Raw genomic sequence first — 57,671 nt, 5'->3', positions numbered from 1 at the left:
TGAACTAATACGCCCTCTTGGTTATTTGAAAGATTGGACAGTTCGATGAAAGTATCAATCGATTGGAACAACAACAGATGACTACCTGCTGAAGATGCAAGCCGCACAGCTCCCTCTTTTGGCGTGGCTGGATGGATTGGGACAACTGATCCACCTTTTTCACGAATGTATAAACAAAGAGCTATATATTGGAAAGTATCCTCCGTACAAATAGCTAGTCTGCGATTGTTACACTCCCTTAGATGAGGTAAGCTTTCATATAGTTCAAATTGCTTCTCGATAGCTTCCACTGTATAAAATTGATCATTGACATAAAACATCATCATTTCCCCTTTTTATCTGCTTGCGCCAACGTATTGCTGACGATATGTCGAAAATTACCTTCGTCTTGATTTTGAAGTTTTTTTGTTAGCAAAGATTCAACATAAATATGTGTGCTAGTATGCTGAAGCTGTTCATTTCTTGCGCTTAACGATGGAAAGCGTTCAACGTGCTTCTGTATGCCGTCCTGTACTTGATGCCAAAAATGTGTTTCTGCAAATCCATAGTGCTCTTCTAGCAAATAAGATAGTTCACTTAAATGAAATACGAATAGTGTATCCATTACTAACTCTCGTAAAGCCTCTACAGAAGACATCCAATAATATTGATCGACAGGTGCATCTTTAAATCGTTCGTGTATCGTTTCAAAGTCTGGAACGAGGCTTCTGTCAGCAATGAATTCTTCCATATATTCGATACTGTCATGGAAATCCCTCAGTACAACCCGAGTTGGCCACCCATTTTGATGTAATAAAATCATATTTTGCGCATGGGCCTCAACAGTAATACCGTGAGCGACAAGCAAGTGCCACACAGGAATAACACTCACTTCGATCAAGCGTTTTATCCACTCCTCCGTTCCATATCGGCAAAGCCAATCATCAATAAATGGACGCCCATCGATCTCCATCATCATTAATACCGTAAAAGGTACCGCTTCCTCTTCATCCTTCATATACGAGCGCACATTTTCTCGCCAAATGGTGCCAAGCTGACCTTCTAGTTTGCTACTATGCTTTTTTGCATTCGGTTCAAAAATAATTCCTGCATATTCTTCCAGTACAATAAGAGATGCTTCCTTTTGTAAATAGGCGTCTAATTGAATCACCTGTTTAAGCCATGCCGAAATATGAGGAGCTGCACAAACAGCATGCGAATGTAACTTTCGTAATGAAGAAGTATTCACCATATTCATCGAGCATTTTAATTGCGCCTTTTCAGGATTTGAACAATTCCATAATGTTCGCACTGATTGGGTTGCCCTGTAATAATCACCTTTCACATTTAGTGGTATTAAATCTTTTTGCTCAATTAATTCAACTAGTTCCTGTTTCATGTTATGCCATTGCCAAGGATGAACAGGTAAAAACGTATATTTCTCAAATGTTCCACCGAATACCGCAAGCTTTGCTAGAAGGTCTTCCCACAGCAAATGCCCTAGCTCTTTTTTCCAAAAGTTCTCTTCTTCAAGAACAGTGATTCGTACGTAGCTTCTTCTCACTGCAACCCATCTAAGGGTAAATGATTGCTTTGCCTCAGGCCCATAGTCATGATGGTCGTCGATCGTAAAACCTGTTCTGGATTTAAAACAAGGATGATAGGGATGTCCTTCAATGATTTCTGATTCTAATTCTTCATAGCTCGAATTTCTTCTCGACATCGGCATTTGGAGATGATGATCATTCCATTGACAAAGCTTACTCGTTAAATGAAGTTCTTTCAGCAAACGATCTTTGTCTTTACGAGTCGAAAGTAATTCATCTACTAGATCCTCAAGTGTTGCTTCTAGTAACGTTTCATCTTTTCCTATTAGAAAAACACTGTCTCCCTTTATTCGGATGCGATCAAATGCCATTCTTTTTCCTTCACAACGATAGGTGCATTTCTGTCCAACAAGCGTAAGAATTGAAGTCCAGTTATCTAGACGTGTTTCTTCATAGTTGATGAGTCCTTCAAAAATCATAGCTTCTACAAGTTGCCGCCTTACACGTAGCTCTCCTTGTTTAGAAGCTGAGGGCTGTAGCTGCTTCATATTCTGCCTCCTCATACTGAAGAATGAACGGATTTGGAATTTTCGTGTATACCGCTTGTTCAAGTTCTGCTTCTAGTTCATCTACATCATGAAACCTTGTTAATAAATTTGCTTTGAACGCAAGCTCCTCTTGTTTCAGAATGTTATGAACAAACGCCTTCCCGAAGCCTGTAAATTCTTTTTCTAATAAGTGCAGTTGATCGATAGACCACTTCAAAAGAATTTTTTCATCGATTAGCTGATCTGCTCCAAATCGGGAAATAACGGGAAACAATTGATTCATAAACAAATAATATGTAAATCTATCGTGAATAAGGGCATCCTCGTAAAAAAGCTCTTCTGTTTCATGTAAAGAAGGCTCTATTGAAAGAAGTACTTCTTTATATGTTTTTGATAAGTAATATCCTTGGTTATCACGATAATAATAAGTAGTTGGATAACCTGAAGAAATATTTAACAGACTATTTTGCTGATGTGCTTCGAGAGCTATCCCATTCTCATCGTATAATCTTAATAATGATTCAATAGAACACTTCCAGTAGACTTTAAACCACTCTAAGCTTACGCTCTCTACTGATCGTAATTCCGATTGAGCGATTTTCATGATGAGCTGACACAATTTTGATTTTTCATTTGGCAGGGGCTCTTGCACAAGAGTAGCGATCATGCAGATTCCATCATCATGTCCCTTAGGAAATACGTTTGAGCGAAAAATAACCTCAAACCCTGATTCCGTCTGATTTGGGAACTCTACAGTCATATAGGCTGGGTCATCAATCATCCGGAAAGATGGATGGTTCTGTAAGAAATCAATCTTATTCATTAACCGAGCCATAACAATTCCAGCTTTTAATTCATGCGTTCTAGTCACCCTCAATGAATTTGTTATTTTCACAGGAATTGAAAACTTATACATCATTTCCTCATTTGAACTATATACCGTTCTTATCGAAGAGGTTGCTGTATAAAACGCCCCAAGCGCACCTTCGTATTTTATCCATCCTTCAGCAATTGCTTCTTTTACATACTGTTGTTGTAAAAGCCACTGTGCTTGAAGCGGATGCATCGGAATGAGGCAATCCTTCTCTGACATAACAAATTCAGGTTGTGATTTTATTAAAGATTGAGAAATGTGTTCACTCGCACTTTTTTCTAATATAGACGACTCCTTCACATTTTTACGGTCGACACGAAAATAGTGAAGTTGGAAAGAACCTTGTAACTCTGGAGCAAAACTCGTTTGTTGCCAATCTGGCATCCCTTGTCTGCTTTTAGGTGTCGGATGAAGCCAATGTCCAAGTAAGAGAGACTGCTCAGCATCAATAAATGTAGAGTTTTCTTCATTTTGTTTCTTATCTTCCAAACGCTTTTCAATATAATTTGCCATCGTTTGATAGCTCTCAATTATGCGAAGAATGAGCTCATCAAAATGGGAAGAAAGTCCATGACATCCATCCGCCTTAGCCATAAAATGTAGTTCCTGAATAAACGTGATGAGTATCGTTAATTTATCTTCGACAAGCCATTGTTTTTGTTTCGTACAATACTTCAACGAGACACCAAATAGATGTCTTCCAACAAGAGATTTGTATTCCATGCCAAATGCAAAGCGTATGTTTTGTATTGGCAACTCCATCTCTAACATATGTTCCTCTGTTACGAGGTTAGTTAGTCGCTGTTCTTTTATCCACTCCTCCTTTCTGACCCAATGTCCGCTACTCACCTCTCGTATATAACAATTCATAAACGCCTGAAACGTAGCATTTTCTGCTATCTGTTTAGCAACCTGTTGCATGTAATTAACCATCCTTTCACAGAGCCTTCTCCCTATCAAATGATAATGATTATCACTCACTGTTAAAAAAATTAGTCTTCCAAAGTAGAAAGACTGGATTGATAAAATATTGATAATGATTATCATTTTCAATAATAATTACATACTATAGGAAAGATAGAAATGACTCAACTGTCTAAAGACCTATATGGCAATATAAACCATTGAACTAGGTAAAAGTGTAGAGAAGACATTGTTTCTTGTACCACATTTACTAGTTTATTGATTTGTGATGCGGTGTGACGATAAATTATTACAAAGAGATAAAAATAGAATCGTGCACTTGAGAAACTTCTGTATGTTATTCATGTTCATAGTTATTGATGTGATATTTTATGTCATTGCTTCGTTTTCATTTACTTGATGCTATACATGAGAAAGCAATTACTAATAAACGAAGGTATTTAAAGCGTTGTGCGAAAACAAACAAGGGCTTATGAAAAAAAACTTCAATTAGAGTTACATATAGATAGTTAGGAACATGGAAGAAAAGCCATTTCGCCGGAGAAGTTTCAAAAATAACAAAAGGCATCGAAATTGTACTTCTCGATCCCTTTTGTCGACAGGCTGAAGTGGCTCCTTTTAGCACAACCCACTTGTTTCATTGCAATTATTTTGTTAGCTCTTTTCACTTTGGCCTTCTTAACATGTTTTATAGCACTTTAGTCGTATAGAGGTTCATAGCACTCCCGACACCTTCTTACTCAAGTACCTTTTGAAGTTGCCGGATACTCAAAGAATACTTGAGACAGTTAGTGTGCTTTAATGTGCAGTTTATTCCTTATTCATTTAGGTATAGTAACTATAAACTGAATGCCCTCTTCTGTATTTTTCATTGAATAAATGATCGAAAGGGATTCAAAAACTTGTTTTACAATATATAAACCTAGTCCACTTCCACCAGTATCTCTATTTCTGGATTTTTCGATTCGATAAAATGGCTCGAACAATTGTTGGATTTCTTCTTCTTTGATTTTGACACCTGTATTAATTACTTTTATTTGAACCTGATTTTCTTTTGGAAACTCAGTTACCTCTATCAATACTGTTTCTCCTTGCGGCGAATACATAATCGCATTATGGATAATGTTTTTAAAGGCTTTTTCTAATAAGTCACGATCTGTCCTTATATACATGAAAGGAGAAATTTGTTTTATGATCTGAATGTCTTTTTCAGAAGCAAAAAAACCGAGATCCTTTGTTACCGAATCAAATAATTCTAAAACTTTAACTTCTTCCAATTGCAGTTTAAAGGTATCTTGTTCTAGTTTAGACATACTCAATATCTCTCGAACCAATTGCTCCATTCTTTCAATTATTTTGTGGTTTTTTTCTAAATAGACATCACGATCTTGATAAGGGCCGATATGATAAATCATTCCTTCTATATATCCCTTCATTACAGTGAGAGGCGTTTTTAATTCATGTGCAATCGTTGCGAAAAATTCTCGACGTTTTGTTTCAATTTTTCTTTCTCTTTCAATATCATCTTTTAATTGTTCATTAGCTATTTGTAAATCAATCATTGTTTGTTGCAAATTATTCGACATCTCATTCAAGCTATTGGATAATTCCTCTAATTCGTCATTTGATCGAACTACGATGTGTTCGGAAAAATCCAGGTTTGCCATCTTTTGCGCACCCTCATTTATATAAATGAGCGGTTTTGTAATGAATCTTGAATATAAATAGGCACTCCCCAATCCAATACACACTACAATGATACTTATATATGGGAGAAAACGTACTAAAACTTGTGACGCTTCATCAATAGGCTGAAATGTCGCAAGTACAGTAACCGTTAAATTATCCTCATCTAGAAATTCAATTGGCAAAGTAACAGAAAATGCATTCGTAAGCGTTTCTTCATTCTTTATTAATGCTGCTTTCGCAGTAAGATTTGGTGATTGCGTAATCCCCTGCATCATAAAAGTAGGCGAATAGATAATCGTTCCTTCTTTATTTTGTAGGAAAATGAAGGCATTATTATTTTTGATGTAGTCCTCAAAAAGAGGTGTCGCATTGTGCAATTGTAAATCTTTAGAATTATGGATTATTTTTTCTATTCCAGATTGGAGCTGATTGGTTTTATATTGTTCATAAAATGTTGGAAGAAAGAAGTATAATATTAAATAAATCAGGACGGCAAAAGATAACAATATGAGAGAGGTAATCATAAAGAGCTTATAGGTTATTTTTTTCATCTTCATGATGTGTACAATCCTATTCATCGATTTTGTATCCAATACCCTTGACTGTTTTAATGTAGGGTATAGTTAATTTTTTTCTTAAATTTTTTATATGTGTGTCAATCATTCGTGTTTCTCCTGAATAATCATATCCCCATATTTTTTCAATGATGATTTCTCTAGTTAGCACCTTTTTTTCATTTTGAAGTAGTAGTTGTAGAATTTCGAATTCTTTTGTTGTTAACGGTATTTCTACCTTATTGACATAGGCTTTATATCCGTCACAATCGACATTAAGTTCATTAAAATTCAAATGATTAACTCTATTTTTATTATTACTTCTTCTTAGAACCGCTTGTACTCGTCTAATCAGCACATGAAATGAAAATGGCTTTGTTATATAATCGTCTATCCCTAGGTCAAAGCCTTTCATTTGATCTTGTTCTTCTTCTAAAGCGGTTAACATAATAATTGGTATACTTGACTCACTTCGGATCATTTTGGCCACTTCAAACCCGTTAAGGTTTGGCATCATGACATCCAGAAGAATTAAATCAAAGGCTTGCGTATTAAATCGTTTCATTCCCTCTAACCCATCTGATGCAATCTCTATAGAATAATTTTGTGTCATTAAAAACTGTTTAATTAATTCTTGAATTTCTAAATCGTCTTCTACTACAAGAATATGATAGTTCATCGATAGATCCCCCTCGTAGCCATTATAACCGCTCAATTTGTAGTTTATGTGAAGATATTTCACATTTTAAAATTATATTAAACAACCTTCCTTTACAAAGATGGAGCTTCTTAACGACTTTGTTTTGTAACATCAAGAAGAACAATTTCTCTACATAAACACCTCAATATCTCCACACAAATACCAGATTGGTCATGTACATTAGTTGTTAGGAAGAAAATTCATTTTATTAAATAGAATGGGCCTTCTAGATTGATAAGTCTATATAGCCGTTTTCTTTCAACTTATTCAACTAAGGAGAAGCTTTTATGTATAAATTTAATCTACTTCCAGTGTTGTTTTTGGTCGTATTTATGTTGTTATTGTGTACGTGTTTAACATATGTATCACTTAAAGCATTAGGAGCAGAGGATATCTTCTTTAAGTGTTTGACGTCACTTGTTAACATGGCAATGAGTATAGTCTCTTAGACGTATTTTTCAATATGATTCAAAATAGAAATCCATTTGGTAAAAAAGATGGATTCTTTTTTGTCGTTATATGGTTTATTTGTAGCATTTTCATCCTTTAGCATATAAAAATCTATACTGGTAGATTTCTTACATAAAGAGTTTAATTAATTTCACAAAATTCCCCCTAAGATAAACATGTATTAAATTTCACCTGTTTATCCTAGGGGGAATGTATGTTATTTTTCACTTCTATTTAGGGTACAATTCAGCTATACATTTAATGCATTAATTTGGAGATGTAGAGCCTTGTATCATATCTTCTTCTGAATTAGATGAGAAAGGATCCCTCTGTTCTGGTGTCCATTCATCTGGTTTTGAGGAGAACTCCTCCCTCTGTTCTGGCGTCATTTCCCCTCTTGGATTCGGAGATTCCCACTGCCGCTGATCTGGAATTTTATCTTCTGAATACGTATTATGATCTTGGTACATATTGGTTTCATTTTGATCCAAGTTTCCACCTGAGTTCATCAAGTTCGCAAATAAGCCAATTGCTATTCCGATTGATACTAAGCCAATGGATGCTGCGATTTTCGTCCACATTTTTTTCACTCCCATTTAAAATTTCAGCTATATTGTTAGTTCTTCTTTAAATTTTTACAAACCAAATTTCGTTGTTCAAGATAAACTACCTTATCAGACTGTTTAGCGACTTCCTGTGAATGCGTAACAACGATGATACATTTATTTTCTTTATGAGCTAGTTCTTTGAACAATTTCACAATTTCATCTGAAGTTTTCTCATCTAGATTACCAGTTGGTTCATCCGCAATTAGTAAATCTACTTCACAAGACAGTGCACGAGCAATAGCTACACGCTGTTGTTGACCGCCACTAAGCTGTAAAACCTTTCTTTTTGCTTCGATTTCCGATAAGCCAACCATTTCTAATAACTCAAGAGCTCTTCTCTTTTTATCTTTTATGTTAACCCCTGTAATTTCCATTGCCGTGACGACATTTTGAAGAGCCGTCATATACGTAATGAGATTATATGATTGAAAGATTATCGAAACATATTTATTTCTATATTTATCTAAACCAATTTTCCGTATATCTTTTCCCTTGTAGAGCACATGTCCTTCTTTTGGGTTATCTAACCCACTTGCTAAACTGAGTGCTGTTGTTTTTCCTGAACCAGAAGGTCCTAAAATGCTATAGAAACAGCCTGTTTCAAAGGTAAAGCTTACATTTTCTAATAAAGTATTCTTCTTGTTATTACTTTGATAATAGTATGATAGATTTTTAAATTGTAATATCGTGTCCATGTGACGCCTCCTACTCATCTTTTAAAAGTATTTCTTTTGGATTTAAGCGAAGAATTGATAATGCTGGAAGGAGTGTTGATAAAATCGCAATTAATAACCCTATCCCACCTAAATTCAACACATCTTGTGATGATATACTTACATCTATGTTGTCAATAGGTTCAACATCTTTTTCTTGTTTACCCACCATTCCAAACGAGAATCCTAAAGTATTTGATTCTTGTTGCTGATCTTCGGCAGCAATAACTTCTTGCTGTAATAAACTATCTCCCATTTTTTGAGACACTGTTTCACCTGTAATGATAGAAATACCAAATGCTAGAATCGCTATACATAGTACTTCTACTAATAGTTGTCCTATTAATTTCCTCTTTTTTTCACCAATTGCCAACAGGATACCTAATTCCTTACGTCGCTCTTTTATCGTCAACGTAATAATTAGACCTAAAATAATTGATCCTGCAATGGAAACTAAATAGACAATCATTTTGGAAGTAGCGGCAATATTCTCGATAGGGCCTACCATTTTTTGATATAGAGCATCATGCGCATCTAACTTAAATAAATCGAAATCGATATTTGTTTTCTTTGCTTCTGCTTTAAAATCCTGAATATTCTCTGGATCATTTAAGTAGTAAATGGCTTCGTGAATGGATACATTCTTTTCATCACTTTCTTCAGACATTTCTTTCGTTGAGTCATAAATAGTGTATATTTTGTTAGATGGGTGCATCATAGCTGGTAAATTTCCCTCGAAGTCAGTTATTCCGGAGTTTTTGTATATCCCTATTATTTCTAACTCTACCTTCGATGTTTCATCGATTGATTGAATTTTTAATTTATCACCAACTTGAAGCTCGTTTTGTTCAGCTAACCGTTTTTCAATTAGGGCTACTTTCTTATTCGTATCCTCTGATGTAATTGGACGACCATCAATAATTTCATTCGTTCCATCTGTAAAATCTTGCAATAAATCAGAACTCCTTACACCTTGGATAAATGTATTAGGCATTTTCATGTTGCCAGAGTTACTACCACCTACTGTTCCAACTACCCCTTCGTCACCTTTATCACCATTAATAGGGTTGAAATCATCCGCTACTAACATGTCACTTTTAAGATAGTTGTAGTCTATTACATAGGGTGATTTAGCTAAATGGTCTGCTTCATCTGCAAAAAGTTCAGGGTGCTTTATTTTTCCATTTGGATTCTCTTCTCGCTGTTTCGCCACATTTTCCATAAGCTTCTCTTCGTCTAATCTAAGGCTCACGTCTACACCTAATGTTTGTCTAGCATGATCATTCGCCCTTTGAGAGACATTTTGTATTGCAAAACCTGCTAATACTAAATTAGAAACTACTAAAAATACAGTAAATAATATTAACGATTTCCCCTTCCTTGCTTTAACACTTAAAAATGCACGTTTGATAAAATTCATTTACATTACCTCCTTGATAGCTCTAAATATATAGGAGTAAAATGTAGTTTATATGTAGATAGTGCGAAGTTTATCTAGAGATATACGGGAGTTTATGTGAATCAATGTCCGAACGTTATTTTTGAAGGAACGCTATTTTATTATAAAAATGAAATTCCCCCACCAACTCGATGTCTTGGTGAGGAAATTACATAATAGTTTTTTCTACTTTTTTTAAAACTGTAATATCAATTACTTTTATTCTCATTTCTGCTGCATAACGCTTGTCTCCCCAAGCGAACACTTCCATGCTGATTTGTCCATCCAAATTCTTAGTATCTTTTCAAATGCTCCTCGACAGAGTTGATGACTAAAATCCCAAGAAATAATATAGCTAATCCACTCTAAGAAACCATCCTGTTGAGTAAAACATCTGCAAAATGAATGTCATTTATTTAACGCCCCTCACTCGTTAACCGAATGTTGTTCTTATTTATACTAAGAAATTAGAAAAAAGGAACATACACAAATAGCCGCATGTCCCTTTCCTTCATTATTTCATATACGTATTCAATACTTGCTCGATGTCAGCATTGAGTTTATTGACATCGACCGTCGTCACGGGTTGATTGTCAAGCTGATACTTTTGTTTAAGCTGCATAATTCTACGGACGCTGTCATTAATGCGGTCCTCTGCTATTTCTCCCTTATTTACTGCTGCTTTCACAGCATCGATGGCTGATGTTACATTGGAGAATTCATGGGCGATTAAAATAATATCACTCCCCGCCTTCACAGAATCTACAGCGGCTTGCCCGATATCAAAATGATTGGTGATGGCTTTCATTGTCATATCGTCGGTCATTACAACGCCATCGAAGCCAAGTTGCTTTCTTAACATGCCTGTGATGATTTCCTTCGACATAGAAGAAGGATACTGTTGATCAATTTTTGGTAATAAAATATGGGCGACCATCACCACATCCGCTCCATTGTCAATGGCATCTTTAAATGGTAAAAGTTCTAATTGATTTAAATCGTTCAAGCTTTTGGTTACCTTTGGCAATTCTAAATGGGAATCCACCGAAGTATCACCATGCCCAGGAAAATGCTTGACGACAGGAATTACTTGTTGCGACTCCAGCCCTTTCATTGTTTGAAGTCCTAATTTGCTAACGATATCGGGATTATTGGAGAACGAGCGATCACCGATAATCGGATTATTCGGATTGCTGTTGACGTCTAGTACTGGTGCAAAGTCAAGGTTGAAGCCAAACGTCTTTAATTGTTCCCCTAGTAATTGACCTACCTCATAGGAGAACTTGGATTGGTTAATATCCCCAATTTTTTTGTTCGTTGGGAAATTTTTTAAAGGTCTTGGTAATCTGACTACTTTTCCACCTTCTTGGTCGGTTCCAATGAAAAGTGGAAGCTGGTTATTTGTGTTTGCAGCCATTATGTCATTGATGAGCGTTACTGTTTGCTGAGATGTTTCAAGATTATTGGCATAAAGAATGAAACCACCTACTTTGTAATCTTGAATTAAACTTGTCGTCTCCTGTTGGAGCGTCGTACCCGAAACGCCAGCAAACATCATTTGGCCAATTTTTTCGTCCAACGTCATCTGCTCTACTACATCTGTTGCTTGATGTGTGAGTTCGGTATAGACCGAAATATGGTGAACAGCAGGATTGGCTTCGTTGTCGGTCGGTTTTGGTAAGATCCACTTTAATTGATAGGAGTCATTCACTTGATAAACAAGAATGACTTGATTGGTCGTTGTATCCTGATAATAGCGAACATCATCGGGCTCACCCATGCTTTTTTTTATATCAGCTAAATGAATCTTCTGTACACCCTCTTTAAATGAACGGATATCGAAAGCCTGCGAACCATGATAGCCAATCGTCACATCCTGATAATCTTCGTATTGTCCATTAGCTGACTCAACTACTTGCTGTGGTTCCCCCCATTGCTGATGAACCGTCTGTTGATCTGCCTCTCCCGCAGCAAATGGCACATCTGGTACTTTTCCTTGTTGCGCAAAATGGACAATGTCCTGTATCAACTTCTCAAAATTTTCAGAAACATCCGCTTGGACTGGAGTTGTCTCAGAATTTCTAGTCGTTTGTGTGGCTGGCCTCATTTTCATGCCGATAAAAAAGAGTAGACCCATTAACATCAGCACAACAATAAGGAGCAAACCACGTCTTCTTTTATGCATACTAAAACCTCCTTCATCAATGAAATAGCAACATCGAAATAAATCTACCAACTAACGTTATCATAACCGCCACCTGAATTCAAAACTAGCGCTATGAACAAAATAACGGCCTTCCATAGAAAATATTATCGTAAGCTAGCAAAAAGACAAAAGAAGATGTTAAAATATTCACATAAAGGGGGATACAAAGCATGGGAAAATTAAGTAAAAGGAATATACTGTGGATTGTACCAATCGGTATATTAGGGGTGTTTTGGTACTTTTATGGTCCACAAAAAGATATTACGGACAATGACTATATTACATATGTAAAAAACTATTCTTATGAAAATAGTGCAAAAACATTAGAGGGTGCCTTTGCTTCTGCCTGCGAAAATCCATATTGGGTTTATTTTGAAACGCAAAAGGGACAGGATGTAGTAGAGTTCGAGGGTGATTGCACCGTTAACAATGAAGTGGCCAAAGTTAATGTACAGTTTCTTGTAGATAACGACATCACAAGTGTCCAATCAGGTGCAATGCTTGTCGATAGTAAAATGCAGGAAGAAGCAAATCGCGATCAATTTCTGCTGGCACTTGTTCAATAAAGGATGAACACCCTTATAGTGATGCTATGAGGGTTTTTTCGTATCACGAAGGATGGTGATGAATGTGAAGACATGGACGGTGGTCATAGATAGACCAGTTGGTTACATAGATAGCTATCATAATGTTTATCCTATTAATTATGGATATATTGCTGGAGTGATGGGCGGTGATGGAGAAGAGCAAGATGCGTATATTATTGCTAAAAGTAAGCAACTTCCTCTTGACTCTTTCACTGGTGTCCTAGTAGCCATTATTCATCGAAAAGATGACAACGAGAATAAATGGGTCATTGCTTCGCCAAATGAAACATATACAGTAGAGGAAATTTTGGCGCAAGTCCGGTTTATGGAGCAATATTTTGATGCTGAAATCGAAATGATCCAATAAAAAATGGAGAGTTATTAGCCTCTCCAAATAGTAACCATTATTTTTTCACAGCTATCCAAATCGTCCATCGATCCTTTTCGATGATGGAGCCTTCTATCGTGATGACCTTCCTTATATCTTCAATAAGTGCCGCTAATTGATCATCATTTAATTCATGCAAAAGACTACGTCCCACTCTGCCTTGTAAATCGACCAGTAATTGCTCCTTATTGGCATAGACCTGTCTTGTTTCCCATAGTTTCAGCTCGATAATTTCTTGAAAGCCTACTTCTTTTAAGCTTTCTGTAACTACCTGACTACTATGTCTTCGCTCCACTTCCTTTTGAATGAGGGATGGGAAACTTTCAAAGAAATAACCCCTTATATGATGGGCATCTCCTTGAAGTAAGCAATCCTCTGGGGTACGATCCTGTACAATAAAGTAACCATTTTCCCGTAGGAGTCGATATGCCTCTTGAAAGCATACTTTGACATCTTGTATGTGATGAATCAATGCCCGTTCAAGCACAACATCAAAGGTATTCCCTGTAAGCCCTGTATCGAAAGCATTCCCTTGGACAAATGTGATTTGGGGATAAGCTCGACAATTTTCTATTGCGCCCTCTAACATGGCCTGTGAAAAATCCACAGCTATTACAGATGCTGCCCCCATATCGACAAGTGCCTTGGCATAAATGCCTCCACCACAGCCGATATCAACAGCCCGCTCCATATGATGAAAAGAAATATGTGTCGCTAACGCTTCCTTCCACGACCTGTCTGCCTGTCTTGTTGTATAAGACGTACGATGGTGCTCATTATGGAAATCAATACCCATTCGCTTCACCCTCCCCTTTTATTTTAGTGTACATGTGCTTAATCTATAAGAAAAATCTATTATAATTATACAAATACATAAGTTAATCTTATCAAATTAAAAACCCATGTATTGGACATACATGGGTTGAACTACTATCAACCATTTCTAGAAGAATGGGAGGACTTTAATATGGTCCGTTCAATCAGTCTAATTTCGTTATTTAGTTTGGCAATTGCCGCTTCCATTTGTTGATAGCGTTCCATTTGGTGTACCTTCTCAGTTGGTATTGAATCTTTTAAAGCGGCCTGCCCTGCATATAAGCTTGCTAGTAAATCTAGCTTTTGAAAATAAGCTGTGCTATATTGCTCCATAACACCCAGCCCCTTGTCTGTTACTTTTTTGCACGAACAAATGAATTGTTGTTCATATTAGTACTATAACCGAAAAAAGCAACCTCAAAACTCACACTAAAATATTATTGATTATCCATATTTAAGTAAAATATCAATCTTAAAAACTAAACTATTCACATGTTTTTAACAAAGAATAGATAAATGTATCATAGGCTTGTCCATTTTGATACATATAGTCTCGCAAAATGCCTTCCTGTTGAAATCCAAGCTTCATCAGTAGTTGATTGGATGCCTCATTTTCTAAAAAGACAACAGCTCCGATGCGATTCAAATTCAAGTGCTCAAAACCATACGTAATCGCTTTTTGTACGGCTTCTTTTGTATAACCTTGTCGCCAGTAATCCGGATGAATTTCATAGCCAATTTCTGCTCGTTTATGCGCAGCTAACCACAGATGAAAGCCAATCGTACCAATGACTTCATTCGTGTCTTTTCGTTCAATGCCCCACCGAATTCCTCTTTTGCCCTCAAAGTTATTGGCAAATTGCTTGACTAATTGTTCGGCCTGCTGTTTATCGACAAAGGGTTCTTGCCCATAATAGCGTGTTACTGCCTCATTCGAAAAACAACGAAAAATCGCAGGTGCATCCTCTTGTGTAAGCTCTCTTAATCTAAGTCTTTCCGTTTCTAAAATTGGAAACATCTCGTACTCCCCCTCTACCATCCATACCATTCTCTATACTCCCTTCAAAATCCTTTTTTTAACAATAAAAAAAGTGCAAACCTTCTTTCTAGGCTTGCACTTTTTATTTATCCAAATGCTTGTGCTGCAAGAGCAAATAATGTTTGGTTCCGAAGAGGCATTTCTTTAGCATTGCGGATCATGACAGGCGGTGTTGCAGCCAACGAAAAACCACTTTGTTCTAAAATTGGACTAAGCTCCTTTTGGATAGACGGACAATCGATACGTACTTTCCCCTGGTAGCCCCTAGCCAATTCATTGATAATATAGTGCGCTATTTCCTTATTTGGCGCTACGATTGGTCCAAAAAGAAGATAAATTGGACCTGCGATTGTTAAGCCATAGCCAATCATTTCGTTGTGTTGATTTTTCACGACAACACAGCGCTGGGACTGCTGAATTCTTTTATGCAAAAAGACTCTTCTACTATCCCCAAATGCAACTGCATCAAGTTTAACAAGCTGTTCAAAATCCTGTTCTTGAAATTCATCGATGGAGCCTAAAAAATCGGATTCCCTAGTCGTCTCCACAAATTTATCAGCCAAATATTTATGGACATATGCCACAGTAGTAAAACCCATTTTATTATATAATGGTTCTCCCTCTTTCGTAGCCACAAGCATAATGGCTGTTTCCTCTGAAACACTATCGATACATGCTTGTGTAACGATTTTACCTAAGCCATACCCTCTACATTGATCATGCACAATCACCATGCCAATGGAAGCTACATTTGTATCATAGGGAATAATTGCAGCACTGGAAACAATTTTTCCTTCCTTATTTTTATGTCCGAAAATTCGACCTGCTGTCATGATTGTCTCAATTTCATGGGCATCGTAATCCCAACCGACTGAAGCCGATAGCTCGATTAAACCCTGAATATCGGTAGAAGTAAATAATGTTAGCTGATATAAATGATCACTGATTATTGTCAATTTTGTTCACCCTCTAAAATTTGATATAAAAAGAACGTTTGTTCCATTTTACAAAATTCCTCTTACATGTACAAGCAATATCTCTTAATAATTGATAGGTTTAGCAATTATTGCTATATAAGACTTGTAAATTAGCTTATAATAGCTACTAGACTATGCACTCCTACTTCAAGCATATAAAGGTGATTTCAACATGACATCCTATGAACGTATACTAATAATGGTCCCGCCGTTTCCCTAGCTACGCTATCTACTTGTAACAAACAAAGTAGAATTTGCTTGTAGGAGGGCAATATGTTGAAAAAACAGGCAGTACCATCTTTATTATTAATGATTGTTCTTGTGGCTTTTCCACAAATTAGTGAAACGATATACACACCATCTCTACCGGATATTGCAGCTGCTCTTGGTGTATCCAATAGCTCTGTCCAATTAACCTTAAGCATTTATTTTATTGGCTTTGCATTAGGGGTTTTTTGCTGGGGATGGCTCTCTGATTTCATTGGCCGTCGACCTGCCATGCTAGGAGGTTTAATTTTTTATGGAATAGGTAGCTTTCTCTGCTTTTACGCAGAGACAGTCCCTTTTCTACTAGCAAGTCGATTCATTCAAGCGTTCGGGGCCGCTACTGGTTCCATTATTACGCAGACCATTTTGCGTGAAAGTGTAACAGGTAGTAAACGACATGCCATGTTTGCTCAAATTTCAGCCGTCATCGCTTTTACTCCTGCGATAGGGCCGTTAATTGGCGGCTGGGTTGATCAAGCTCTTGGCTTTCGAGCCGTGTTTTTTGTCCTTGTGGTGATGAGTATCTTGTTGTTCATCTATGCTTATTGTAGACTTCCTGAAACAACAAATCCTACAATAAGACAACGGATTGCAATATGGCCAGTCGTTAAACGCATGTTTGCCTCGCCAACAGTGCTTGTCTATGGACTGCTCATTGGCGGCATCAATGGTGTTCTATTTAGCTACTATGCCGAAGCACCCTTTATCTTCATAGATCATTTCCAGGTGTCACCTGGCTTATATGGCTTTCTTGGCATCATCGTTGCCCTTGCTTCTATTATAGGGGCTATGATTTCAAAACGACTCGTCAGCCTTCATCCACCACAAAAAATAATCCATGTCGGTTGTTTGGTGATGCTAGTCGGCACTTTACTTTTGACTATCGTCTGTACGCTGCCATTGCATGCTACAATGATTGCAATTGGTATCATGATCACCGTTTTTATCATGCTGTTAGGCTCAGGCATCGCACTACCTAATTGCCTAAGTCTTGCACTAGTAAATTTTCAGGATGTCATTGGGACAGCAGGCGCTATCTTTAGTCTCGGCTATTACTTACTCGTCAGTGTAATCACATCTGGTATGAGTTTGCTACACAACGGTTCTTTACTGACAATGCCACTCTATTTCTTGGTTCTATCCTTGACAATGTGGCTTTGTGGGAGAAAATTTATTTGATAATCGATGAAAAATCGCAATAAAACAGATGAGCCACCCTCAATATTGTTAGGGTGGCTTCGCCTGTCACTGACATTATTGAAAATAGTAATCCACTACTTCTTGTGCTGCTTGAAAAATTTTGTTGCTTTGCGTTTTATAGATGAACTTTGGATCCGTACAGGCTTTCTCAAGGCTTTTGGCCTGCTTTAGCTTATCGGTCATTTGCTCAATTATATCCGTATAGCCATCGAGTTGATTTGATATTTTAGGTAGCATCATTGGTGAGATATCCAAGACAATCGCCACTTGGTCCTCAGCGTAGCTATTTAAATTGAAAAAAAACCATTCTTCCAAATGCTTAGAATGTTTATCTACATTAATGACTGCCTCTTGATAATTGGCGACTATGCCTGTCGAAGTATTTGTAATCGTAAAGCCTTGTTTCGTCAGATGCTGTTCAACGAGCTTTAAAAACTGCCCGACCTCTTCATCTAGTTTCGGTGTGACAGTCGATTGAATTAAATCATCGCATTTCTGATAAATTGTATCGATTTCAGCCTGTTTTTCTACAAGTAATTTAAAATTGGACATTGAATACACGCTTCATCTCCCCTTTTTACTAAGGTAGACATTCATGAAGCGTTTTAGTCAATGCATTAAAAATTAACAACCAAAAGGAGATGCCTATGATCAGAAATTCTTTAAAAGCTATCATTATTGACGATGGAAAAATATTACTGACAAAAAACCAAGATCCAGAGGGCTATTTTTATCTTTGCCCAGGAGGCGGACAAGAACATGGAGAAACATTCCACGAGACACTGCAAAGAGAATGTCTCGAAGAAATTGGGTCTTCTGTTCATATCGGGGAGCTACTTTTTATTCGTGAATACATCGGAAAAAATCATGAACATGCCGCCTTTGATGCAGCTGTTCACCAAGTAGAATATTATTTTCTATGTCAGTTACATACGCTAGCCTGTCAGCCAACAAATCCAGATAGTCATCAAGTCGGGACAGAATGGATACCAATAGAAAAGCTACATACTTACAGACTTTATCCGAAAGCAATCATCCCTCTATTACAACAATATGTACAGGGTCAAAAAACAACGATTTATTTAGGGGACGTCAATTAAAATAGGCTGTCTTTTTCTCTAGACAGCCCTTCCTTACTTCAACGTTTTCACCATTGAATAATAGCTACTGCCTGGCGGATAATCTTTAATTTCCCCCACTACTTGATAGCCTTGAGCCTCATAAAATGTACGGGCTTGAAACTCGTAGGTTGTTAGCAGAGCTTTCGTAGCCCCCATCTTCTGAGCTGTCTCCTCTGCCTGTGCTAACAATTTACTGCCAATGCCTTTTCCACGATACGCTTCACTAAACCAAAATTTATGTATTTCCAGCCAGCCCCAATAAACTTCAGCCGTCATACCACCAATCCATTGCTGCTGTTGATCCGTGACAATCAAATGTAAAGGACGAACCGCACCCTTCTGCCTACTTTCTCGATGGTGAAAGGAGTGTTCATTATTGTACGCTCGAATTTTTTCAGTTAAAAAGGTCCTAAAATCATCATGCTGTTCGCATAAAACCTCGATTTGATACTCCACCTGAAGCCCCCCTACTCTTGATAACGCTTCAACAGTTTGTCTTGATGAGCTGCAAATATTTCTGCTAATGGAATATCATATTGGTTCGCAATCACAGTAATATTCCCTAATACATCGCCTAGTTCTTCGACAAGCTCTTGTTTATTTTCCTCATAGGAGTTCGTTTTTTCATCTGGTCGATCCCTACCAATTTCTATTGCTCGTATTGCTCTTGCAACCTCACCTGTTTCCTCTGCTAGAAAGCCAATACGTGTAAAAATATTGAGCTCTGACCAACCTCGTGCCTCATAATAATCCTTCACCCAATGCTGAAATTCATTTAATTCCATTGCTTTTCCTCCATTCCTTTCCACTTTAAAATAAATTATACTATTAATTGAGCCTCGGCGTCATGGAGTCCAGTTTTTTCGAGCTGGCTCGAAAAGCTCCTAGTGACATCCTTCGGGGCTTTGGGGCAACATGATGTTTGTTACACCGTCATTGCCATAGAACGTGGCGCATTTTAATGATGTTCCCCTCTTTCAGCTGACGTTCGTTTCCCATCGATAGTGGAGTCTAGCCCTTCACTTTCGGTACAAAAACATTTGCTGAATCAAGATAATAGTATTTGACTAGATATGGAGGAATCAACTATGAAAAGTATTGCAGTATTTTGTGGATCAAGTATCGGCGCTTCGGACGCATATCGCGAAGGTGCGATTCAATTAGGTAAAGAATTAGCAAAGCGTCAAATTACCCTCATTTATGGTGGTGCTAGTGTTGGCATCATGGCTACAGTAGCGAATACGGTTCTGCAAGAAGGTGGAAAGGTCATTGGGGTGATTCCGACATTATTAGAAGAACGCGAAATTGCTCATCAGCAGTTATCAGAGCTAATCGTTGTGAACACAATGCATGAACGTAAAAGTAAAATGATGGAACTAGCAGATGGCTTTATCGCGCTCCCTGGTGGTCCTGGTACATTAGAAGAATTTTTTGAAGTATTTACTTGGAATCAAATCGGCCTTCATCAAAAACCTTGCGCTATTTTCAATATTGAACGCTATTTTGATTTATTAATTTCATTTTTTGACCATATGCAGCATGAACAATTTTTAAAAGCACAATATCGTGAGGCACTCATTGTCGATGAAGACGCATCAGCACTAGTAGATAAGTGTGAAAGCTTTGTTCCTCCTGCTGTGAAAACCTATGAACTAATCAAATAATCGTGCGGTAGGGATAGAAACGTGTAGGTTGGTTCAAAAAAATACGGACAGCTCTTAAAAAAGAGCAATCCGTATACCAACGCACCCTTAAAAAGGATGATATTTCAACTTATTTGGATCTACTATATAGAAAATTTTTTTAATCGTTTGGGTTGAAGAATGCCAGTCAAAACAAAAAACGCCTGTTATTTTTTTATTTTCAGTGGCTACTATGCCATATTGATTATTTACTATAGCTACAGTAGCACTTTTTCCAAAGAAAAACTTCTTTGACTCGCTCTCTCCCTCCCTCCATTGCCGTTCTAACATTACCCCCTCCATCCGCAGCAAATAGAACATCATTAGATAACAAATGGGTTACTCCATGAATATCCCCTTTTGATAATGCCATGATAAATTGTTTTATATAATTTTTCTGAGGAGCACAGCTATAGAAGAGTCACCTGTATTTATAGAACTGTATAAAATAAATAAAAGGTTTTGAATAAACAATTACGATTAATAAAGATTTAAAATTAAGTTTGCTAGGATATAGTAAAGATTAATAGTTTGAAATAAATGCAATCATTGGGAATAGCGTCAATAATAATGCCAATTTGATTGTTTAGGAGGATATTTTTTTGAGAACAGACATAGATAACTGGGAACCAATCACCGTAACTGAAATTAATAATCTCTTTTCCACTATTCCGATTAAATGGGGTATTGCAGGGGGATGGGCTTTAGATTTACATTTAGGGAAACAATCCAGAGTACATAAAGATATAGATGTAATAATACTTCGAGATGAACAATTAACAACTTATCGCCATTTGTCGGATGATTGGATGTTATACAAAGCAGAAAGTGGGAAACTTGCTCTTTGGCAAGAAGGTGAATTTTTAGAAACTACCAATGACATTTGGATTAGCAAAGGCAGTAACTCTCCCTGGGCTTTTCAGATTATGTTAGTAGATATAGAGGAACAAAACTGGATATACAGGAGAGAAAAAACGATTCGACGAGATATAGAGGATATATTTTTAAGAACATATGAAAAAATACCTTACCTGAGACCTGAGATTCAACTCCTTTATAAAGGTGGAAGTTCTAACATTAGAGAAAAAGATACGAAAGATTTTCAAACAATACTTCCTTATTTACTGCCTGAACAAAAGGATTGGCTAAAAATGGCTTTGAAAAGACAATTTCCAACTGGTCATTCTTGGCTTGACTCTATCTAAGAAAAGATATGGTGCAACAGAGAAACGGCACAAAATATTAAGTGCGATGATGGTAAGAAAATATACATTCAATGAACACTTTTAGTAAATTAATAAAAAACAAGCCACTACTTTTTACGAATAGCCAAGAACTTTGAGTTCTTTTTTCGCAATTTATAAGGGCACCTTTTCAATTAACGAAGTGCTTTAGTTTAAGAGTGCGTGCAGCCACTTCCTTTCTGGAGGTGGCTATTTTCATACCTCACGAACATTGAGTGGACCAATTAATCAAAATGTTGGTATATCGTTTTTAAAGTGCAATTTAATTTATCCCCCTGCCAATTACCGTTTTCAAGACCTTGATTCATGCTTTACGGTGTGATGTTTATTGTACAGAACAATCTCGCTTTCAAAATGAAAGTGCCTTACTTTAATCATAGACCCGCCCTCTTTTCTCGTTTTTTCACTGCTACCACAGCAATCAATACCGTGACGAGCTTCACCACTAAAATAATTGCGTAAAAACTAAATGAGATAATGGCTGGTAATAACACAAGCCACCACGACCATGTAATGACATCCGTTAACTTCAATACGACAAAGACAGTGGTCAACACTTCTGCAATGCCCATCTTTTCACCACCTTACAACCCTTTCTTGACTATGTACTTACTATATACCTTAGCATAAGGTAACAACGAAGGAAAATATACTACTATTTTTCTCTAAATCATACAACAGGAGGAAGTACTATGCGTAATATTTTTGTTCAAAGTGAGTTTGCTCCTTTAAAAAGAGTTGTTATGGCTCAATCAGAATTTGCTTTCCCCGCTACAGAGGATCAAACAGATGATGATTTTTTAACAGAAGAAACGTTAGCACTTTATGAAGGTGCCAATACACTTGGTAAAAATTTCAAAGAAGTTTTCCCAGAAAGACAACAGCAATGGGAATTGGAAAGGGCGAATTTAAAGAAAGTGTTAGAAAAGTATGGTGTTGAAGTACAAGTGCCAAGACTTTTAACAAACTATGAAAAAGAGTTAGGGAAAGAAGATGGCTATAGTAATTTCTTTGTCCGAGATCCCTTTTTCACAATTGGCCACTTTTTAATCGAAGGCTCACTTCGCTTTCCACATCGACGCAACGAAATCTTACCAGTGCGTAATATATTGGCACAGGAAGCAAACGAAAATCAATGTTTCTATGTCTCGATACCAAAGCCTGATATTGGCGAAGGACAGGATTGTGAAGCTGGTCCATTTTTAGAGGGTGGCGATGTGTTAGTCCTAGATAAAACTATTTTCGTTGGTAATTCAGGACTAGCTTCGAATAAAAATGGTGTTCAGTGGCTTCGTAACTTAGCAAGCAACGTCGATTATATAGTTGTAGAAGTACCGCTTCATCCGACCATTCTCCATTTGGATTGTGCGCTAAGTTTGGTAAGAGAAGGTCTTATGATTGTATGTGAAGAAGCACTTGTAAACGGCATACCTGAACAACTAAAGGATTGGGACAAAATTCACGTTTCCTTAGAAGATGCCGCACGATTAGCTACAAACGGTTTACCAGTCAATGAACATGTCTACATTACAGATGAAGAATTTAAATGGATTGGTGACCAATTAGAACAAAGAGGTATCACTGTCGAATATGTAAATTTTAACATCTCTCGAAGTTTCGGAGGTTCCTTTAGATGTAGTACACAGCCACTATTAAGAACATATCGTTAGATCATGTTGTCAATAATTTTAGGAAATTATTCACCTTCACTTAAAAATAATATGAATAATGAGCAACCTGTAATGGCACATTATTTGTAGGAGGTGGACAGAATGTCTAGAATTATTGGTGTTGAACAATCATTATCTAATATCGAGGATGCTTTAAAAGCAAAGGGCTATGAAGTAATCCAGCTTCGCAATGAAGAGGATGCAAAAAAATGTGATGCTTGTATTATTACAGGTCAGGACCGAGATGTGATGGGAATTAGTGATCCAATCATGGAAGGTCCTGTTATTGATGCGGATGGGCTATCGGCAAACGAAGTCGTTCAACGCGTCGAAAAATATTTCCACTAAATCAACTCGTGCTGTCCCCATGTCACTTTGGCTGTGGGCGGCACTTTCCTATTCAATTCACTACATACTAATCCCTCAATCGAACTCTACTTATAATACACTTCGTTCTTGTCCAAACTACTATACACGAACTTCAAAAAGTAGGGAGACATATGAGCCAAAAAAATATAGTGCTTGGTATATTAATGCTTACAACAACACTACTCATGTCAGGTTGTTGGGATGTCACAGAGCCACAACGAATGTATTATGTGCAAGGTGTTGGGGTTGATTACAAGGATAATGAATATACAGTATACTTACAAATTATCAACTTTGCCAACGTAGCGAAAACTGAACAAGCTAACCCACAAGCTGACCCTACCGAAATTGGTCAAGCGAAGGGAAAAACAATTGAAGAAGCCGTATTCAAATTATATCGTTCAATGGACCAAGAAGTATTCTGGGGACATATGACCTTTCTTCTTTTCTCAGAGAGTGCCATGCAAGATGAGCATGCGATTGCAGTAATCGATACTTTTTTACGCTTTCGAGAGACTAGATATCATATTTGGGTCTACTGTACGCAAGACCCGATTGAGGATGTTTTATTAGTTTCTCCACTATTGGAAAAATCACCAACTGCCACTAAGTTAAGTAATCCTAAAAACACAGCTAAGCAGGAGTCATTTGTAGAGCCTGTTAATTTGAGACAGCTAGTCATTGGCTTAAATGAACCGAACCATGAAATGAAAATACCTCTAGTGACCGTCAATGAAAACTGGGAGACAATGGATGGACCCAAAACTGAAACCGTTTTTGCAGGTGTCGGTATGCTCTCAAAAGATAGTTTTAAGGGCTATATCAAAGGAAATGCCGCTCGTGGTATAGAGTGGATGAATGATGAAACACAGCAAGGTGAAATAACAGTTCAACTAGAAAATAATGAGAAAAGTGATTACTTAACAGTTGATATAAAAAAGTTAGATGTCGATGTCAAACCAATCGTAAATAATAGCCAAGTTAAATTTGAAGTATACTTAAAATTTAACACAGTGTTAAATGGCTTTAAAGGCAAGCTCACGCCGGATCAAGTAAGAAAAAAAGTAGAAGAGGCAGTCAAAAAAGAAATTATGGATACCTTTGAGGAGGGATTGAAGTTGGACGCGGATGTCTTTCGATTATCAGAATACCTTTATCGCGATCATGTAAAGGTATGGAAAAAGCTTGAGAAGGATGGCAAAATTCCGTTAACCAAAGACTCCATCAGCAAAATCGATATTCATATTAATAAAGTAAGCCCTGGTCGCAAAACATTCCAAGAGACGATTGCAGAATAATTACAGGTAGAGACCACCCATTTGAGTGGTCTTTTCGTTATGACAGGATTTGATGAATTTGATGAAGGACATCTCCCCTACTTAATCCACCGTGATAGCAAACAACCGCTTCAAGTTCGAGATTTTGGTACTTTGTTATAGAAAGTCGAGCTTCTTCCAAATTCAAAGCGGTTGGTTCGTGGATGCCTTCAATGTTGCTAGCCACACTATACATTGAGTCACCCGCAATTAATGTTTTACTTTGCGTCAAATAGAGGCTGATATGACCTGGTGTATGCCCTGGTGTATGAATAACCCGAATTCCACCGCAAAACGGTAATTCTTCACCATCGCTCACAGTCACATCCACCCTGCCCTTTGGTGGGTTCTTTAAATGGCCGTCTTTCAATAGCGGGAATTCCCCTTGAATATAAGGCTTATCAAGCGCGTGTGCATATACTTGAACATGGTGTCCACACGCCTGCAATAAATCAGGAAGACAACCAATATGATCGACATCCTGATGCGTTAGTATTATCGCCTTGAGCTGCTCCAATGACACACCTACCTGTGCCATGGCCTCACGCAAATCTTCCATTTGCCCTGGAAAACCTGCGTCAATCAATACCGCCATATCCTGATCCCATAACAACATTGGATGAATAATAAACCCTTGATAGTTCAGTTCAAGCATTTCGACACCCTTCGCAATTTTCATAACACTCGCCTCCCCCATCTTTTCATGTAAAAAATAGTGCAACATAGTTAGTTTCTGTTTCCTAATCCAAATCCCCTGTCAAATACTTGCTTTATTTTTTATCATTAGCAATCTACTAATAGTAAAAGGACCAAGCACTCAAGTTTAGTTGAGACTGGTCCTTTCATTTTTGATCGTACTAATGATCGATTTTCTTGTTATTCAAATAATCTTTGTACACTAACACGGCTACCATAATAAAACTTAGACTAACAAGGCGGAAAATCATTTCTAAACTAATCCATTCTGCTAAAATCCCTAATACAAATGCGCTAATACCAATACCAACATCAAAACTAGAAAGGAAAGTTGCATTAGCCGCACCACTTTTTGCCTCACTTACTTTTTGAACAGTCCATGTTTGTAAACATGGCATAACGGTTCCATAACCTGCACCGAATAAAATCGCTGCACAAATAAGACTCAAATTATTTGACGTATAGGATAGCACGATAAGTGATAAAAACCCTAATATCGCGGACACAATGATAATAGACCAAGGTCCATTCTGATCAAACCATTTTCCGGTAAATGGTCGTAGTAAAGTAGAAACAATCGCATTGATAAGAAAGAATAGAAAAATATGTGCTAATCCCTTTTGTTCTCCATACAGAACCAAGAAGGTAATGATAGCTCCAAAGCCTAGCGTCGTAATAACAGTTAATAATGCCTGAAACCATACATCTTTTTCAAAAATGGCTTCGATAAATCGAAATGGCTGCTTCTCGTATTTAGTAGGAGCTGATGAACCTACAAATTGAAGCGTTATTACTGCTAGTAAGCACAGAAATACGGATGAGCTGATTAACGCATGAAAGGAAAATGAACTATAGATAAGGATACCTAGACTTGGTGCAACGATAGCTCCGACTGTTGTTGAAATAGAAAAATACCCTATTCCTTCTCCTAATCTAGCTTTTGGAATGATATCTACAGCCATTGTACTATTAGCTGTAGTTGACACTCCCCACACAGCTCCATGGAAAAATCGTAATAATAGGAACAACCAAATCGTGCTAAGAAAAGGATACAACATTGTAATCATCAATAAAGTAACACTTGCACCTATAGCTAGATTTTTTCTCTTATTATCAATCAAATAGTACCCTACAAAAGGTCTAATGATAATTGCACCTATCGTAAATACCGTTGTCACTAAACCTACTTGAATAGGCGAAGCGTTTATGCTTAATAAATAGGCTGGTAAGATAGGTAGTAACATTTCAAATCCAATAAAAATTAAAAAATTACTTATAAATAGAAAAAGAAATGATGGTGTAAAAATTATTTGTTTTTTCATGTTAGAATTCCTCGCTTCTAATTATTTTGCTAAATTAGAAGCGATTGGCACACTGAAACATTCCTAAATTGCCTTAATTTTTTCAGCAATAGTCTCACCCTTTCAATATTCAATCACAACAAAAAAGACGCCATCAAACCGGCGTCTAGAAATTTCTTTGTATCGTTTCACAATGCATTTTTCACGAATGATATACAAAGGCAAAAAGCTTCCGGTTACTGAGTTCAATATGGTGTTTTCTTAAAAAATCACAGACTGGTCCCTTTGAGCATACATCTTCTATTTGTAAAAATGTTTTTACTTCAATGGCGGTTCTTCTGAAAACAGTTTCCATGGCTTTTCGCCTCCTCTCTAAAAACAATCAATAGCTTACTACAATTTAATACAAATTGATCAAAAATGCAAATTCAGCTTAAGCATAAATTGATAAATCCACACTGAGTAAGAATGTATGAGCATTACCTTTGCACAATATACCCTATCTTTCGGGGTGTCACGACATTCTTCTTATCAACCGTTTTATTAAAATCTTCAGTTGGCTTTTTCATTGGTCGTTCCACAAGATCAAACATTGACATTTGTTTATCCATATCCAACCCCCTCGTAAGGTATGATACGTTCTTTATATGATGCTTTTCTTATATATGATGATTTACTCGACTTTATGCTAACATTTCATATAAAAAATGAAGCAGTTGATCATTTCGACTAAATCGTCTCTTTTGATCTCCTGCTTCATTACTAGCGAACAATTGGTGCAATTTATGGTGGGGTAATGTTGATAAAATCTTGGTTAAAATGTGACAGATGCTGTAAGGGTAATTGTTCAAACTCTAACTGATAAATAGCCTTAAAAATCTCCTTCAATGCATCATCAATTTTGCCAGTATAAAATGTAAGAACTACGTCACAATGGGCTAATGCCACATGATCCGTTAGTTGCTTAGAAAACTGATCAATTAACGTGATATGCGCTGCTTTCACAGGTTGTTCAGAGTAAACTTTAACGGTAATTAAATTCTCTCTTAAATCTTCCTCAAATACTTGCTCGTTTGGAGATAAATTCAAATCCTTGCTTTCAGTAGCTCGGTTTTCATCTAGAATAAACATGCGATAAATAGCTTTCCCAAATCGAATATCCCATACTTCCATATCTTTCAGCCTTATTACACGTTCAAAATAATCCATCATTTTTCAACTCATTTCTGCTCACACAAATCTCTAAAAATTCAGCTACGACAATACCATTTTTCTTGCGTTTGCACGAAGTGGGCTCATTAGAAAAGATATCAACTTGATACTTAAATCACCCTTTCACAATGTTTCAAGTAACATCAAAATCTTTATTTTCTCCCCATATTACCTTTATGTATCAAAAACTATTACTGTGACCACTGTTTGAATTCACTTCACTAATGGAGTGGTCTTTTTCTTTCTAACAATTATGGTTTTAAGGATTATGTAAGGTTTAAGTAAAATAGGTGTAATGTTAAAAATTTATGATAACACATGCAGAAAGGGGCTTAACAAATGAATTCACAGAAAGAACAATCATTCAGGCAAAATAGAATATATGAGCTTGATATAATTAGAGGATTTGCCTTAATAGGTATTTTCTTAGTAAATATATTTAATTTTATACAAAGGGCAGGTATCGACAGTACCCTCTTACCTACTGGTAATTGGATTGATATTTTAGTCACCGGAAAGTTCTATGCTATATTTTCCCTTTTATTTGGAGCTGGCGCAGCTATTTTCATAAAGCGTGCCAATCATAATGGAAAACCATCCCTGCTTTTTATTCGCCGGATGGTTGTATTAGCGGTGATAGGATTGCTTCATGCTCAAGTTTGGGGTGGAGACGTATTGCTACCTTATGCTTTGGTCGGATTAGTACTATTTGCTTTGCATAAAATCCCTTCTAAAGCTTTGTTTATCATCACTTTTAGTTTGCATATGATAGGCATACTAGTTAATGTTTCTGCCTATGATTGGTTGTATGGTGGAAAGACAAATATGCCTCCTACATTAGATGCCCTATTACTAATCACTGCTTTAACATCATTTTTAGTCTATTTCATAGAAGGCTTCACTTTAATGAAAATGGATGCTCTTTCAAAACTCCAAACTCGTCCACCCCTTCATAAATGGTTGCTAATCGTTTTTGGGAGTATTTCTGTTATTTCCGTTACTGCGCAGTTCATGATAACTGACCATAAGCCAGCCCATATTTTATTAATAATATCGCAATTGCCATTAATGCTAACTTACATTCTGTTAATCTTATTGTTGTTAAAGAACAAAAATGGTCGTGCTATTCTTTACCCATTACAAGCTTATGGAAGAATGGCCATGAGCAATTATTTAGGTCAAACAGTAGTAGGAATATTTATTCTACCGATGTTCATTCATCATTTTTCTCCATCAATCATCATTTATGGTTTGTGTATTTTCACATGGGTCATTCAAATAATTATGAGCAATGTGTGGTTAAAATTTTTCAACTACGGTCCAGTAGAATGGGTATGGAGATGCTTTACCTATTGGCATATTGTTCAGTTAAGAAAATTAAACTAGAAATCGCCTATAAAAGGTGGTCTTCTTTTATTAGTAAGAAGCACCACCTTTTATTCTTCCTTACATACCACAGTCAAATCTGAGTGAAATTAGTCACTCTCTTCATTTTCTCTCTAAAATGTGCTCACACAATTCTCGAAAATTACAGCCACGACAATGCCATTTTACTTGGGTTTGTTCAAAGTCTTCGAGGTCTACGGGCTCATTGGAGAAAATGTCTGCTTGGTACTTTTTCATTTCTATTATACTGCGCTGAAACGTATGCAAAATAGTATTCATATCGAAGTCGGTAAAAACATATTTCTTGCGTTTTCCTGTTAATAAATATTCGTTATAGACCTCGATTTGCTCCAATGATACACGATATTTTTGCTGAACATAGTAGGCATAGAGCGCTAATTGCTGGCGGTCATCATCAGATTCCCCACCTGTCTTCCAGTCAACAATGACCCATTTATCCGCCAAGTCATCATAATAATGAAAGTCCATGACGACAAACACTTGAATGCCATCGATTTTCATGGAGCGGAATTGTTCTGGTTCTCCGATACGGAGTGAGCCTTTTTGTGCAGTAATTTGCTGGAATGTTTCACTCATTAAAAAATGCTCAAAGACTAACCGTAAACGCTCTTTATAGTCCTGTACAAGTTCAGGAGCAAGTGTGCCATTATAGTAAATTTCCTGCATCATATAGTATTTATTAGGCTTTTGTCTCCACAATTCGAGGTGGCGTGTAGAGTCAATAAAAGCTGCATTCAGCTGCCCTCGTGCCCAATGAATTAGCTCCTCTACTGTAGGCATCTTACCAGTTTGTATATAATCATTAATCGCTTGCTCAATAAATCGGTGGACAATTTGCCCAAATAAAATAGGCATAGACTGTAACTTTTTTAAGCGATAAACATACTGGTGATAGGGCTCCACATTATAGCTGAGCCATCCATTATGTGAAAAATAGTATTCATAGCCATATTTACGGGCGCAGCTTGTTAGCGTTTTATGACGCGATAACGACCACGAAAAGGTTGGGTATGGTGTAACTTCAAACAGGACAATCGCCTCCTAGAGCTGGTGGATAAAATCATAGACAAGCTGTACGATGAGGACAATCGTGACAATACGTAGTAAAAGCTTCACTTGCTTGGCATTCACTTTTCTCGCTAGGACGATGCCAATTTGTGCACCAATCGTAGAGCCGACCATTAAAATAAGCGTTAACGGCCATTCAATTTTCCCCGTAGCAATATACGTAATCGCTGCTCCCGAACACATGGCAAATACGCCTACTCTTGATAGCCCCACCGCTTTAATATAGGAAATCTTCTCATGGGCATATGTATAAAGCGCCAATGTACTACTGCCAGGGCCAAACATACCATCATAAAAGCCAACTCCAAGAAGGATTGGACCGTTTATTCGATTCATAGTAAAACGCTCATTGTCACCAAAGTCAGCCCCACCCATAAAGGACATAACAAGAGCAAAGCCCAATAATATAATGGCTATAAACGTCAATGATTGACTACTCATCAACGAAGCGAAAAGCCCCCCAAATGTACCTCCAATCAAGGATACCAGTAAGACAGCACGCATTTCTGCCCAAGCTATTTCTTTTCGTTTATAAATCGAATAAAAGCTAGAAAAGGCACTCACCATATTGGACACTTTGTTAGCGCCAATGGCCGAATGGACAGGTACCCCCATTAGCATCATGGTTGGTAAAGTAATTAAACCCCCACCACCAACTAACGTACCAATCACATTCCCGATGATGCCAATTAGTAAAAACAATAAATATTCCATACTATCCTTCTTTCTCTAACACAAAAGCAATCTTTCTATGATACAGTATAACAGATTGTTATTTTGAATGATGATGGAAATGAGGGGCAAGGATGCATACACAACAAAAAACACCAACACCACGCTTTTGTCACCAGTTAACTGTCATAATGGCGACTATTTTTATAGCTGGCATTACAGCGACAGTCATCCAATATCAAAAGCTTCCTGCAACAATACCTGTACTACAAAGCTTTACGAGTGATCATGCCCAGCTTGGACCTAAAATCGCTATTTTTTATTTACCCTTTATCGCACTCATGTTATTTTTACTATTACACTATTTAGAAATGAAAGCTGCTTATCCTGTCATACGAAAAAAGAAAGCACCACTGTCACATAAACAACGACAAAATGGCATCATTACTTTTTGTCTCATAAAAAATAGTATTTTATTGTATTTTACCTACTCCCTTTTCAATGACCTCACTGTGGCATTAGGACGCGATCGTATTTTACAGCAATGGCATGCGTACCTATTTCTTTTCATATTATGTGGAATCTTCAGTGCTAGCATCATACGAGGTATATTGTTAGAAAAAAAGCGATAGTGATTCTCTTTGTTATGCGAAAGAGCATGTTGTTAAAATACAACATGCTCTTATTACAATAGGACAGCTCGCTATTTAAGAGAATTCATTAATTCAAAAAAATAGTTTGAGTCATGCGTCTGATAAAGATTGAACCACGCATGTAATGTTGCTGGTGTAAATACATCTAAAACCCTCAATACATGCATAGCAAATTCAAGCGGGGCTATACCTGATGCAGTAACTAGATTCCCATCCGTTACGGCAGGCTCCATTTCGTAATATTGTTCACCAAGGTAACGAGGACAAATCATTTTCAAATAGTCTAGATTGTTGCTTGTATGCCTTCTTGCATTGAGTAAACCTACCTTTGCCAAACCAAAAGTCGCTCCACAAATCGCAGCAACCAAAACTCCTTCTTTTAAAGCATTAGATACTTTATTCAATATAGGTTCATGGATGGCTTCTAGCCATGTATTGCCTCCAGGCAGAATAAGAATATCTGCACTTCTTAATTCACATTCTTCAATAGAAATAGTAGGTAGTATGTTGATTCCTCCCATCGTATGAACAGGACTTGTATCGATCCCTACCGTAATCACCTCTAAAGGTACAATTCCCTTTTTAAAATACCTTCCTGAGTTTAATTCGGCTATTAAATAGCCCACCTCCCAGTCTGCCATCGTATCAAATACATAAAAATATACTTTTTTTGTATCCATAATAACCCTCCTTTTTACAATGAATGAAACGATACACCCTATTATAAAAAAACTTCACTGACAGTCTCAGTCAGTAAAGTTTTCATCTTGATAAAAAATAATAAGGTCATATAATATGTCAATCATTTTTTGCTTAAAACTTATTGGTTCCATTACTTGAATCGATTTGCCATAGGGTAACAGTAAATAAGGAACATATGTATGTATTACTTCTTCCTTTAGTAGAAATATTGCTTTCTTTGAAGTACGTTCTTTTAAGTGATGACCTAAAAACCAGTGCTGGCATAAGTCATCCAAAGTACTTGTCCTACCACTTATGATTAAAGTCGTTAGCTTTCCCTTATCCTCTTCTTGTGGCAGAAGGTTTTTCATAAAAAAATCACTAGCCGAAAAAAGTGGTGGTCGTTTAAAGGTAGTGGCTGTTTGATTCATACTAGTAATTCGTCCTACTCTAAAACTACGGATTTCATTCCGTAGCTGACAAAATGCAATAACATACCAGTTATTATTCCAATAAATCAAGCCATATGGATTAACAAGCCTACGTTTAGATTGCTCTTCATTACTTGTATGGTATTCCATTTCAACGGAAGTTTCGTTCACTATACTTTCTTCTAATTTTTTCAATATCGGCTCAGTAGAGGATTTATCAACAGGACTTATTACTTCAAGGCCTTCTAAATGTTGCTTAATCATGATGTCTTGCTCTTGATTTGAAAACATTGTTAGCTTTGATGTTGCGCGGTTTAATGCATCATCTAAAAAATACCCAGCTTCTTTTGCAAAAACAGCAGCCTGAAGTAATGCCGTTTTCTCATCAACATCAAAAAGAAGAGGACTTTTAATGAAATTATTTAACAGCGTATACCCCCCATTATGACCTGCTTCAGCTATAATCGGCACGCCACTAGCAGAAAGAGAGTCAATATATCGGTAAACAGTCCTTATATTCATCTCTAATTTTTCAGCTATTTCATTCGCAGTGATTTTCCTGCCTGTATTTAACATCCATAAAATCTGCATCATATTATCTATTTTAGACATTCTATCACCTCATTCGCTCTACGAAACTATTCTTTGAAAGGTCGTTCATAAAAAAGACTACCTGATACCAAATTTATTGGTATGAAGTAGCCTCAGGAAAGTGCCAATCATTTAATGACCAAATCTTTTTCCATCTGTCTGAAATTATGTATTAAACCATATTTCTGTATGCCGCGAGCTTGTTCAATACTAGCATCTGCAAACTGGCGAAATGATGCTTGATCTTTTAATGTAGAGGCATATATTGCTTCAATCGCTGGTTGCATCCATGGCTGTGTCAGCTTATCACTTGTCATTTCTGCTGTACGGCCTTCAAGGGCGGCAATGTAGCATCGTGCATAGCTCGCCAAAGGCTCCTTATCCATTTTCGCTGCCGCGACTTTTGCCGCGCCAAGATTCTCTTCCATAATTGCCTTAATAAATTGGTAATTATATTTTACGGCTGGTTGCTTATAATGTTCGATGATGACTTCGACAGCATGAATCTGTTCCTCTTTCGTCCCATAAGCATTAGCATAGAGCGCAGCAAATATGGGCTCTTTTCGACGATTTTTTATCCATTGATCCACCAGCCCCATATTGTTCGTTCGATATAAAATATGTATATGTCGATAAATCATTGCCATCGCAATCACAGCAAATATGCCGAGTGATATGGATAGGCGTACACCCGCTAATGACAGTGCCATCGCTAAGCAAATAATAGCTAAATAAAAGAATGTTAGTTTAACAATTTTCATAATGCCTCCTACTGGAATTTCTTGCGCATTTTACGAGAAAAAATGTAGCCCGCCCCCACAAAGAAGATTAGAGCCATCACTTTCATAATAGGGATAATAAACAGCTTGCTAATAAGGAATACAACGATAATATAGTAGACAACCATTGCCAGTAAAAATAATGTCAGCTTATTCACCAGGTTCCCTACTTTCCTTTAATGCCTCTTCAATCGCCGCTAACGCTTTCGGTCCCATGCCATGAAGATGAGCTAATGTGGAAAGGTCTATTTTTTCCAGTTGTTTTATTTCTGTATAGCCTGCCGCATGTAATGCCCGAATCGCTGGTTTAGCTACTCCTTTAGGCCATTCTGTCATACTCGCACTTCCCTTCACCTAAAAAACTTCTCTGCCCTATTATGCAAGTGCCAACAAAGAAATGCAAATAAGTCAAAATTTAAACATAAATAAGCTAGCTGCAATTAAATTAACGATACTATGTAGACTCCAGCTAGCGACAATAGAGCCACCTGCTATCCGCTCATTTAACCAGCCCATAACATAACCTGCAAGCCCTGTGGAAAGCACCACTAACAGAATAACTAGAACAGGAAGGGCCGACCATAACATAGCTCCATGTACACAGCCAAAAACGATACTTTGTAGTAAATTGCCCACATGAAAACCAAAAGACTTAGCTAACCTTTTCAATAGAAAGCCACGAAACAAAATCTCCTCTGACAAACCTGTTTGAATAATGGCATAGAAAAGAGCTGGTATAACCCCAGCCAAACCAAGACCAGCGAATTGATTTGCTGCTACTAAGGAGCGATCAATATAGAACAAGATGAGGGCAGTATTTGGTACCACTAACACCACACTGGAAAGGACAAAAAACAAGGCGAACCTTCCCTTATCCATAATAATAGGCTTTTGAAATCCTAGCCATGTGAGAAAGGATTGTTCTTTTTTCGCTGTGCAAAACCACCAAATAAAAGGTAGTACTGAAAATAACATCACTTGCAGTACGGCACTGATCATACTTTCAATCATCATCTATTTCCCCTCCTGTTACTTTGTTACAACAAGCATAGAAGAAAGTTCCATTATTTTCAATATTTTTTAATGATAAACATTAAATTATTTATCTTTAAGATTAATTTTTAAATGTTTTACAATAAAAACTAAATGATACATCAAAGGATCTACTCATTGTCATTTCTCTTATTTTCATTTATACTCAATTACAGACAACAAAGGTCTGTAATATACACATTAAAATATTGGAGGTCATAACCATGGATAAAGTACCTACACATTTGTTGGAGAAGGCACGAATATATGAGCAAAGCACTCGACTCTCTGTGCCTGCCTATGACAACTTGTTCGCCATGACGCAATCCTATTTTCGCACTACTTTAGGTGAACAAGATGCTTCCCTACTTATTGTGGGCGCTGGCGGTGGCAACGAGCTTGTCGCATGGGGACCAACAAACCCAAAGTGGACATTCACGGGGATTGATCCAGCTGAAGATATGCTACAAATCGCTCAACATAAAGCCGTACAATACGATTTAGAAAGCCACGTTCACTTCATACAAGGAACAATAGCTAGCTTGCCACAAACAACCTCGAAATTTGATGCGGCTAGCTGTATCCTAGTTCTTCATTTCATAGAAGATCGACAGGAGAAACTAAACTTACTGAAAAATATTCACAGGCAATTAAAACCTGGCAAGCCTTTTGTTCTCGCTTGTGCCTACGGAGAGCGAGATAGTGATGAGCTGCAAGATCGCATCAAAATATGGCAGAGCTTCTTTTTAGATGCTGGATACAAAAAAGAAAAAGTGGAAGAAATGGGCAGAGTGATCCTAAATATTTCTTTCATTTCGGCTCAGCAAATTGAAGAATTGTTGAGAGAATCAGGTTTTAAAAATAGTACGCGCTTCTTCTCCTCTGGACTTTTTGCAGGATGGATGAGTCATGCCTAACGAAAAAATCCGCCATTTCAAGTTACAATGGCGGATTTCAGAACGTTTTTTTACCAATAAATACTATAATAGTACACACTTTTATCGACCGTCATACCCATCTTCTCATAGAGCTGCTGTGCATTCTCATTATCTGTCGCTGTTTCGAGCATCATGTAACGAGCATCCTCCTGTCGACAGTACGAATAACATTGTTCCATTAAAGCTTGTGCCACCCCTTGTTGTCGAGCATGTTTTGCCACAAATAAATCGTTTAAAATAAACGATCTTTTCATTGCTACCGATGAAAAAAGAGGAAATAACTGAGCGAAACCTACTGGCTCCTCCTCCTGATACGCGAGAAAAATAATTGACTCTTCATTCTCAACACGCTCCTGTATAAACAGCTCGGCTTTCTTTAAATCCGATGGCTGACCGTAAAATTCTCGATAGGCATTAAATAATGGCACGACTTCCCTTATTGTGGCCTGTGTCACTGTACAAATTTTCATGTTTCTATTCCCCATTTCTTTATCGTTGTCCTTCTTGTATGATGGTAATAAATAATCTGACATTTCGAAAGAAACAGTTTCAAACATTTTAACATGTCAAGGCGGTGCTCTATTGGACAATTTTATCTTTTTATTTAATGAAAAAGAGGCTAAATATAAACAGGTTTATCAGCAAATCAAAGTACTGATAACACAAGGAACTCTTACTCCAAATGATTCTCTGCCATCTATTCGAAAACTAGCAGAGACACTGCAGGTTAGTCGTAACACAACGTTAACCGCATACGAACAGCTTGTGGCAGAAGGATACATACGTGGCGAGGGACGGAAAGGCTATTTTGTCAATGCACTAGAGCAGGTATTCTTACAGGAGCAGGAACAGCCAATTATGTCGCAGCCCAAAAGTAACACTACATCGCTACTTTTTGACTTTCGAGCAGGGGCTGTCGATCAGCAGCACTTTCCAATGAAAACGTGGCGCCAAATGTCCAATCAAGTATTACAGGAACCATCATGCTATCAATATGGGGAAATGTTTGGAGACCCATTGTTAAAGGAGCAGCTTGTTCAATATCTACTACAAGCTAGGGGTGTTTCTACCAATATAGAAAATATTGTAATCGGCAGTAGCACACAGCAAATGCTATTATATCTTGGCTTTTTATTGAAAGACCATTTCCCAAGTATACTATTGGAGGACCCTGGCTATAACGGCGCGCGTGAGGCTTTCCAGTTGCATCATTTTAGCATAGAGGCAATGCCCGTATTAGAGACAGGTGCACAACTTGATGTATTAACACACTGTCAATCACGACTAGTGTATGTCACACCGTCACACCATTTTCCGTACGGTGTGTCCATGAACATTCAGCAGCGACAAGCATTAATACAATGGGCTCAACAAGTAGATGGCTTTATTCTTGAGGATGACTATGATGGAGAATTTCGATATTCACAGCAGCCATTTCCTGCCCTTGCCTCCATCGACCCTTCTCGGGTAATTTATCTAGGAACATTTTCAAAATCCTTCTTACCCGGCGTGCGATTAAGCTATATGGTGTTACCGAATGCGCTTGTGCAGCCATTTAAAGAGCGATTTGCTCAATTTGAACAAAATGCTTCGTCCCTCCACCAACGAACGATGGCACAATTTATGGCTCAAGGGGAATGGACACGCCATATTAAAAGGATGCGAATGACGTATAAACAAAAAATGCAGCACCTTGTTCAGGAGCTACAACGACAATTCGGTCAGCAAGTGACTATTTTAGGTGAACAATCTGGGCTTTATGTTCTAGTGAAGATCCTATCTCCACTTTCAGAACAACAGTTAATCCAACGAGCGGCATCTTACGGTGTGAAGGTTTACCCAACTAGCCCCTTTTTTCTCCATGAAACAGCTGAGCAACCAATGTTACAATTAGGATTTAGTAAGTTAACGATGGAAGAAATTAATCTAGGTGTCGAACGATTAAAAGAGGCCTGGCAGCCATAACCAACAAAGTTATGGCTTTCCCCTCACTCTTGATACATCCTAAAAATAATCAATAAATGTCGGGATGCCCACTGGTAACACGGCTTCTAGCAACGCAATTTCCTCAGCACGCCCCTGTAAACGTTCAATTTTTTCTAAATAGTTCGGGCGTTTGTACCCTAACAGCATAGTAGCCAATGTTTGGACCGTTAAATGAACCGCATTGTCGTTCAAAGTCTCACTCACCTTTTGAACAGCTAACTTGCCACCATTCATTTTGATAATGAATGTGCCGTTATTCCAAGCCACAATACGATCACTGACAGCTAACTGTAGCTCGAAATCATGACCAACAAACGGATAGCGCAATAAAAACTCTTTCACATCAACAATTCTCGCCATGAAATAAGGCGAAACCTTTTGAATAATCTCGCTGTCCTCTAATAAAAAGGCCACCGCTTCATTTCCCGTTGTTTTTCCATAGACATTATAAACCATCGAGCCATGAGCAGAGACGAAATTCCATAAACCTTTGCGAGCCTCTTCCTGCAAATAGACGATTTCGTCAATGTAATAATTTTCCTCCATAATACGATAAAACATATAGCCCTGCGCCACATCTTCTTCATCGTAATAGACTGCTGCTTGAAGGTTGACATCACTGTCGATGAATTTTTCCTCCCAGAAATCCTCCTGAAATTTCTCATTCCAAGCAATACTATTGCGCACCATCACCCCATGTGTTTTTTTTGCATAGCGTGCGTAGATTTCCACGACATCCTCATGCTTTGGATCGACACGACGAATTTTCCCATTGAGCCCAGCATAATGCGGAAGTTGCGTATCCTTTACCTGAAACTCCACAATATCACTCATAATTTCCCAACCTTTTTTGCGGTAATAAGGAATTGAATATGGAAATAAATAGGAAATACATTGCCCTTCGTTTCGCATTCTTTGCAGACTTTCAATAATCAAGCTCTCCATTAAGCCATGACCCGAATACTCAGGATATGTCCCTACCGCTGTAATACCACCCATTTCATAAATCTTGCCATGCACATTGACCTCAAATGGCAAACTTAGAATTTGCGATACAAGCTGTGAACCATCAAACCAGCCGATAGCATGCCCCTCATTAAATTGTCTACTTTTAGCATTCACAAAACGACGATCCTTGTGAATGGACATAGACATTTGAAATACATAATTCAGTAAATCAATGGACTGTGCCATTTCATCTAATCGAATTTCTCGCATGACTAAGCCTTTACGTTGATTCATGATTCCCTCTCCTCATCAAATAACTCACTTAAAATGGATTGTGGTGCACTCAAAAAACGTTTGGTGACAATGTAATGAATTGTATCCTCATAGCGAATCGATTCAATCTCTCCATTATCAAAACTATAAATCGTCGCATTGGGATAGCCAAGCAGAATGGGTGAGTGTGTGGCAATAATAAATTGTGCCTCATGTTCTAAGTCCTTTATAATTTTCAAAAGACTCAACTGCCTTGTTGGAGACAATGCTGCCTCAGGCTCATCCAATAAATAGATAGCCTTGCCTTTAAAACGATTCATAAATAATGCAAGAAAGGATTCACCATGGGATTGATGGTGTAGAGATTTCCCACCAAAAGCGTTATATCTTCTTGGGTCTTCTATCAAATCAATATGGCTGGCGAATTGATAAAATGTTTCCGAACGAAGAAAAAATCCATTCGAAATCTTCGGCAACCACGACAAACGGATATATTCACCGAGTGAGGACTCTGCCTTATGTACTTCATATAAATTTTGACGACCACCACCCGCCGTATTAAAATCACAGCGATCTGCAATCGCCTCTAGTAATGTTGATTTGCCCGAGCCATTCTCCCCAACAAAGAACGTCACATTTGTTGGAAACTCCAACTCGTGTAATTCCTGCAAGCTTGGGATATTAAAAGGATACATTTGTTTATTCGGAATCGTATCCTGTAACACCTTACATGATTTTAGATACATCGCGTTTCCTCCTTTCTCTTATTATAACGAACATCATCGTTGCTGAAACGTAATTCACCTATCTATTCGGAAGATAAAAAATAACAATAGTCAATCAAATCATAAACTCACTATAATTTCTATTAATGACCCCACCAGAATCCCTAGCAAAATTATTGCCTGAAACTGTTCACGAAGTCCCTGCTATTTCCTCAAATACCTATGATATATTTCCCGAGAAATAAATAAAAGATATGTCGAAAGTTGCAATTATTAGACGTAGAATTATGTCACATTTTTGATTTTCATATAAAATGATTGGTGGCGAGCGCCTTGAATAGATGGCGTGGTTTTTCCGATAGAAGCTTTATTGCGCGGAAACTTTTACTGATTGATCACCTTGCGTCCTTTTCAAGTGTATTTTCTCATTTTTTAATCGCCTTCATTATTTCATTAAACAAACTTCCTTATACCACCAATTCCTCGATCAACTAAGTTTTCACTCGAAATTGATGACCTCAACAAAAGTTCTATCTGCTATGCCTCGCTCATAAATTGAGTAACAATCAAATGTTAGAAGGAGAATCGCCATGTTTGTGACTCATTTTTATGAAAATAAGACGTCCGTTTTAAGCCAATTGCTCGTCAAACTCCCTACTGTGGAAGAGGATATTAGAATTAAAGGACGTAAGGCAAAGGTGTTGGAAGTGCTTCAAATGGATGAATACAATTTTCAGGTGAAGATTGTGTTCGAAAAAATCCCTAAAAAGCAGCCACTTAAAGAAATAGGAAAGAAAAAGAGATAACCTTTCAACATCCTGTTTATTCTATCTATAGTACGGGAATAAAAAAGATAACGAAATGCGAAATATTCTCATCATTAAATTTCCTCAAGCAAAACCGTTGACTTTTTAATTGATAACAATTATCATTATCAATAGATTATTTCTTATCTCCAAATTGCTTATATCAGAATCCCCCTCTTTTTTGAATAAGCATGTATCAAACGGATATTCTTACATCAGACTAAGAGTATCCGTTTTTATCTGTATACGTAGGAGAATTTTACATAATAAAGGAGCTGTTTTGACATGGATTATCGTATTGAAAAAGACACAATGGGTGAAATAAAAGTACCTGCCAATAAAATTTGGGGTGCGCAAACACAGCGCAGTAAAGAAAATTTCCAAATTGGTACGGAACAAATGCCAATCGAGCTCGTGCAAGCCATGACGATTTTAAAGAAAAGTGCCGCGATTGCTAACCATAAACTAGGTAAGCTATCTGCTATTAAAACGAATGCCATCGTACAGGCTGCAGATGAAATTTTAAATGGTCAATGGGACGATCAATTCCCTCTTGTTGTTTGGCAAACAGGCAGTGGTACACAGTCCAACATGAACGTTAACGAAGTGATTGCACACCGCGCTAACCAACTATTACAAGATGCAGGTGAAGCTGATCGTATTCATCCGAATGATGATGTCAATAAATCACAAAGCTCGAATGATACTTTCCCAACGGCATTGCATATTGCAGCTGTATTAAAAGTGGAAGATTATTTATTACCACGACTTCGTCTATTAAAATCAACTTTAGAAGACAAGGCTGTTCAATTCAAAGATATTATTAAGATTGGACGTACGCATTTACAGGACGCGACGCCTCTTACATTAGGTCAGGAAATTAGTGGCTGGGCAGCCATGCTTGCCAAATCAGAGCACATGATTATCCAAAACATTGACTATATGAAGGAGCTTGCAATCGGTGGAACAGCGGTTGGTACTGGTATTAACGCTCATCCTGAATTTGGTGATCGTGTAGCTGCGGAGATTAGTGAGCTAACAAGCAAACAATTTACATCAGCTGCGAATAAATTCCATGCTTTAACAAGCCATGATGAAGCAGTCGTTGCCCATGGCGCATTAAAAGCATTAGCAGCTGATTTAATGAAAATTGCCAATGACGTTCGCTGGCTAGCAAGTGGGCCTCGCTCCGGTATAGGTGAAATCACGATTCCAGAAAACGAGCCAGGCTCATCGATTATGCCAGGTAAAGTAAATCCTACACAAAGTGAAGCTATGACAATGGTTGTTACACAAGTAGTCGGAAATGACGCCACAATTGCCTTCGCCGCTTCACAAGGGAACTTTGAACTAAACGTCTTTAAACCAGTTATCATTTATAACTTCATACAATCAACTCGCCTATTAGCTGATACAATGAAATCATTTAACGACCATTGTGCTGTAGGTATTGAACCAAATAATGAAGTGCTAGATCATAATTTACAAAACTCATTAATGCTTGTAACAGCATTAAACCCTTATATCGGCTACGAAAACGCAGCAAAAATCGCGAAAAAGGCACACAATGAAGGCACGACTTTAAAAGAAGCAGCCATCGCAAGTGGATTACTAACTGAAGAACAGTTCGATGAATATGTAGACCCTGCAACAATGATTTATCCGAATGTAAAATAGTTTGAATACCAGTATAAGTAGGATTGGGATTTAGCCCCAGTCCTTTTATTTTGCCTTTCCAAGATTAGTCGTAGTAAATCACACTACGACGTGGCTAATGTAAATTCTTCTCTCAATTCCCATTCCTCACTTGATTGCTATGTTTATTGATATAGCCTAGTGATTCTATATACACATAAAGGTAATTCAACTATCCATAATAATTTCACCTGTTAATGCAATAATAGATTCTACTTCTATATTCGGTAATGATTCAGATACATTCGTCAATGCAAATTTAGCGTTTTCCATTTCAATCCAACCTATTTGCTCGGTATCTTCTACCTTTCCAACAAAATAGTACTCAACGATGTATAAACGAGTACCATCACTATAATCAGCCGCTTTCCAAATTTCCCCCTGTTTTCTCGGGTCAATGCCAAACTGTTGAAAAAATTGTTGGATGGCAGGTGATGTATGCACAATACCCTTTACATAATAACTACAATCCTCACATCCACAATGCTCTTTATCAGAAATAAGAGGCAATGGTGCATAGAGCTCTTTTGTTTGCTCAATATGGACAATCACTTTATAGCCTAAGAGTTGAATTGTTCTCATTATTCTCCCCCCCTTAATTACTTCGGTTACCAAAAATAGAAATTATAGTAAATTCATTACAACAACTTGTGCCTGTTCCATCTAATAGTTGAAAGGGTGAACAAATAAGGATGCCATTTGAAGAAGGTATAGAATTAAATAAGGAGGAGCGAGTTGAATGGTTAATCAATGAGTACAGTGAAAATATAGCTCTTCTAGCATTTACGTATACGAAGAACAAGCAGCTTTCAGAGGGATATTGTGCAAAAAGAGTTATTAAGTGTTACGTGCACTTTAGATAATTTCAGGAATATTACTGTCAATCTAAGGAAGGATAAATTAAGAAGCTGGTCTTTTCGAAATATCGTTCTAACAGAATTTTTCTCCAAGATAAAGAGTACAAGCAATTCTCCCGAGATGGAATTGGTTGATTAGGGAGATAAACAATTGATTGCTGAGAAAATTCTTGCCCTACCAGTGCGGTTATTAAAAACTTTTAATTTTTTATTGTGATCAAGCATTTCTCATTAATTTCGAGCTGGACGATTGGGCGTTGGTCTAACATGAGCTCAAATTTCTTTTCGCTGTCCTCTCCTTCTTCTCCCATCCAGCAAACGTAAATCTCGCAAAAATCTCCTTTTGGCAGTAAATCTTTTAGGAAATCACATACATGGAGAAAAGTTCTTGTGGATTTTTCATAGTTATGTGGAGAATGTACTTTATTTTCGTCATGCATTTGCCAAAGGGGGTCCCCTTTTGTTTCAAGCTCATAAAGAAATGGCGTTGTAAAATGTTTATGCTGTAGTATTTGGCAATCTTCGCTATCAAGGAAAACCCCTCTTATTTCAACTTCATTTTCCATATAGTCGTCATTTATTGCAACTGGGAAATTTAATCCTATGTAGGTTGCCATGCTCATTTGCTTCATTCTCCTTAAAAAAACACCCTGTAAATTTACAGGGCGTCAGCAACGCAGCTGTTGATATCGTAAAAAGACGCGCTTTTGTGTTCGAACTTCTAAATACTTTACTCGTGTCATTATTTCATTGGTAATCCTCTGTAGAAATTGCTTGAAAGAACTAGGCTTCAAACGACGGGTTGTCCGTTTCTTTTTGTGAGGTTTGCTACCGTAGTATATTAACGGAAATAGCAGATGCTTTGATTGTTTGATATTGCGGTGGTGTTTTTGGTTCCATATACAATGTTGAGTAATAGGCATCCGCAATGACAATCACGTAAATAATCAATAGTAATCGTTTTGTTCAATAGTTCAAAAAAATCATTTCTCCCTTTTTTCATATCTAACAATTAATATTTGTCTACTTATTCATACGAGCAATAAGAAAAAAGGTTTCAAATTTTTTTAAGGGAGACAAATTTGCCTCCCTTACGCCTCCAGACTTCTGCCACCATCATTTTCCCAACGATCAATGTCCCAATGATCTTCTTCTTTTTCTATGAATGACATATTGTCCATCACCCTTTTCAAACGTTCTTATCTATTTTATGAAGGGGAGGAGGTTTTCGTTCATCGTAAAATAGGCTTAATTTTAAAACCTAATGCAATCGCAGCACCGATACAGCTGGAAAGACAGCCTATGATTAAATAAATACTCAGCGTTGATTCACCAATGGCAACAGACGCAATGCCACCAATCACTGGGAATAAAGCTACCATATAGCCACTCTTAGCCCCGCCGATTCTTTCTACTAGTTTTAAATAAAATAGCCATGCAAGAAAAGATGCGATAACGGTTAAATATAAGAGTGCCGATAAATAGGTAATGGATGTTGGCATCATGATTTTTTGTCCCTGCATCCAGACAATACTACACATAACCACACTACCAACTGCGAAACCAATGGCATTAGCATAAATCGGATTAATATGACGCTTCGCATTTCTCGCAGAGCTTGCATCACCGATGGCCGTCAGTACAGTACCTAGAAACGCAATCATGACCCCTTTTAAATCAGCCAATCCCGAAAAATTATGTAAAGTTGGATAAATTAACACGCCAACACCTACTACGCCGAGAATACCTCCAATTAGAACGCGACGATGCAATGGCTCTTTAAGAAAAATCCGAAGAGCGATTGGCGTTAATATTACTTTTAATGAAAAAATTAACGTGACGATGGCAGCAGAGCTCAACATCGTAGCGTAATACAGAGCTAAATAACTAAATGCAAAATTACAAACGCCAAAAACGATGATAAAAGGGACATCGTGTTGTTGAGGTTTACCTTTTGGTTTCATAATCCAAGCAAGTATTAAAAATAATAAAGCTGTCATTACTAAACGATAGGTTAAAGATAATTCTAGACTTACTGGAGTTCCTTGAATTTTCACCGCAATAAAATTAAGACCCCATACAATTAAACAAAAAATATACATAAAATTAGTCATACGTGTTCCTTCTTAGCTATGCTTGCCATCTTCCCATAATGATTGTGTGATAGTACTTACCATCTGCAAGGCGCTTATCATTTTTTAAAATACCTTCCACTGCAAAGCCTAATTTTTCATAAAGCTGCACGGCTTTTCCATTGGTTTCCAGCACTTCTAGTGCCATTTTTTGTATACCATTGGCATCTGCCCAGTCGATGGATATTTGTAACAAGGCTTTCCCAATGCCATAACCCCAATAATCCTTACTGACCCCTACCCCAAATGTTACTTTATGTGCCAGCCTTTTTAATGAGGAGCCCTCACATCTTGAAAATCCAACGATTCGATCAGCAACAACCGCTACTAAACACAGATTTTTTTGGCTTTTTGTATCATTTAGAATAAGCTGCTCGAAGCCTGCTTTATCGATGAACGCCTCGCCTTGTTCTCGGTCGAAGTTTTCCGTTTCACCATCTAATTGGTAACGCAAATTCGATAAAGCTTGGGCATCCTCTAGTTGCGCACAGCGAATGGTATATGACAGCCCTTTTATTTGAAACGCTTGCTGATCAATCAGCATTTTGGAGCCCTCCTATTGGCTGAATTTGAACAAAACGATTATGCCAGACGGATTCATGATGCTGGATGATTTGTGGAGCTGCCAGTACGTGACTATCTAAAGTGCTATGGGCATCTTCTACTAAAATATTGTGATGGTAACCATGACTAAAAGCACTACGGATTGTCGTATCAAGGCAGAACTCTGTTTGAGCGCCAGCGAAAATCAACTGGTCGATGTGCTGTTCCTTTAAATATTGTGCAAGCTCTGTTTGATAAAAGGCATCCCAAGTTGTTTTTTGAATCACTTTATCTTGTTCCTGTCTAAGAAGTCCGTGATACAGCGCCCACCCAGGCTGACCAAACGCGAAATCATCGTCTTCATTGGCATCTGTATGCTGAATAAAAATAATCGGTACTTCGTTGTGACGCGCCCATGTAATTACCGTATTGATATTTTTGATAATGGCTTCATCGTTCCAAAGATTTTGTTGGCTATCTAGAAAAAAGGCTTCTTGTATATCGATAATGATGAGTGCTTGTTTCATAGAGTGCTCCTTTATGCTTTGACTTTTCCCTTTTTATTGTACAGAATTATCCATTGGAAGAAAATATAAAAAGAAGTATCTAGCAAATTGCTAGATACTTCAATGAGATTATTTCATTAATTCTTCTACGAATTCAACTGGTACATATGTTTTGCCAGACTCTAATAAAGCTGGTGCTACTTTAAATTGGCGAAGCGCTTTATTGTAGCCATATTCTTTTTGACCACGTGTAATTGTGTAAGATAGTGCGCCTTTAGAAACGATGGCACCTTTTTGCGTTACTTCTACTTTAAAGCCAAGTTCTTCGGCAATTAATCGTAAAGGAACCATTTTCGTACCTTCGACATCGTAAAAGTCGTTATTGATGATTTCTTGAACAGCAGAATCTGATGGTTCTGGTGTTGGTTCTGGGTCTACTTCAACTGGCATTTCCTTCTCTATGTTATCTAAAACGATCACTTTTGAAGGCGGTGTTTGTGCAGGAATGCTCATTGTAGCAATTGTGTAGAACACGACTAAGTGCTGTTCTGCTAAATCTGCCACTTTTACATCCTTACCTGAAGCACTCCCTAATTTAGTGTCTTCCCCAACATTTAATTTTAAGTTGTTTTCAGTATCTACTAAATCTTTATTGAAGAAATCAACTTCCACGCTGCTCATTTCTTCTGTTTCAACAATAATCACTTCTGGGCTGTATTGTGGTGGGTAAATCGCAAGCATAGGCTTTTTCGCATAAGAGTAAGCCGACACCTTATCCCCTTTTTGAAGCTTTACTTCTTTCCCAGTATTATCGAAAACCAACGAATCCTTATTAACGATTACAATATTTGTATTGTCACCATCAATCACTGTATAGTATGTTGCGTTTTCATTTACATCCACGTTTTCAACTGTGCCTGTTACTTTAATAAAGATTGGCTGAACTTGTTGCTCCGTATTTTCCGCGTTCGTCACAACAGCCTCTCCCTCGGTTGCTGATGCAGTTGGCACCCCAATTGCGCCCCCTAATAATAATGCTGACATAGCAAATGGTACAACTTTCGTCATTTTCATACAAAAAGCATCTCCTTCATATCACGAATTCATAGAAGTAGTCGTGTTTATATGAAAAAGGTTACAACCTGATCAAAATTTTTCGGTGCCTCGCTTTATTTCGATTATTGTATCCATTTGAAGGAGCGCCTTTTCTTCACTTGTGAGCAGATGAATCCTTACTTTGCGGGGGTTCACCTCGCTCGCGGATATTTGGTTCGATTCCGCGAGTATTCACACTTCGTTCGCGGGGATTCGCTTCTCTTCCGCGGGTATTTACACTTCGTTCGCGGGGATTCGCTTCTCTTCCGCGGGTATTCACACTTCGTTCGCGGGGATTCGCTTCTCTTCCGCGGGTATTTACCTCTTTCGCGAGTATTCACACTTCGTTCGCAGGGATTCACTTCTCTTCCGCGAGTATTCACACTTCGTTCGCGGGCATTTACCTCTTCCGCGAGTATTCACACTTCGTTCGCGGGGATTCGCTTCTCTTCCGCGGGTATTTACACTTCGTTCGCGGGGATTCGCTTCTCTTCCGCGGGTATTTACCTCTTTCGCGAGTATTCACACTTCGTTCGCAGGGATTCACTTCTCTTCCGCGAGTATTCACACTTCGTTCGCGGGCATTTACCTCTTCCGCGAGTATTCACACTTCGTTCGCAGGTATTCGCTTCTCTTCCGCGGGTATTTACCCCTCACTCGCGGGTATTCGCTTCTTCTCCGCGGGTATTCACCTCTCGCCAGCGAGTATTCTCCTTGCCCGGGGACCTTTGCTCAAAATATAAATCTCAATCGATTCAGGACTCGTTGTAAGAAATATTGGTGTTCGCTTTGTTTTGTCCTTAATTCACGGGCGACGTCTGGATGATCTGTGATGACTCCGCTGACATTTTTCTCAATAAAGGTCTGCAATGAACGATCATCATTGAGTGTCCAGACAAATAAATCCGTTGGGTGCTGTTTCAACTCCTCGATGAGTTGCTCCGTTACCCACGATTCCTCTAATGCGATAAAGTCAACATTTTCGTCCAATGGCCCGATATTGAGTGCGTAGACAATGCCGACTCGCAGATTAGGCACCAATTTTTTTAACTGTGTCATTTTCTGCCCATCAGCGGATTGCACATAGTACGAATCTAGCACCTTGTACTTTCGTAGCTTCTCTACTAATTTAGGTAACACATCTTCCGTTTCTTTACCATGCACCTTTAATTCTATTAATAATGCCACATCTAAAGCTTTGGCAATTTCAATACAATCATCTAATGAAGCAATTTTATCGCTAAAGCCATTTTGATGAATCGTTACTGTTTTTAGCTCACTCAAAGTCATATTCGCGATCATGCCATTTTTACCTGCTAGTCGTCGTAATGTTCGATCATGGAACACGACAAATTCGCCATCCACAGTTTGCTGAATGTCGATTTCGATTAAATCTGCCCCTGCATTGGCTGCGCTCACTAATCCGCTAATGGTGTTCTCTACATTGCCAGCTACATAACCTCGATGCGCAATAATTTTCGTGTCAGGTGCATAAACACTTTTCTCTAATGAATTGATATTCATCATACTTAATACGATAAAAACGATAAAACCAATCAATAGCAACGGCTTATAGCGCCGCTTCCTGTGTTTACTAGCTTTGACTCTGCCTAGCACAGGCGTATTATAGGTAATGGCGACCATGACTTGTGAAAACATCGCCTGTAATAAACTGAAAAGCACCACAAAGACCATTTCCAAAAAGGCGAGTGTCAGCCCAGCCGTGACCAGTGCGGCACTTGGCATTAAACGCTCCATCAAATAAAGTGGAAACGTGCTGATCACCGTAATGCCTAGCATCATCAGAAGATGACCTGTTAACAGCATCGCCAGTAATACTACCAATTCAAATAAACCTCGCTTTGAAAACCGCCAGCTTTGTTTGAATGAGCGTAAGATAGAGATGTTTGGTTGGATTGTGAAAATAGGTAAGGTTAATATACTACGAATGCCTATCATCACCAAGATGCTTGCCACTGTAGCGTACGCTAACCTACCAGCTCGACTATTCATGATTTCTTCTGTTAAAAAATGTGGAAGTGAGATGGATTGAGTTAAGGTGAGTGGTAGCATAAAGGAAGCTAATGGCATTAATAGAGCAAGATAAACAATTAAAAATAAGACTTGGATACTAAAAAAATATACAACCTTTCGATTCAATTGCTGCCATAAAGGAAGAAATCGATAGCGCATTCCCCTTTGCTGATGAAAGGCCATTAAAAATAGAAAGCCCATTTCATAATAAACAAATAATAAAAATAACAAAATTAATAAACAAATCATCATGATCACAAAGGGATGCGCCACAAAGCTTTGCCAATTTTGCTCTGTAATATGTGTAAACCCTGTTACTCGTAGCATGAGCTTCAAGACGATAGAGGTTACAGGGATCATCAATAAAAACTGAAAGATTCTAATCAATGCGAAAACCTGTACATAATCTAACCGATAGACATAAATATTGTGGACAGCTTGTCGCATTACTTGTCCTGCCTTGTGCACATACTCACCCCTGTCATGCTGTTAAAATCGCTCTCTACTAACGTATGTTATTACAGCTATAGCACAGTACTCAAAGCAAGTAAAATAGCAATTTGTTCAAGTAGCATATGCAACTTAGAGGAGGAGGATTTGTGTATTTATCGTGACTTTCTCCATTTTCTTGAAACTTTTCGGGACGTTACCCTGTAAATAACTAGATAACTACGAGAGAAAGGAGCGCAATCATGAAATTTAACCTTGGCGATATAATGAGTACGATTGTTATTTTATGTATGTTTTTAGCTATCTTTTTCGTCCTGATTCATATGATTAAAAAAATGAAATCGACTATTCCTATGCCTCCTCCACCAACCATGCAACAACAAGTAGAGGACTTAACAGAACGTGTGTCGAGCTTAGAAAAACAAGTAGAAAATTTAACAGACAGAAAATAGCTTCACTAAAAAATCGCTGCAAAGGTTACCCCTCGCAGCGATTTTCATATACCATTTTGCCATCCACAACCGTACACGCCACTTGAATGTGAGGTAGTTGCTCAATAGCTACAGAAAATAGATCCTCTTTCAAAATCGTAAAATCTGCTGCATAGCCTTCCGCTATTTTGCCACGGGCATGTTGCTGACCGATAATTTCAGCGGCGCCTACCGTATACAGATGCACTGCCTCAAAACGTGAAACTTTCTCCTGTGCATTATAGCCCTCATGTGTTTCGCCACTATTTCTCCTTGTGACAGCGGCATAAATACCATGAAGTGGATTTGGTACTTCGATTGGCGCATCACTGCCCCCTGCCACAATGAGTCCTCGGTCAAGAAGCGACTTTAAAGGATGTAACCCCTGTGCTCGCTTCTCTCCCAGTCTCGACAGTTCAGCTTGATATTCCCCTTGTACAAACTGTGGTTGCATATCCACGGCAACAGGCAAACTAGTAAGCTTGGCAACTATTTCATTATTGACTAAGCTACAATGAATGACTCGATCAAGCTGACCATTGTGAGGTGGATGGGCCGCAAAGACTGCTAAAATCGTGTCAATCGCTAAATCGCCAATCGCATGAACGGCAACAGTTTGTCCATATTGACGTGCCAATTGAACATATGTTGTTAATTGCTCCGTTGTATGAATGAGCATCCCTGCATTTTCTGGATCATCACAATAAGGTTGGTGAAGTGCAGCTGTTCGACCACCAAAGGCTCCATCAATAAAAATTTTCATAGCGCCAAACTCCAAGTAAGGCGATGGTGCTAAATCCATATTCGCGACTTCTTCAAAAACCGTGTGATGCTGTAATAAATGTACTTTAAAGGATTGCTGTGCCTCCACTATTTTGCGATAAGCCTGAATCGGCTGGCTTGGTGGTCCATAATAGCTTAAATCTTCTGAATGCCCCCCCACTAAACCATAAGATTGTAGCGAGGTCACCGCTTTTGCCAAAGCGTCTTCAATATAGGCAGGTGTAATATGCGGCATATGATTGACAATTAAATACAATGCGGCATCCTTTAGCACACCAGTGAGCTGGCCATCTACTTTGTCAATGACACCACCTTCTGGGGAAGACGTAGTATTGGTAATCCCTGCAAATGCGAGTGCCTTAGAATTGGCTAAAATTAAATGGTGACAGCTACGTTTAATGATTAAATGGGCCTCTCCAAGTGCATCTAGCTCCGCTAATGTCGGAAAAATCGGCTCATCGAATTGGTTTTCATTTAGTCCAATCGCAATGACCCATTCCTGTGCAGTGGCATTGGACATACGCTCTTGCAGCTTTTCTAGTAACGCCTCTTTACTTGTGACGGCTGAAACATCAATATGTTTGAGCTTTTCACCGTAACCAATAATATGTAAGTGACTATCGACAAAGCCTGGGTACATCACGTTGCCTTGTAAATGTTCGATAGAAGTAGCTAGTGGCGACAAGCTCTCCACTGAGCCTGTCGCCACAATTTTTCCATCTTCTACAAGGACTGCTTCCACTGTTTCACCAACCTGAGCCATCGTGTAAATCTTTCCACCTGTCCATAATGTTGCCAAAACAATTCCTCCTATGTCCTATGCTGTAGCTTCAATTAAATGTGCACTTTCTAATCGTCGACGGACAGTGACACCAATCCACGCTGCTAATACCGCTTTAACGATACCAACTACGATAAATGGTGCGACACCACCCATAAAGGCAGCTGTCCATGTATAATCTGCTACAATTTTTAACCACACTGTACCAAACGCTAATGTGATAATCATCCCGATGATATTCGCAATAATCGCATGGACAAATGTAATACCAAATTTATCTAAGTATAAGCCCATAATGATCGCTGTTGCAAGGAAACCTACGATATATCCCCCTGTTGGTCCAACTAAAATTGCCAGTCCTCCTGACATACCACTAAATACAGGTAAACCTGCAGCCCCTAATAACATATAGAGCAGCACCGATAGCGAACCTAGTCTTGTCCCTAAAATCGTCACGACGATACCCACAGCTAATGTTTGTCCTGTAATTGGAATAAGTGGTAGCGGAATAGTCACCTGTGCAAGAACCGCAATAATCGCAGCGCCAAATGCTGCTAACACATATTGATATGTACTTCCCTTTTTCAATGTAAAAGCCTCCCCTTGTACGTTAACTAATAATAAAAATAAGTTAACACAAAGATAAAGCAAATGAAAACCGTTGTCAATCTATTTTAGACTAAAAAAAGAAATTGCTAGAATACGATAGCAATTTCCCTTCAACATGATTACCATAAAGGCTCATTCATTGGGTCTTTTTCTTGCAGTTTATACACATAAGGCACTAATTGGTAATAGAAAATAATCATCCCCGCTATAAAGAATATAATGCCGATGAAAAAATGATGGAAAACATGCTGTAGCATAAGGAAAAATGGAATTGGCATTGACAGTACCCCACCCATCTGCATGGATTTTTTTGTTCGATACTGTTTTTGTCCACAATGCGGGCATACTATTTCTCCATTTTTGCGAGACAATTTACGCGCATCCTTCTCAGACCAGCTCTCCCCACATTCAATACAAACAGGTAGCCCATAGCCTTTTTTCACTAAAAGACGCTTCACCATAAAAGTGGCACCTATAAATATGCCTAGTAATATAACTCCTCTTACATAATCCGAGTCCAATAGTGACCACCAGTGCCAAGTTTCTGACTGTAGACTGGCAGCTTGATGACCTGTAGTACGCTGTTCTTTCTGCTGCGTTAAAATATAGCTAAAGCCAATGACAAATACAGTAAAGGTTGCTAGCACAAGACGATACGTCCATTGACCATCTGATTTGCGTTTTCCTGTTCGTCGAGCTTTTTCAGCGATTAATTGTTTACGCTGCTGTGAGAGCTTGACATCTTGTAGCTCCTTTAACATATCCTCTTTAAATTGATTCATGACGTAGCACCTCCCAATCAAAATCACCGATTGCTGTTGCCAGCTGTTTGCGAGCTCGCTGTAATCTTGTGCGTATTGTTGCTTCTGGACAACAAACTAGCTGCGCGATTTCCACTGTCGACATCTCCTCAAAATAATACAAAATCAAGACCTCTCGATAGGCTACTGATAATGTAAACAATGCCACTGTTAATTCTTGTTTGACGGATTTCTCTAGCATCTCTTTCTCCGGTGTTACAGTCGTTGTGCGTCCTGTAATCTTTTCAAACAGTGTCAGCCGTTTACTTTTCCAACTCCGTAAATAGTCATGACTTCGATTGACCGTCATTTTTACTAAATATGTACGCAATGATGCTTCCTGACGAAACTGTTCCTGCTTTTGATAAAAGGCGATGAACACATCCTGCACAATGTCTTCCGCTGTCGTCTGATTTTTCACATATATATAGGCAACCTTTAGTAAGTAATCACCGTGCTCCTCGATTATATTTTCAATATCCATCATTGCTATCACCTTCTTTCCACACTACTGACGGACACCGATGCCATTGCGATTCATTTTTTCATAAAAAAATAAAAAAATCCGTAATTATCGCTTTCTAGGCCATTACGGATTTCTTCAAGTCAGCTTTTAAATACCTATTTCTCGCATTTTAGCTGTAATTGCTATCATTCGATCTTCTAAACCAGCGCCTGTAAATCTTGGCAATCGCATTTCATTTACAATGGCTCCATCACACATAAAGAGAATACGCTCCGTTCTTGCGGCAATTTTAGGATCATGTGTCACGAGCATAACCGTTGTTCCCTCTGTATTGATGGAGGCTAATAGATCCATAATTTCCTGTGCAGACGTTGAATTTAAAGCGCCTGTTGGTTCATCCCCAAAAATCAGTTGAGGCTTGCTAATTAATGCTCGACATATGCCTGCACGCTGAAGCTGCCCGCCAGAAACCTGCGTAATATCACGCTTTGCCAAGTCGACAATCCCCATTTTTTTCATGATGTTTTTAGCTGTTTCCGTCAAAGCTACCACATTTTTTCGTTGGTCACGCATTGCTGGTAAAAGAATATTATCAAGGATATTTAAACTTTTCAGGAAGGTTGGCTGCTGAAACACAAAGCCCATCCTCGTTCTACGCAAATCCGCAAGCTCCTTGTCACTAAGTGACGTTAAATCCATGCCATCAAACATAACCCGACCCCGATCAATGCTGTCCATCCCACTGAGTGCATACAAGAGTGTCGATTTGCCACAACCTGAAGGTCCCATGATGGAAACGAACTCCCCTTCATATAGATCGACTGATACATTCGTTAAAACATGGTGCTGTTCATTGCCTACCTGGAATGACTTTGTTATTTGTTCACCACTCACTAGTTTCTTCATGATCTACTCCTTTATATGATCCATTATTTTTAACTGCCCTGCCCTTAAAGTACCTAATAACGTTGCTACAAGAACGACGCTAATGATGGCTAAAGGGCAAAAAACATAGGCTGCTAGTGGATTAATGGTAAATTCAAATGCAGCCGCACCAAATGATGCAATGACCATACTTGTCAGGAACTCTCCTAGTGTGTTAGCGAGGAACGTTCCCATTACAATGGCCAGCAGTAAAACAAAAACGGAACGCGCTATATATTGCTTGGAAATATCTACATTTGTAAAGCCTACTGATTTCATGATAGCGATGGAAGTTTGATCCTTAGCAATCAACATGTTCATAAATAATAGCGTGACAAGCACACATAGCAGGAGTGCCATAACAAGTGCTGCAATAGAAACCTTTCCGATGGAGTGAATGGTCGTACCAAATGTTTGATTGATATAATGATTAATGCCTGATACTTTGGCAAAATGAAATGTATCCACATATTCCGTTATCTTTTCTTCGACCTGCGAAGGATTTGCCATCGTTCCATAGACGACACTCCACATGCTTTCCGCTGAACGATCAGAGAAAGCTGCCTTGGCTGTTTTACCGCCATTTGTAATATCTGAATAAATACCGCTTACTGTCAGATTGTTCTTCTCACCATTGATGACCAGCGGAATAACATCACCAACCTTTAGATGAAGCTCCTGTGCATTGAGCACAGATAGCGCTATTTCATTCTGTGCAACAGGCACCCGTCCTAGTGCATATTCAACAGGGAAAATTGTATGGTCACCAAGCTCTATTTTCAGGCTTTCTTCCGCTCCATCACTTGCAATGGTTGTGAACTTCTTTGTCGTTAAAACTGTATAATCTGTGATGGCTGTGTCACGTTCTAGCGTCTTGACTACAGCTGCTACATGCTGAGCATTTTGATTACCTTGTGGAATATCGATACGGATGTCACTATTGCCAATTCCCATATACGTAATAAAGCTTTTGGCGGAAATCGTGTTGTATAAATTTTGAGGTACGATGATGATAAAAGTTGCCAATAGTAGGACTGTAAGCATTGTGGCATACAACCTTTTTCGTGAAAGCACATCCTTCATCCCGAGAAAGAGATTGATCGGAAGCATTTTGTTTGAGCTGAGGTTCAAATAGTTTGCATGGCGGGCTTTCCCGTATGTTGTACCAAAGCGGATAGCCTGAGTAGCTGATAGTTTGCGAAATTGTTTCAAAACCGATTGCACATAAGCCATCACAGTAATAAATACAAGTAACAAACCTATGATTGTGATTATCCATACAAGTGAGGTATTATCCGTTTCCCCCATATATAAACGGATATTTTCTAGTAGCAGATCTCGAAGCAAGAATGAAAAGGCAAAACCAAGCACACAGCCAATTACCGCAATAACGCCATATTTAGCAAGATACATTTTCTGTATATCCACAACGCGTATGCCAATCGCTTTCATCACGCCGATTTCTCGATAATCCTCTTCGATTTTAGTATGCAATGTAAAACGGATACACATGAAAGCTATTGCCACTACAAGGATGCTGATCAGGAGAATCACAGCAAGCATCAGTCCATCAGATAGGGCATTCAGCATTTTAAAGAGGGAGAACGTAATGGTCGGTCCATTCGCTTCTAGCCCTGCACGTATATATGCTTCTTCAAAGTCCTTTAAATCAGACAAATTTTTTAATCGAAATTCGATTAAATATTCAATCGTACCCGCTTTTTGAATCGCTGTATAATCCTCCTCACTGACAAGGAATCGTTTCGAGGAAGCCAGCATGGAATTCATCTGTGAATCTCTTAAAAATCCTGCAATCGTAAATGTTTTATTATTGACCATCATAGTGTCACCCAGTTTGGCAGTGCCGTCCTTCAAATAACCTACAGGTATATAAATATCACCATTTGCCACTTCTATCGCATGCCCATCAAGGTCAAGTAAATAATCAAATTTCTCGCTTTGCGTGCTAAAGCCATTGTCCTGTACACTATGTGCCAGTGTAGTGCCTGCAATGCTAATTTTTGCGCCATCAACATTGAGAAATTCATTTATCTGAAATTCATCAACACGGTCATGATGCTCCGCAAATTCAGTAAGCCTTGCTTGATCGATAGCACCCGAATGCATCTGTAGAAAATGAGACGTTTCTGCTTGCTTCATCAGCGTATCAATCGCTCCAGATAAATGGACGATAAGCACTGCCGAGAGCGTTATAAGCATTGCTGCAGCTGCCACAAATAGTGTTGTCATACATGTAATTAGCTTGCTATTAGCCATATCATTGCGCACAATCTTACTATACATAGGTCACCTCTTTGGAAGTTTTTAACTGCCGTCAAACCTAACAAGACCCAAAATATATTATTTCGTACCGCCTTCTCCTTCCTCGCCAAACATTTGCATCATGTAAAGCAAGCTACC

Annotated in this window: 65 protein-coding genes (2 of these 65 cut by a window edge); 16 read left to right on the top strand and 49 right to left on the bottom strand. The window is 38.1% G+C overall.

All coding sequences use genetic code 11. The annotated features are described in order from the left end of the window. The 9 genes from GJU32_RS04910 to nagZ form a co-directional block, all read right to left on the bottom strand. Positions 1-320 carry the 5' end (the start) of an AMP-binding protein gene (locus GJU32_RS04910; RefSeq protein WP_155590836.1) on the bottom strand. The gene continues 913 nt to the left of window position 1, outside the view, so the window shows 320 of its 1,233 coding nt (coding positions 1-320); the start codon lies at positions 318-320; its stop codon lies beyond the left edge, outside the window. Between the two features lie 2 nt (positions 321-322). Further along, positions 323-2,074, bottom strand: coding sequence for an IucA/IucC family protein (locus tag GJU32_RS04905; protein WP_155590835.1), 1,752 nt, complete (start codon positions 2,072-2,074; stop codon positions 323-325). Next, complete coding sequence (locus GJU32_RS04900; RefSeq protein ID WP_155590834.1) at positions 2,046-3,869, bottom strand: IucA/IucC family protein; 1,824 nt, start codon at positions 3,867-3,869, stop codon at positions 2,046-2,048. Before GJU32_RS04900 ends, GJU32_RS04905 begins: the two co-directional genes overlap by 29 nt. A gap of 824 nt (positions 3,870-4,693) precedes the next feature. Further along, positions 4,694-6,139 (bottom strand): sensor histidine kinase, encoded by a 1,446-nt coding sequence (locus tag GJU32_RS04895; protein ID WP_155590833.1) that lies wholly within the window; start codon positions 6,137-6,139, stop codon positions 4,694-4,696. Next, positions 6,132-6,794: a response regulator transcription factor gene (locus tag GJU32_RS04890; protein ID WP_155590832.1), complete on the bottom strand. Its 663-nt coding sequence runs from the start codon at positions 6,792-6,794 to the stop codon at positions 6,132-6,134. The genes GJU32_RS04895 and GJU32_RS04890 overlap by 8 nt, the downstream gene beginning before the upstream one ends. A gap of 737 nt (positions 6,795-7,531) precedes the next feature. Next, a complete protein-coding gene (locus GJU32_RS04885) occupies positions 7,532-7,846 on the bottom strand; it encodes a hypothetical protein (RefSeq protein WP_155590831.1) in 315 nt (104 codons plus the stop codon). 35 nt (positions 7,847-7,881) lie between these two features. Next, complete coding sequence (locus GJU32_RS04880) at positions 7,882-8,568, bottom strand: ABC transporter ATP-binding protein (protein ID WP_155590830.1); 687 nt, start codon at positions 8,566-8,568, stop codon at positions 7,882-7,884. Positions 8,569-8,578: 10 nt separating this feature from the next. Further along, positions 8,579-10,006 carry an ABC transporter permease gene (locus GJU32_RS04875; RefSeq protein ID WP_155590829.1) on the bottom strand — a complete coding sequence of 476 codons (1,428 nt, stop codon included), beginning with the start codon at positions 10,004-10,006 and terminating at the stop codon, positions 8,579-8,581. 532 nt (positions 10,007-10,538) lie between these two features. Beyond that, positions 10,539-12,209, bottom strand: coding sequence for a beta-N-acetylhexosaminidase (nagZ, locus tag GJU32_RS04870; protein ID WP_155590828.1), 1,671 nt, complete (start codon positions 12,207-12,209; stop codon positions 10,539-10,541). A gap of 191 nt (positions 12,210-12,400) precedes the next feature. On the opposite strand from nagZ, the gene GJU32_RS04865 reads away from it, so the two are divergent. Then, the gene (locus GJU32_RS04865) at positions 12,401-12,796 is read left to right on the top strand and encodes a glucosamine 6-phosphate synthetase (RefSeq protein WP_155590827.1); all 396 of its coding nucleotides are present in this window, start codon (positions 12,401-12,403) and stop codon (positions 12,794-12,796) included. Between the two features lie 64 nt (positions 12,797-12,860). Next, on the top strand, positions 12,861-13,184 hold the full coding sequence (locus GJU32_RS04860; RefSeq protein WP_230874939.1) for an inorganic diphosphatase: 324 nt from the start codon (positions 12,861-12,863) through the stop codon (positions 13,182-13,184). Between the two features lie 37 nt (positions 13,185-13,221). On the opposite strand, the gene GJU32_RS04855 is transcribed toward GJU32_RS04860, so the two are convergent. From GJU32_RS04855 to GJU32_RS04840, 4 genes are all read right to left on the bottom strand, one after another. After that, positions 13,222-14,001, bottom strand: coding sequence for a class I SAM-dependent methyltransferase (locus tag GJU32_RS04855; RefSeq protein ID WP_155590825.1), 780 nt, complete (start codon positions 13,999-14,001; stop codon positions 13,222-13,224). 137 nt (positions 14,002-14,138) lie between these two features. Beyond that, a complete protein-coding gene (locus GJU32_RS04850; RefSeq protein WP_155590824.1) occupies positions 14,139-14,354 on the bottom strand; it encodes a hypothetical protein in 216 nt (71 codons plus the stop codon). A gap of 151 nt (positions 14,355-14,505) precedes the next feature. Continuing rightward, on the bottom strand, positions 14,506-15,039 hold the full coding sequence (locus tag GJU32_RS04845) for a GNAT family N-acetyltransferase (protein ID WP_155590823.1): 534 nt from the start codon (positions 15,037-15,039) through the stop codon (positions 14,506-14,508). Between the two features lie 107 nt (positions 15,040-15,146). Further along, complete coding sequence (locus GJU32_RS04840) at positions 15,147-16,016, bottom strand: GNAT family N-acetyltransferase (protein WP_230874938.1); 870 nt, start codon at positions 16,014-16,016, stop codon at positions 15,147-15,149. A gap of 297 nt (positions 16,017-16,313) precedes the next feature. Here GJU32_RS04840 and GJU32_RS04835 point away from each other — a divergent pair, with 297 nt between their 5' ends. Then, entirely contained in the window at positions 16,314-17,483 is a 1,170-nt protein-coding gene (locus GJU32_RS04835) for a multidrug effflux MFS transporter (protein ID WP_196426595.1), read from the top strand. A gap of 75 nt (positions 17,484-17,558) precedes the next feature. Here the strand turns inward: GJU32_RS04835 and GJU32_RS04830 are convergent, their stop codons facing one another. After that, positions 17,559-18,056, bottom strand: a complete 498-nt coding sequence (locus tag GJU32_RS04830) for a hypothetical protein (RefSeq protein WP_230874937.1) — start codon at positions 18,054-18,056, stop codon at positions 17,559-17,561. Positions 18,057-18,151: 95 nt separating this feature from the next. Between GJU32_RS04830 and GJU32_RS04825 the strand changes: the two genes are divergently transcribed. Next, entirely contained in the window at positions 18,152-18,604 is a 453-nt protein-coding gene (locus GJU32_RS04825) for an NUDIX domain-containing protein (RefSeq protein ID WP_155590820.1), read from the top strand. 33 nt (positions 18,605-18,637) lie between these two features. Here the strand turns inward: GJU32_RS04825 and GJU32_RS04820 are convergent, their stop codons facing one another. Together GJU32_RS04820 and GJU32_RS04815 are read right to left on the bottom strand one after the other, a co-directional pair. After that, complete coding sequence (locus tag GJU32_RS04820) at positions 18,638-19,081, bottom strand: GNAT family N-acetyltransferase (protein ID WP_155590819.1); 444 nt, start codon at positions 19,079-19,081, stop codon at positions 18,638-18,640. 11 nt (positions 19,082-19,092) lie between these two features. Further along, positions 19,093-19,410 (bottom strand): MazG nucleotide pyrophosphohydrolase domain-containing protein, encoded by a 318-nt coding sequence (locus tag GJU32_RS04815; protein WP_155590818.1) that lies wholly within the window; start codon positions 19,408-19,410, stop codon positions 19,093-19,095. Positions 19,411-19,713: 303 nt separating this feature from the next. Between GJU32_RS04815 and GJU32_RS04810 the strand changes: the two genes are divergently transcribed. Further along, positions 19,714-20,289: an LOG family protein gene (locus tag GJU32_RS04810; protein ID WP_155590817.1), complete on the top strand. Its 576-nt coding sequence runs from the start codon at positions 19,714-19,716 to the stop codon at positions 20,287-20,289. An 87-nt stretch (positions 20,290-20,376) separates the two neighbouring features. Here the strand turns inward: GJU32_RS04810 and GJU32_RS04805 are convergent, their stop codons facing one another. Then, positions 20,377-20,598, bottom strand: a complete 222-nt coding sequence (locus GJU32_RS04805) for a hypothetical protein (protein ID WP_155590816.1) — start codon at positions 20,596-20,598, stop codon at positions 20,377-20,379. A 311-nt stretch (positions 20,599-20,909) separates the two neighbouring features. Between GJU32_RS04805 and GJU32_RS04800 the strand changes: the two genes are divergently transcribed. Next, positions 20,910-21,512, top strand: coding sequence for a nucleotidyltransferase domain-containing protein (locus tag GJU32_RS04800; protein WP_155590815.1), 603 nt, complete (start codon positions 20,910-20,912; stop codon positions 21,510-21,512). Between the two features lie 413 nt (positions 21,513-21,925). Here GJU32_RS04800 and GJU32_RS04795 read toward each other — a convergent pair whose 3' ends face one another. Then, entirely contained in the window at positions 21,926-22,123 is a 198-nt protein-coding gene (locus tag GJU32_RS04795) for a transmembrane Fragile-X-F protein (RefSeq protein WP_155590814.1), read from the bottom strand. Positions 22,124-22,243: 120 nt separating this feature from the next. Here GJU32_RS04795 and GJU32_RS04790 point away from each other — a divergent pair, with 120 nt between their 5' ends. From GJU32_RS04790 to GJU32_RS04780, 3 genes are all read left to right on the top strand, one after another. Further along, a complete protein-coding gene (locus GJU32_RS04790; protein ID WP_155590813.1) occupies positions 22,244-23,221 on the top strand; it encodes a dimethylarginine dimethylaminohydrolase family protein in 978 nt (325 codons plus the stop codon). A gap of 102 nt (positions 23,222-23,323) precedes the next feature. Continuing rightward, a complete protein-coding gene (locus GJU32_RS04785; protein ID WP_155590812.1) occupies positions 23,324-23,569 on the top strand; it encodes a YkuS family protein in 246 nt (81 codons plus the stop codon). Between the two features lie 152 nt (positions 23,570-23,721). Beyond that, complete coding sequence (locus tag GJU32_RS04780) at positions 23,722-24,888, top strand: Ger(x)C family spore germination protein (RefSeq protein ID WP_155590811.1); 1,167 nt, start codon at positions 23,722-23,724, stop codon at positions 24,886-24,888. Between the two features lie 37 nt (positions 24,889-24,925). Here the strand turns inward: GJU32_RS04780 and GJU32_RS04775 are convergent, their stop codons facing one another. From GJU32_RS04775 to GJU32_RS04765, 5 genes are all read right to left on the bottom strand, one after another. Further along, a complete protein-coding gene (locus GJU32_RS04775; RefSeq protein WP_155591338.1) occupies positions 24,926-25,585 on the bottom strand; it encodes an MBL fold metallo-hydrolase in 660 nt (219 codons plus the stop codon). A gap of 178 nt (positions 25,586-25,763) precedes the next feature. Beyond that, positions 25,764-26,924, bottom strand: coding sequence for an MFS transporter (locus tag GJU32_RS04770; protein ID WP_155590810.1), 1,161 nt, complete (start codon positions 26,922-26,924; stop codon positions 25,764-25,766). A 181-nt stretch (positions 26,925-27,105) separates the two neighbouring features. After that, a complete protein-coding gene (locus tag GJU32_RS23050; RefSeq protein WP_196426594.1) occupies positions 27,106-27,258 on the bottom strand; it encodes a hypothetical protein in 153 nt (50 codons plus the stop codon). A gap of 124 nt (positions 27,259-27,382) precedes the next feature. Further along, positions 27,383-27,514: a hypothetical protein gene (locus GJU32_RS23540; RefSeq protein WP_274381802.1), complete on the bottom strand. Its 132-nt coding sequence runs from the start codon at positions 27,512-27,514 to the stop codon at positions 27,383-27,385. Between the two features lie 172 nt (positions 27,515-27,686). Then, the gene (locus GJU32_RS04765) at positions 27,687-28,112 is read right to left on the bottom strand and encodes a hypothetical protein (protein ID WP_230874936.1); all 426 of its coding nucleotides are present in this window, start codon (positions 28,110-28,112) and stop codon (positions 27,687-27,689) included. Between the two features lie 342 nt (positions 28,113-28,454). Between GJU32_RS04765 and GJU32_RS04760 the strand changes: the two genes are divergently transcribed. After that, complete coding sequence (locus GJU32_RS04760; protein WP_155590808.1) at positions 28,455-29,501, top strand: DUF418 domain-containing protein; 1,047 nt, start codon at positions 28,455-28,457, stop codon at positions 29,499-29,501. Positions 29,502-29,603: 102 nt separating this feature from the next. Here GJU32_RS04760 and GJU32_RS04755 read toward each other — a convergent pair whose 3' ends face one another. Both GJU32_RS04755 and GJU32_RS04750 read right to left on the bottom strand, forming a co-directional pair. Beyond that, complete coding sequence (locus GJU32_RS04755; RefSeq protein ID WP_155590807.1) at positions 29,604-30,551, bottom strand: PD-(D/E)XK nuclease family protein; 948 nt, start codon at positions 30,549-30,551, stop codon at positions 29,604-29,606. 12 nt (positions 30,552-30,563) lie between these two features. Beyond that, positions 30,564-31,304 (bottom strand): sulfite exporter TauE/SafE family protein, encoded by a 741-nt coding sequence (locus GJU32_RS04750; RefSeq protein ID WP_155590806.1) that lies wholly within the window; start codon positions 31,302-31,304, stop codon positions 30,564-30,566. Between the two features lie 92 nt (positions 31,305-31,396). Here GJU32_RS04750 and GJU32_RS04745 point away from each other — a divergent pair, with 92 nt between their 5' ends. Beyond that, positions 31,397-31,894, top strand: a complete 498-nt coding sequence (locus GJU32_RS04745; RefSeq protein WP_155590805.1) for a DUF1648 domain-containing protein — start codon at positions 31,397-31,399, stop codon at positions 31,892-31,894. 71 nt (positions 31,895-31,965) lie between these two features. Here the strand turns inward: GJU32_RS04745 and GJU32_RS04740 are convergent, their stop codons facing one another. The 6 genes from GJU32_RS04740 to GJU32_RS04720 all read right to left on the bottom strand — a co-directional run bounded on the left by GJU32_RS04740 (position 31,966) and on the right by GJU32_RS04720 (position 35,411). Further along, entirely contained in the window at positions 31,966-32,595 is a 630-nt protein-coding gene (locus GJU32_RS04740; protein ID WP_155590804.1) for a type 1 glutamine amidotransferase family protein, read from the bottom strand. Positions 32,596-32,661: 66 nt separating this feature from the next. Beyond that, positions 32,662-33,639 carry a helix-turn-helix transcriptional regulator gene (locus GJU32_RS04735; protein ID WP_155590803.1) on the bottom strand — a complete coding sequence of 326 codons (978 nt, stop codon included), beginning with the start codon at positions 33,637-33,639 and terminating at the stop codon, positions 32,662-32,664. Positions 33,640-33,746: 107 nt separating this feature from the next. Continuing rightward, positions 33,747-34,379 (bottom strand): hypothetical protein, encoded by a 633-nt coding sequence (locus GJU32_RS04730; RefSeq protein WP_155590802.1) that lies wholly within the window; start codon positions 34,377-34,379, stop codon positions 33,747-33,749. Between the two features lie 8 nt (positions 34,380-34,387). Continuing rightward, positions 34,388-34,555: a hypothetical protein gene (locus GJU32_RS23045; protein WP_196426593.1), complete on the bottom strand. Its 168-nt coding sequence runs from the start codon at positions 34,553-34,555 to the stop codon at positions 34,388-34,390. Continuing rightward, positions 34,548-34,733 carry a helix-hairpin-helix domain-containing protein gene (locus GJU32_RS04725; RefSeq protein ID WP_155590801.1) on the bottom strand — a complete coding sequence of 62 codons (186 nt, stop codon included), beginning with the start codon at positions 34,731-34,733 and terminating at the stop codon, positions 34,548-34,550. The genes GJU32_RS23045 and GJU32_RS04725 overlap by 8 nt, the downstream gene beginning before the upstream one ends. Before the next feature lie 72 nt (positions 34,734-34,805). After that, entirely contained in the window at positions 34,806-35,411 is a 606-nt protein-coding gene (locus tag GJU32_RS04720) for a CPBP family intramembrane glutamic endopeptidase (protein WP_230874935.1), read from the bottom strand. A 242-nt stretch (positions 35,412-35,653) separates the two neighbouring features. Here GJU32_RS04720 and GJU32_RS04715 point away from each other — a divergent pair, with 242 nt between their 5' ends. Next, complete coding sequence (locus GJU32_RS04715; RefSeq protein WP_155590800.1) at positions 35,654-36,346, top strand: class I SAM-dependent methyltransferase; 693 nt, start codon at positions 35,654-35,656, stop codon at positions 36,344-36,346. A gap of 50 nt (positions 36,347-36,396) precedes the next feature. On the opposite strand, the gene GJU32_RS04710 is transcribed toward GJU32_RS04715, so the two are convergent. Then, positions 36,397-36,900: a GNAT family N-acetyltransferase gene (locus tag GJU32_RS04710; protein WP_420798367.1), complete on the bottom strand. Its 504-nt coding sequence runs from the start codon at positions 36,898-36,900 to the stop codon at positions 36,397-36,399. Positions 36,901-36,949: 49 nt separating this feature from the next. Between GJU32_RS04710 and pdxR the strand changes: the two genes are divergently transcribed. Continuing rightward, entirely contained in the window at positions 36,950-38,332 is a 1,383-nt protein-coding gene (gene pdxR / locus GJU32_RS04705) for a MocR-like pyridoxine biosynthesis transcription factor PdxR (RefSeq protein WP_155590798.1), read from the top strand. A gap of 39 nt (positions 38,333-38,371) precedes the next feature. Here the strand turns inward: pdxR and GJU32_RS04700 are convergent, their stop codons facing one another. Together GJU32_RS04700 and GJU32_RS04695 are read right to left on the bottom strand one after the other, a co-directional pair. Continuing rightward, the gene (locus GJU32_RS04700) at positions 38,372-39,595 is read right to left on the bottom strand and encodes a GNAT family N-acetyltransferase (RefSeq protein WP_155590797.1); all 1,224 of its coding nucleotides are present in this window, start codon (positions 39,593-39,595) and stop codon (positions 38,372-38,374) included. Further along, positions 39,592-40,320 carry an AAA family ATPase gene (locus GJU32_RS04695; RefSeq protein WP_155590796.1) on the bottom strand — a complete coding sequence of 243 codons (729 nt, stop codon included), beginning with the start codon at positions 40,318-40,320 and terminating at the stop codon, positions 39,592-39,594. Before GJU32_RS04695 ends, GJU32_RS04700 begins: the two co-directional genes overlap by 4 nt. 569 nt (positions 40,321-40,889) lie before the next feature. Here GJU32_RS04695 and GJU32_RS04690 point away from each other — a divergent pair. Together GJU32_RS04690 and fumC are read left to right on the top strand one after the other, a co-directional pair. Continuing rightward, entirely contained in the window at positions 40,890-41,105 is a 216-nt protein-coding gene (locus GJU32_RS04690; RefSeq protein WP_155590795.1) for a hypothetical protein, read from the top strand. A gap of 285 nt (positions 41,106-41,390) precedes the next feature. Then, a complete protein-coding gene (gene fumC, locus GJU32_RS04685; RefSeq protein WP_155590794.1) occupies positions 41,391-42,782 on the top strand; it encodes a class II fumarate hydratase in 1,392 nt (463 codons plus the stop codon). A 186-nt stretch (positions 42,783-42,968) separates the two neighbouring features. Here the strand turns inward: fumC and GJU32_RS04680 are convergent, their stop codons facing one another. The 8 genes from GJU32_RS04680 to GJU32_RS04645 form a co-directional block, all read right to left on the bottom strand. After that, a complete protein-coding gene (locus tag GJU32_RS04680; protein WP_155590793.1) occupies positions 42,969-43,382 on the bottom strand; it encodes a hypothetical protein in 414 nt (137 codons plus the stop codon). Between the two features lie 475 nt (positions 43,383-43,857). Further along, entirely contained in the window at positions 43,858-44,280 is a 423-nt protein-coding gene (locus GJU32_RS04670) for a hypothetical protein (protein ID WP_155590792.1), read from the bottom strand. 205 nt (positions 44,281-44,485) lie between these two features. Next, the gene (locus tag GJU32_RS23535) at positions 44,486-44,608 is read right to left on the bottom strand and encodes a hypothetical protein (protein WP_274381801.1); all 123 of its coding nucleotides are present in this window, start codon (positions 44,606-44,608) and stop codon (positions 44,486-44,488) included. Positions 44,609-44,889: 281 nt separating this feature from the next. After that, positions 44,890-45,771: a DMT family transporter gene (locus GJU32_RS04665; RefSeq protein ID WP_155590791.1), complete on the bottom strand. Its 882-nt coding sequence runs from the start codon at positions 45,769-45,771 to the stop codon at positions 44,890-44,892. A gap of 16 nt (positions 45,772-45,787) precedes the next feature. Continuing rightward, positions 45,788-46,333, bottom strand: coding sequence for a GNAT family N-acetyltransferase (locus GJU32_RS04660; protein WP_155590790.1), 546 nt, complete (start codon positions 46,331-46,333; stop codon positions 45,788-45,790). Then, a complete protein-coding gene (locus GJU32_RS04655; protein WP_155590789.1) occupies positions 46,323-46,859 on the bottom strand; it encodes a cysteine hydrolase family protein in 537 nt (178 codons plus the stop codon). The genes GJU32_RS04660 and GJU32_RS04655 overlap by 11 nt, the downstream gene beginning before the upstream one ends. A gap of 108 nt (positions 46,860-46,967) precedes the next feature. Next, complete coding sequence (locus GJU32_RS04650) at positions 46,968-47,912, bottom strand: stalk domain-containing protein (RefSeq protein ID WP_155590788.1); 945 nt, start codon at positions 47,910-47,912, stop codon at positions 46,968-46,970. A gap of 753 nt (positions 47,913-48,665) precedes the next feature. Next, a complete protein-coding gene (locus GJU32_RS04645) occupies positions 48,666-50,435 on the bottom strand; it encodes a glycerophosphoryl diester phosphodiesterase membrane domain-containing protein (RefSeq protein WP_155590787.1) in 1,770 nt (589 codons plus the stop codon). A 248-nt stretch (positions 50,436-50,683) separates the two neighbouring features. On the opposite strand from GJU32_RS04645, the gene GJU32_RS04640 reads away from it, so the two are divergent. Beyond that, entirely contained in the window at positions 50,684-50,869 is a 186-nt protein-coding gene (locus GJU32_RS04640) for a hypothetical protein (RefSeq protein ID WP_230874934.1), read from the top strand. Between the two features lie 25 nt (positions 50,870-50,894). Here the strand turns inward: GJU32_RS04640 and GJU32_RS04635 are convergent, their stop codons facing one another. The 7 genes from GJU32_RS04635 to GJU32_RS04605 all read right to left on the bottom strand — a co-directional run. After that, a complete protein-coding gene (locus tag GJU32_RS04635; protein WP_155590785.1) occupies positions 50,895-52,469 on the bottom strand; it encodes an amidohydrolase in 1,575 nt (524 codons plus the stop codon). A gap of 18 nt (positions 52,470-52,487) precedes the next feature. Next, on the bottom strand, positions 52,488-53,039 hold the full coding sequence (locus GJU32_RS04630) for a biotin transporter BioY (protein ID WP_155590784.1): 552 nt from the start codon (positions 53,037-53,039) through the stop codon (positions 52,488-52,490). Between the two features lie 140 nt (positions 53,040-53,179). Further along, the gene (locus GJU32_RS04625; protein ID WP_155590783.1) at positions 53,180-53,842 is read right to left on the bottom strand and encodes a TIGR04104 family putative zinc finger protein; all 663 of its coding nucleotides are present in this window, start codon (positions 53,840-53,842) and stop codon (positions 53,180-53,182) included. After that, positions 53,829-54,347 carry a sigma-70 family RNA polymerase sigma factor gene (locus GJU32_RS04620; RefSeq protein ID WP_155590782.1) on the bottom strand — a complete coding sequence of 173 codons (519 nt, stop codon included), beginning with the start codon at positions 54,345-54,347 and terminating at the stop codon, positions 53,829-53,831. The genes GJU32_RS04625 and GJU32_RS04620 overlap by 14 nt, the downstream gene beginning before the upstream one ends. Positions 54,348-54,473: 126 nt before the next feature. Further along, the gene (locus tag GJU32_RS04615; RefSeq protein WP_155590781.1) at positions 54,474-55,232 is read right to left on the bottom strand and encodes an ABC transporter ATP-binding protein; all 759 of its coding nucleotides are present in this window, start codon (positions 55,230-55,232) and stop codon (positions 54,474-54,476) included. Between the two features lie 3 nt (positions 55,233-55,235). Then, entirely contained in the window at positions 55,236-57,554 is a 2,319-nt protein-coding gene (locus GJU32_RS04610; RefSeq protein ID WP_155590780.1) for an ABC transporter permease, read from the bottom strand. A gap of 57 nt (positions 57,555-57,611) precedes the next feature. Further along, positions 57,612-57,671, bottom strand: the final stretch of a protein-coding gene (locus GJU32_RS04605; protein ID WP_155590779.1) for a TetR/AcrR family transcriptional regulator. It continues 591 nt past the right edge of the window; only the last 60 of its 651 coding nucleotides appear in the window; its start codon lies off the right edge, out of view; it ends in the stop codon at positions 57,612-57,614.

The sequence above is a fragment of the Lysinibacillus cavernae genome (assembly GCF_009724685.1).
GTDB lineage: Bacteria > Bacillota > Bacilli > Bacillales_A > Planococcaceae > Lysinibacillus > Lysinibacillus cavernae.
The sequence above is the reverse complement of the archived record's forward strand: the minus strand, read 5'-3'. Positions and strand labels throughout refer to the sequence as shown.

Excerpts from the sequence above, each read along its gene's own strand:
- GJU32_RS04905 (WP_155590835.1), bottom strand. The coding sequence starts at position 2,074 with ATGAAGCAGCTACAGCCCTCAGCTTCTAAACAAGGAGAGCTACGTGTA.
- GJU32_RS04715 (WP_155590800.1), top strand. The coding sequence starts at position 35,654 with ATGGATAAAGTACCTACACATTTGTTGGAGAAGGCACGAATATATGAG.
- GJU32_RS04875 (WP_155590829.1), bottom strand. The coding sequence starts at position 10,006 with ATGAATTTTATCAAACGTGCATTTTTAAGTGTTAAAGCAAGGAAGGGG.
- GJU32_RS04900 (WP_155590834.1), bottom strand. The coding sequence starts at position 3,869 with ATGCAACAGGTTGCTAAACAGATAGCAGAAAATGCTACGTTTCAGGCG.
- GJU32_RS04625 (WP_155590783.1), bottom strand. The coding sequence starts at position 53,842 with ATGAATCAATTTAAAGAGGATATGTTAAAGGAGCTACAAGATGTCAAG.
- GJU32_RS04640 (WP_230874934.1), top strand. The coding sequence starts at position 50,684 with ATGAGTACGATTGTTATTTTATGTATGTTTTTAGCTATCTTTTTCGTC.
- GJU32_RS04760 (WP_155590808.1), top strand. The coding sequence starts at position 28,455 with ATGAATTCACAGAAAGAACAATCATTCAGGCAAAATAGAATATATGAG.
- GJU32_RS04805 (WP_155590816.1), bottom strand. The coding sequence starts at position 20,598 with ATGTTAGAACGGCAATGGAGGGAGGGAGAGAGCGAGTCAAAGAAGTTT.
- GJU32_RS04885 (WP_155590831.1), bottom strand. The coding sequence starts at position 7,846 with ATGTGGACGAAAATCGCAGCATCCATTGGCTTAGTATCAATCGGAATA.
- GJU32_RS04615 (WP_155590781.1), bottom strand. The coding sequence starts at position 55,232 with ATGAAGAAACTAGTGAGTGGTGAACAAATAACAAAGTCATTCCAGGTA.
- GJU32_RS04780 (WP_155590811.1), top strand. The coding sequence starts at position 23,722 with ATGAGCCAAAAAAATATAGTGCTTGGTATATTAATGCTTACAACAACA.
- GJU32_RS04735 (WP_155590803.1), bottom strand. The coding sequence starts at position 33,639 with ATGTCTAAAATAGATAATATGATGCAGATTTTATGGATGTTAAATACA.
- GJU32_RS04695 (WP_155590796.1), bottom strand. The coding sequence starts at position 40,320 with ATGTATCTAAAATCATGTAAGGTGTTACAGGATACGATTCCGAATAAA.
- GJU32_RS04610 (WP_155590780.1), bottom strand. The coding sequence starts at position 57,554 with ATGTATAGTAAGATTGTGCGCAATGATATGGCTAATAGCAAGCTAATT.
- fumC (WP_155590794.1), top strand. The coding sequence starts at position 41,391 with ATGGATTATCGTATTGAAAAAGACACAATGGGTGAAATAAAAGTACCT.
- GJU32_RS04670 (WP_155590792.1), bottom strand. The coding sequence starts at position 44,280 with ATGAGCATGGCAACCTACATAGGATTAAATTTCCCAGTTGCAATAAAT.
- GJU32_RS04825 (WP_155590820.1), top strand. The coding sequence starts at position 18,152 with ATGATCAGAAATTCTTTAAAAGCTATCATTATTGACGATGGAAAAATA.
- GJU32_RS04650 (WP_155590788.1), bottom strand. The coding sequence starts at position 47,912 with ATGAAAATGACGAAAGTTGTACCATTTGCTATGTCAGCATTATTATTA.
- GJU32_RS04790 (WP_155590813.1), top strand. The coding sequence starts at position 22,244 with ATGCGTAATATTTTTGTTCAAAGTGAGTTTGCTCCTTTAAAAAGAGTT.
- GJU32_RS04700 (WP_155590797.1), bottom strand. The coding sequence starts at position 39,595 with ATGAATCAACGTAAAGGCTTAGTCATGCGAGAAATTCGATTAGATGAA.
- GJU32_RS04810 (WP_155590817.1), top strand. The coding sequence starts at position 19,714 with ATGAAAAGTATTGCAGTATTTTGTGGATCAAGTATCGGCGCTTCGGAC.
- GJU32_RS04720 (WP_230874935.1), bottom strand. The coding sequence starts at position 35,411 with ATGATGATTGAAAGTATGATCAGTGCCGTACTGCAAGTGATGTTATTT.
- GJU32_RS04660 (WP_155590790.1), bottom strand. The coding sequence starts at position 46,333 with ATGCTGATTGATCAGCAAGCGTTTCAAATAAAAGGGCTGTCATATACC.
- GJU32_RS23050 (WP_196426594.1), bottom strand. The coding sequence starts at position 27,258 with ATGGAAACTGTTTTCAGAAGAACCGCCATTGAAGTAAAAACATTTTTA.
- GJU32_RS04730 (WP_155590802.1), bottom strand. The coding sequence starts at position 34,379 with ATGAAAATTGTTAAACTAACATTCTTTTATTTAGCTATTATTTGCTTA.
- GJU32_RS04785 (WP_155590812.1), top strand. The coding sequence starts at position 23,324 with ATGTCTAGAATTATTGGTGTTGAACAATCATTATCTAATATCGAGGAT.
- GJU32_RS04680 (WP_155590793.1), bottom strand. The coding sequence starts at position 43,382 with ATGAGAACAATTCAACTCTTAGGCTATAAAGTGATTGTCCATATTGAG.
- GJU32_RS04710 (WP_420798367.1), bottom strand. The coding sequence starts at position 36,900 with ATGTCAGATTATTTATTACCATCATACAAGAAGGACAACGATAAAGAA.
- nagZ (WP_155590828.1), bottom strand. The coding sequence starts at position 12,209 with ATGCATAAAAGAAGACGTGGTTTGCTCCTTATTGTTGTGCTGATGTTA.
- GJU32_RS04750 (WP_155590806.1), bottom strand. The coding sequence starts at position 31,304 with ATGGAATATTTATTGTTTTTACTAATTGGCATCATCGGGAATGTGATT.
- GJU32_RS04890 (WP_155590832.1), bottom strand. The coding sequence starts at position 6,794 with ATGAACTATCATATTCTTGTAGTAGAAGACGATTTAGAAATTCAAGAA.
- GJU32_RS04740 (WP_155590804.1), bottom strand. The coding sequence starts at position 32,595 with ATGGATACAAAAAAAGTATATTTTTATGTATTTGATACGATGGCAGAC.
- GJU32_RS04815 (WP_155590818.1), bottom strand. The coding sequence starts at position 19,410 with ATGGAATTAAATGAATTTCAGCATTGGGTGAAGGATTATTATGAGGCA.
- GJU32_RS04745 (WP_155590805.1), top strand. The coding sequence starts at position 31,397 with ATGCATACACAACAAAAAACACCAACACCACGCTTTTGTCACCAGTTA.
- GJU32_RS04770 (WP_155590810.1), bottom strand. The coding sequence starts at position 26,924 with ATGAAAAAACAAATAATTTTTACACCATCATTTCTTTTTCTATTTATA.
- GJU32_RS04775 (WP_155591338.1), bottom strand. The coding sequence starts at position 25,585 with ATGAAAATTGCGAAGGGTGTCGAAATGCTTGAACTGAACTATCAAGGG.
- GJU32_RS04620 (WP_155590782.1), bottom strand. The coding sequence starts at position 54,347 with ATGATGGATATTGAAAATATAATCGAGGAGCACGGTGATTACTTACTA.
- GJU32_RS04895 (WP_155590833.1), bottom strand. The coding sequence starts at position 6,139 with ATGAATAGGATTGTACACATCATGAAGATGAAAAAAATAACCTATAAG.
- GJU32_RS04845 (WP_155590823.1), bottom strand. The coding sequence starts at position 15,039 with ATGTTTCCAATTTTAGAAACGGAAAGACTTAGATTAAGAGAGCTTACA.
- GJU32_RS04765 (WP_230874936.1), bottom strand. The coding sequence starts at position 28,112 with ATGGATTATTTTGAACGTGTAATAAGGCTGAAAGATATGGAAGTATGG.
- GJU32_RS04850 (WP_155590824.1), bottom strand. The coding sequence starts at position 14,354 with ATGGAGCAATATAGCACAGCTTATTTTCAAAAGCTAGATTTACTAGCA.
- GJU32_RS04830 (WP_230874937.1), bottom strand. The coding sequence starts at position 18,056 with ATGTCCAATTTTAAATTACTTGTAGAAAAACAGGCTGAAATCGATACA.
- GJU32_RS04725 (WP_155590801.1), bottom strand. The coding sequence starts at position 34,733 with ATGACAGAATGGCCTAAAGGAGTAGCTAAACCAGCGATTCGGGCATTA.
- GJU32_RS04690 (WP_155590795.1), top strand. The coding sequence starts at position 40,890 with ATGTTTGTGACTCATTTTTATGAAAATAAGACGTCCGTTTTAAGCCAA.
- GJU32_RS04865 (WP_155590827.1), top strand. The coding sequence starts at position 12,401 with ATGGGAAAATTAAGTAAAAGGAATATACTGTGGATTGTACCAATCGGT.
- GJU32_RS04880 (WP_155590830.1), bottom strand. The coding sequence starts at position 8,568 with ATGGACACGATATTACAATTTAAAAATCTATCATACTATTATCAAAGT.
- GJU32_RS04665 (WP_155590791.1), bottom strand. The coding sequence starts at position 45,771 with ATGACTAATTTTATGTATATTTTTTGTTTAATTGTATGGGGTCTTAAT.
- GJU32_RS04655 (WP_155590789.1), bottom strand. The coding sequence starts at position 46,859 with ATGAAACAAGCACTCATCATTATCGATATACAAGAAGCCTTTTTTCTA.
- GJU32_RS23540 (WP_274381802.1), bottom strand. The coding sequence starts at position 27,514 with ATGGATAAACAAATGTCAATGTTTGATCTTGTGGAACGACCAATGAAA.
- GJU32_RS04855 (WP_155590825.1), bottom strand. The coding sequence starts at position 14,001 with ATGGGTATTGATTTCCATAATGAGCACCATCGTACGTCTTATACAACA.
- GJU32_RS04795 (WP_155590814.1), bottom strand. The coding sequence starts at position 22,123 with ATGGGCATTGCAGAAGTGTTGACCACTGTCTTTGTCGTATTGAAGTTA.